General features: G+C 62.7%; 53 protein-coding genes. 27 read left to right on the forward strand and 26 right to left on the reverse strand.

Features of this window, described 5'->3' with window-relative positions; all coding sequences use genetic code 11:
• On the forward strand, positions 1-189 hold a 189-nt coding region (locus ACXAHG_RS18980; protein WP_475059856.1), incomplete at its 5' end, for a hypothetical protein.
• A gap of 160 nt (positions 190-349) precedes the next feature.
• Here the strand turns inward: ACXAHG_RS18980 and ACXAHG_RS18985 are convergent.
• The 7 genes from ACXAHG_RS18985 to ACXAHG_RS19015 form a co-directional block, all read right to left on the reverse strand.
• The gene (locus ACXAHG_RS18985; protein ID WP_475059858.1) at positions 350-1549 is read right to left on the reverse strand and encodes a CaiB/BaiF CoA transferase family protein; all 1200 of its coding nucleotides are present in this window, start codon (positions 1547-1549) and stop codon (positions 350-352) included.
• A complete protein-coding gene (locus ACXAHG_RS18990; protein WP_475059860.1) occupies positions 1536-3149 on the reverse strand; it encodes a thiamine pyrophosphate-binding protein in 1614 nt (537 codons plus the stop codon). The genes ACXAHG_RS18985 and ACXAHG_RS18990 overlap by 14 nt, the downstream gene beginning before the upstream one ends.
• Before the next feature lie 174 nt (positions 3150-3323).
• Complete coding sequence (locus tag ACXAHG_RS18995; protein WP_475059863.1) at positions 3324-3794, reverse strand: DUF302 domain-containing protein; 471 nt, start codon at positions 3792-3794, stop codon at positions 3324-3326.
• A 149-nt stretch (positions 3795-3943) separates the two neighbouring features.
• The gene (locus tag ACXAHG_RS19000) at positions 3944-5971 is read right to left on the reverse strand and encodes a PhoX family protein (protein WP_475059921.1); all 2028 of its coding nucleotides are present in this window, start codon (positions 5969-5971) and stop codon (positions 3944-3946) included.
• Positions 5972-6160: 189 nt separating this feature from the next.
• Positions 6161-7219 (reverse strand): YeeE/YedE family protein, encoded by a 1059-nt coding sequence (locus tag ACXAHG_RS19005; protein ID WP_475059866.1) that lies wholly within the window; start codon positions 7217-7219, stop codon positions 6161-6163.
• A gap of 10 nt (positions 7220-7229) precedes the next feature.
• The gene (locus ACXAHG_RS19010) at positions 7230-7568 is read right to left on the reverse strand and encodes an ArsR/SmtB family transcription factor (RefSeq protein WP_475031116.1); all 339 of its coding nucleotides are present in this window, start codon (positions 7566-7568) and stop codon (positions 7230-7232) included.
• A 76-nt stretch (positions 7569-7644) separates the two neighbouring features.
• On the reverse strand, positions 7645-8028 hold the full coding sequence (locus tag ACXAHG_RS19015; protein WP_475059924.1) for a hypothetical protein: 384 nt from the start codon (positions 8026-8028) through the stop codon (positions 7645-7647).
• Positions 8029-8137: 109 nt separating this feature from the next.
• Here ACXAHG_RS19015 and ACXAHG_RS19020 point away from each other — a divergent pair, with 109 nt between their 5' ends.
• The 9 genes from ACXAHG_RS19020 (at position 8138) to ACXAHG_RS19060 (ending at position 16156) form a co-directional block, all read left to right on the forward strand.
• Complete coding sequence (locus ACXAHG_RS19020; protein WP_475059868.1) at positions 8138-8875, forward strand: cytochrome c biogenesis CcdA family protein; 738 nt, start codon at positions 8138-8140, stop codon at positions 8873-8875.
• A 19-nt stretch (positions 8876-8894) separates the two neighbouring features.
• Entirely contained in the window at positions 8895-9488 is a 594-nt protein-coding gene (locus ACXAHG_RS19025) for a thioredoxin family protein (RefSeq protein WP_475059871.1), read from the forward strand.
• Positions 9489-9614: 126 nt separating this feature from the next.
• Complete coding sequence (gene soxX / locus ACXAHG_RS19030) at positions 9615-10091, forward strand: sulfur oxidation c-type cytochrome SoxX (RefSeq protein WP_475042705.1); 477 nt, start codon at positions 9615-9617, stop codon at positions 10089-10091.
• Positions 10092-10150: 59 nt separating this feature from the next.
• Positions 10151-10567, forward strand: coding sequence for a thiosulfate oxidation carrier protein SoxY (gene soxY / locus ACXAHG_RS19035; RefSeq protein WP_475059873.1), 417 nt, complete (start codon positions 10151-10153; stop codon positions 10565-10567).
• A 44-nt stretch (positions 10568-10611) separates the two neighbouring features.
• Complete coding sequence (gene soxZ / locus ACXAHG_RS19040) at positions 10612-10941, forward strand: thiosulfate oxidation carrier complex protein SoxZ (protein ID WP_039130330.1); 330 nt, start codon at positions 10612-10614, stop codon at positions 10939-10941.
• Positions 10942-11015: 74 nt separating this feature from the next.
• The gene (soxA, locus tag ACXAHG_RS19045; RefSeq protein WP_475042707.1) at positions 11016-11867 is read left to right on the forward strand and encodes a sulfur oxidation c-type cytochrome SoxA; all 852 of its coding nucleotides are present in this window, start codon (positions 11016-11018) and stop codon (positions 11865-11867) included.
• A 99-nt stretch (positions 11868-11966) separates the two neighbouring features.
• Positions 11967-13664, forward strand: coding sequence for a thiosulfohydrolase SoxB (gene soxB, locus ACXAHG_RS19050; RefSeq protein WP_475059876.1), 1698 nt, complete (start codon positions 11967-11969; stop codon positions 13662-13664).
• 91 nt (positions 13665-13755) lie between these two features.
• A complete protein-coding gene (soxC, locus tag ACXAHG_RS19055; RefSeq protein ID WP_475059879.1) occupies positions 13756-15027 on the forward strand; it encodes a sulfite dehydrogenase in 1272 nt (423 codons plus the stop codon).
• 130 nt (positions 15028-15157) lie between these two features.
• A complete protein-coding gene (locus ACXAHG_RS19060; RefSeq protein WP_475059881.1) occupies positions 15158-16156 on the forward strand; it encodes a c-type cytochrome in 999 nt (332 codons plus the stop codon).
• 48 nt (positions 16157-16204) lie between these two features.
• Here ACXAHG_RS19060 and ACXAHG_RS19065 read toward each other — a convergent pair whose 3' ends face one another.
• Both ACXAHG_RS19065 and ACXAHG_RS19070 read right to left on the reverse strand, forming a co-directional pair.
• Entirely contained in the window at positions 16205-17866 is a 1662-nt protein-coding gene (locus tag ACXAHG_RS19065; protein ID WP_475059884.1) for a peptidase U32 family protein, read from the reverse strand.
• A gap of 88 nt (positions 17867-17954) precedes the next feature.
• A complete protein-coding gene (locus ACXAHG_RS19070; protein ID WP_475059887.1) occupies positions 17955-18962 on the reverse strand; it encodes a GlxA family transcriptional regulator in 1008 nt (335 codons plus the stop codon).
• 252 nt (positions 18963-19214) lie between these two features.
• Between ACXAHG_RS19070 and ACXAHG_RS19075 the strand changes: the two genes are divergently transcribed.
• From ACXAHG_RS19075 to ACXAHG_RS19100, 6 genes are all read left to right on the forward strand, one after another.
• Positions 19215-19847, forward strand: a complete 633-nt coding sequence (locus ACXAHG_RS19075; RefSeq protein ID WP_475059889.1) for an ATP-dependent Clp protease proteolytic subunit — start codon at positions 19215-19217, stop codon at positions 19845-19847.
• A gap of 149 nt (positions 19848-19996) precedes the next feature.
• On the forward strand, positions 19997-21265 hold the full coding sequence (clpX, locus tag ACXAHG_RS19080) for an ATP-dependent Clp protease ATP-binding subunit ClpX (protein WP_475059892.1): 1269 nt from the start codon (positions 19997-19999) through the stop codon (positions 21263-21265).
• A gap of 138 nt (positions 21266-21403) precedes the next feature.
• Positions 21404-21769 (forward strand): RidA family protein, encoded by a 366-nt coding sequence (locus ACXAHG_RS19085; RefSeq protein WP_475042717.1) that lies wholly within the window; start codon positions 21404-21406, stop codon positions 21767-21769.
• Positions 21770-21903: 134 nt separating this feature from the next.
• Positions 21904-22290 carry an NADH:ubiquinone oxidoreductase subunit NDUFA12 gene (locus tag ACXAHG_RS19090; RefSeq protein WP_475042719.1) on the forward strand — a complete coding sequence of 129 codons (387 nt, stop codon included), beginning with the start codon at positions 21904-21906 and terminating at the stop codon, positions 22288-22290.
• Between the two features lie 24 nt (positions 22291-22314).
• The gene (gene mlaD, locus ACXAHG_RS19095; RefSeq protein ID WP_475042720.1) at positions 22315-22767 is read left to right on the forward strand and encodes an outer membrane lipid asymmetry maintenance protein MlaD; all 453 of its coding nucleotides are present in this window, start codon (positions 22315-22317) and stop codon (positions 22765-22767) included.
• Entirely contained in the window at positions 22767-23126 is a 360-nt protein-coding gene (locus ACXAHG_RS19100) for a DUF2155 domain-containing protein (RefSeq protein WP_475042721.1), read from the forward strand. Before mlaD ends, ACXAHG_RS19100 begins: the two co-directional genes overlap by 1 nt.
• On the opposite strand, the gene aat is transcribed toward ACXAHG_RS19100, so the two are convergent.
• From aat to ACXAHG_RS19120, 4 genes are all read right to left on the reverse strand, one after another.
• A complete protein-coding gene (gene aat / locus ACXAHG_RS19105; RefSeq protein ID WP_475042722.1) occupies positions 23090-23722 on the reverse strand; it encodes a leucyl/phenylalanyl-tRNA--protein transferase in 633 nt (210 codons plus the stop codon). The genes ACXAHG_RS19100 and aat overlap by 37 nt on opposite strands.
• 77 nt (positions 23723-23799) lie before the next feature.
• Positions 23800-25149 (reverse strand): acetyl-CoA carboxylase biotin carboxylase subunit, encoded by a 1350-nt coding sequence (gene accC / locus ACXAHG_RS19110; protein ID WP_475059894.1) that lies wholly within the window; start codon positions 25147-25149, stop codon positions 23800-23802.
• Between the two features lie 9 nt (positions 25150-25158).
• Positions 25159-25668: an acetyl-CoA carboxylase biotin carboxyl carrier protein gene (gene accB, locus ACXAHG_RS19115; RefSeq protein WP_475042725.1), complete on the reverse strand. Its 510-nt coding sequence runs from the start codon at positions 25666-25668 to the stop codon at positions 25159-25161.
• A 166-nt stretch (positions 25669-25834) separates the two neighbouring features.
• A complete protein-coding gene (locus tag ACXAHG_RS19120) occupies positions 25835-26371 on the reverse strand; it encodes a PAS domain-containing protein (protein ID WP_475042727.1) in 537 nt (178 codons plus the stop codon).
• A 95-nt stretch (positions 26372-26466) separates the two neighbouring features.
• Between ACXAHG_RS19120 and ACXAHG_RS19125 the strand changes: the two genes are divergently transcribed.
• Positions 26467-27963, forward strand: coding sequence for a class I adenylate-forming enzyme family protein (locus ACXAHG_RS19125; RefSeq protein ID WP_475059896.1), 1497 nt, complete (start codon positions 26467-26469; stop codon positions 27961-27963).
• A 7-nt stretch (positions 27964-27970) separates the two neighbouring features.
• Here the strand turns inward: ACXAHG_RS19125 and ACXAHG_RS19130 are convergent, their stop codons facing one another.
• The 8 genes from ACXAHG_RS19130 to ACXAHG_RS19165 all read right to left on the reverse strand — a co-directional run bounded on the left by ACXAHG_RS19130 (position 27971) and on the right by ACXAHG_RS19165 (position 34910).
• The gene (locus tag ACXAHG_RS19130) at positions 27971-28516 is read right to left on the reverse strand and encodes a helix-turn-helix transcriptional regulator (RefSeq protein WP_475042731.1); all 546 of its coding nucleotides are present in this window, start codon (positions 28514-28516) and stop codon (positions 27971-27973) included.
• Entirely contained in the window at positions 28513-29052 is a 540-nt protein-coding gene (locus tag ACXAHG_RS19135) for a cytochrome b/b6 domain-containing protein (RefSeq protein ID WP_475042733.1), read from the reverse strand. Before ACXAHG_RS19135 ends, ACXAHG_RS19130 begins: the two co-directional genes overlap by 4 nt.
• Before the next feature lie 63 nt (positions 29053-29115).
• Complete coding sequence (locus tag ACXAHG_RS19140) at positions 29116-29376, reverse strand: PepSY domain-containing protein (protein WP_475042734.1); 261 nt, start codon at positions 29374-29376, stop codon at positions 29116-29118.
• 270 nt (positions 29377-29646) lie between these two features.
• The gene (locus ACXAHG_RS19145) at positions 29647-30402 is read right to left on the reverse strand and encodes an ABC transporter ATP-binding protein (RefSeq protein ID WP_475042736.1); all 756 of its coding nucleotides are present in this window, start codon (positions 30400-30402) and stop codon (positions 29647-29649) included.
• A 12-nt stretch (positions 30403-30414) separates the two neighbouring features.
• Positions 30415-31170, reverse strand: coding sequence for an ABC transporter ATP-binding protein (locus ACXAHG_RS19150; RefSeq protein WP_475042738.1), 756 nt, complete (start codon positions 31168-31170; stop codon positions 30415-30417).
• 12 nt (positions 31171-31182) lie between these two features.
• Entirely contained in the window at positions 31183-32388 is a 1206-nt protein-coding gene (locus ACXAHG_RS19155) for a branched-chain amino acid ABC transporter permease (protein WP_475042740.1), read from the reverse strand.
• A gap of 4 nt (positions 32389-32392) precedes the next feature.
• A complete protein-coding gene (locus tag ACXAHG_RS19160; protein ID WP_475031142.1) occupies positions 32393-33424 on the reverse strand; it encodes a branched-chain amino acid ABC transporter permease in 1032 nt (343 codons plus the stop codon).
• A 139-nt stretch (positions 33425-33563) separates the two neighbouring features.
• Positions 33564-34910, reverse strand: a complete 1347-nt coding sequence (locus tag ACXAHG_RS19165; protein WP_475042744.1) for a substrate-binding protein — start codon at positions 34908-34910, stop codon at positions 33564-33566.
• Between the two features lie 231 nt (positions 34911-35141).
• Here ACXAHG_RS19165 and ACXAHG_RS19170 point away from each other — a divergent pair, with 231 nt between their 5' ends.
• The 5 genes from ACXAHG_RS19170 (at position 35142) to ACXAHG_RS19190 (ending at position 41320) form a co-directional block, all read left to right on the forward strand.
• A complete protein-coding gene (locus ACXAHG_RS19170) occupies positions 35142-36440 on the forward strand; it encodes a short-chain fatty acyl-CoA regulator family protein (RefSeq protein ID WP_475059899.1) in 1299 nt (432 codons plus the stop codon).
• Positions 36441-36531: 91 nt separating this feature from the next.
• The gene (locus tag ACXAHG_RS19175) at positions 36532-36912 is read left to right on the forward strand and encodes a response regulator transcription factor (RefSeq protein ID WP_475042747.1); all 381 of its coding nucleotides are present in this window, start codon (positions 36532-36534) and stop codon (positions 36910-36912) included.
• Positions 36909-37241 carry a hypothetical protein gene (locus ACXAHG_RS19180; RefSeq protein ID WP_475042749.1) on the forward strand — a complete coding sequence of 111 codons (333 nt, stop codon included), beginning with the start codon at positions 36909-36911 and terminating at the stop codon, positions 37239-37241. The genes ACXAHG_RS19175 and ACXAHG_RS19180 overlap by 4 nt, the downstream gene beginning before the upstream one ends.
• Positions 37241-39919 carry an ATP-binding protein gene (locus ACXAHG_RS19185; RefSeq protein WP_475059901.1) on the forward strand — a complete coding sequence of 893 codons (2679 nt, stop codon included), beginning with the start codon at positions 37241-37243 and terminating at the stop codon, positions 39917-39919. The genes ACXAHG_RS19180 and ACXAHG_RS19185 overlap by 1 nt, the downstream gene beginning before the upstream one ends.
• Positions 39920-40003: 84 nt before the next feature.
• A complete protein-coding gene (locus ACXAHG_RS19190) occupies positions 40004-41320 on the forward strand; it encodes a FliM/FliN family flagellar motor C-terminal domain-containing protein (RefSeq protein WP_475059903.1) in 1317 nt (438 codons plus the stop codon).
• Positions 41321-41510: 190 nt separating this feature from the next.
• Here the strand turns inward: ACXAHG_RS19190 and ACXAHG_RS19195 are convergent, their stop codons facing one another.
• From ACXAHG_RS19195 to ACXAHG_RS19210, 4 genes are read right to left on the reverse strand one after another with little or no spacing between them, the layout of a single operon-like run.
• A complete protein-coding gene (locus ACXAHG_RS19195; RefSeq protein WP_475059906.1) occupies positions 41511-41936 on the reverse strand; it encodes a protein tyrosine phosphatase family protein in 426 nt (141 codons plus the stop codon).
• An 11-nt stretch (positions 41937-41947) separates the two neighbouring features.
• A complete protein-coding gene (locus ACXAHG_RS19200) occupies positions 41948-42382 on the reverse strand; it encodes a DUF6691 family protein (RefSeq protein ID WP_475059908.1) in 435 nt (144 codons plus the stop codon).
• Positions 42382-42810, reverse strand: a complete 429-nt coding sequence (locus ACXAHG_RS19205) for a YeeE/YedE family protein (RefSeq protein ID WP_475059910.1) — start codon at positions 42808-42810, stop codon at positions 42382-42384. Before ACXAHG_RS19205 ends, ACXAHG_RS19200 begins: the two co-directional genes overlap by 1 nt.
• Before the next feature lie 22 nt (positions 42811-42832).
• Entirely contained in the window at positions 42833-43696 is an 864-nt protein-coding gene (locus ACXAHG_RS19210) for an MBL fold metallo-hydrolase (RefSeq protein WP_475059912.1), read from the reverse strand.
• Between the two features lie 291 nt (positions 43697-43987).
• On the opposite strand from ACXAHG_RS19210, the gene ACXAHG_RS19215 reads away from it, so the two are divergent.
• Positions 43988-44203, forward strand: a complete 216-nt coding sequence (locus ACXAHG_RS19215; RefSeq protein WP_475059914.1) for a hypothetical protein — start codon at positions 43988-43990, stop codon at positions 44201-44203.
• 40 nt (positions 44204-44243) lie between these two features.
• Here ACXAHG_RS19215 and ACXAHG_RS19220 read toward each other — a convergent pair whose 3' ends face one another.
• A complete protein-coding gene (locus tag ACXAHG_RS19220; protein WP_475042760.1) occupies positions 44244-44462 on the reverse strand; it encodes a hypothetical protein in 219 nt (72 codons plus the stop codon).
• Between the two features lie 192 nt (positions 44463-44654).
• Here ACXAHG_RS19220 and ACXAHG_RS19225 point away from each other — a divergent pair, with 192 nt between their 5' ends.
• From ACXAHG_RS19225 to preA, 4 genes are all read left to right on the forward strand, one after another.
• Positions 44655-44918, forward strand: a complete 264-nt coding sequence (locus tag ACXAHG_RS19225) for a DUF2312 domain-containing protein (RefSeq protein ID WP_008553759.1) — start codon at positions 44655-44657, stop codon at positions 44916-44918.
• A 155-nt stretch (positions 44919-45073) separates the two neighbouring features.
• Entirely contained in the window at positions 45074-45472 is a 399-nt protein-coding gene (locus ACXAHG_RS19230) for a RidA family protein (RefSeq protein WP_475042762.1), read from the forward strand.
• Positions 45473-45761: 289 nt separating this feature from the next.
• Positions 45762-47096, forward strand: coding sequence for an NAD(P)-dependent oxidoreductase (locus tag ACXAHG_RS19235; RefSeq protein WP_475059916.1), 1335 nt, complete (start codon positions 45762-45764; stop codon positions 47094-47096).
• A 55-nt stretch (positions 47097-47151) separates the two neighbouring features.
• Entirely contained in the window at positions 47152-48456 is a 1305-nt protein-coding gene (gene preA / locus ACXAHG_RS19240; protein WP_475059919.1) for an NAD-dependent dihydropyrimidine dehydrogenase subunit PreA, read from the forward strand.
• The last annotated feature ends 137 nt before the right edge of the window (positions 48457-48593 follow it).

Genomic DNA, 48593 nt, shown 5'->3' on the forward strand with positions numbered 1-48593 from the left:
CAGGACGCCCAGCTGCACGGCATTCCAATCCTGCAGGGCTGCTGCATCGGTCAGGCTGCTGTCTTGGCCGAAGATATCATGCGTCATGGGAGTCCAATCTTTGTTCTCGAATTGAAAAGCGGTTTCCGTGTCCTGCTGAAGATTAGATCATCAGATTGGTGCCGGCGAACCCCGCTCGCGCTTTGGTGATGGCCTGTGTGTGTTTGGCTGTAAATTTCGCCGGATGTGTAAGATTTCCGTCGAAATTCCTGCAACAGGAATGGTTAAGGGGCGGCGAAACCACCGCCGGTTTGGCGGTGATTTGCCGGAAACTGTAACACTTGGCGGAAAACTGCCGTGTTTTGGGGGCTTAGCCGGTCTCGAACGGGGCATCCGCGCCCAGAATCTCTTCCGTTCCTTCGCCGCAGCGGGGCGGGGCGTGCCGGTATGTTACAGGCGTGCGGGAGAAATTCAGCGGATTGCCCAGCAGTTTCACCGGGCCTGCCGCGGTTTCCATCGGAATGGACATCTCGCGGGCTGCGACCTGACCGGTGGCAAACAGAGTTTCCAGGTTCTGCACCGGCCCGGCGGGCACCTTGCGGGCCTCCATCGCCGCCAGCACCTCATCCGTCGTATAGCGCTGCACGGTGGGGATGAGGACTGCATTCAGCGCATCGCGGTTCTGCAGACGGGCCGGGTTGGTGGCAAAGCGGGGATCCTCAGCCAGGCCTTCCAGCTTCAAGAACTCCATGAAGCGCTGGAACTGGCTGTCGTTGCCCACTGCCAGGATCACATGGCCGTCGGAGGTCTCATAAACGCCATAGGGCATGATGCTGGGGTGCTCATTGCCGCGGCGTTTGGGGATGTTGCCGGTGTTCAGGTAAGCCACGCCTTCGTTGATCAGCCAGGCGATCTGCGCGTCGACCAGGGCGAGGTCGATCTGCTGGCCTTCGCCGGTTTTCTCGCGGTGATGCAGGGCGCTGAGGATTCCGATGCAGGCATACATGCCGCACATGACGTCAGCAATGCCGACGCCTGCCTTCATCGGCTGGCCGTCGGGTTCGCCGGTCAGCGACATGATGCCGCCAAAACCCTGCGCCATGATGTCATAGCCAGGTTTGTGGCTGTTGGGGCCTGTCTGGCCGTAGCCGGAGATCGAACAGTAGATCAGCCCGGGCAGATTGTCCTTGAGGCTGGCATAGTCCAGCCCGTATTTCGCCAGTCCGCCGGGTTTGAAGTTTTCGATCAGGATATCAGCCTCTGCCGCCAGGCGGCGGATGGCCTGCTGGCCCTCCTCGGTGGCAATGTCAATGGCCACGGAACGTTTGTTGCGGTTGGCGGACATGAAATAGGCCGAGAGGTCGGATTGCTGCCCCTCAGCATCCACTACGTAAGGAGGCCCCCACTGGCGGGTGTCATCACCGCCGGTTTTGGGGTTTTCTACCTTGATCACCGTGGCGCCGAGGTCGCCCAGAAGCTGGGTGCAGGTGGGACCGGCCAGGATGCGGGAGAGGTCCAGAACCTTGACGCCCTTCAGCGCGCCATGCGGGAGAAGATCAGATCCGGCCATCGTAGCCTCCGCGGTCGATCACTGCTGAAATGACGGTGAATTTTTCCGCTGCCATTGCATCCTGCAGGGCGGCGCGCAATTCGCTGCGGCTGGTGACGGTGACACCGTTGCCGCCGAACGCCCGGCCCATGGCGGCAAAGTCATGCTCGGCAAAGTCGACACCGCCATTGGCCAGCTGGCGCTGGCGCTGTTTCAGCTCGATCAGCGCCAGGCTGGCGTCGGCAAAGACCACGAATATGGGGGCTGCGCCCAGTTCGGCGGCGGTGGAGAGTTCACCGGCCACCATCAGGAACCCGGCATCACCTGAAAAGCTGACCACCGGACGCTCCGGCTGCGCCAGCTTGCGCCCGATTGCCATCGGCACCGCACAGCCCATGGTGCACAGCGCCGAAGACTGGATCAGCCCGCGCGGCTCAGAACAGTCCCACATCTGGCTGAGCAGGATCCGGTGGGCGCCGCTGTCTGCAGTGGCGAGCGTCTCCGGCGGCAGGGTGGCGCGGCATTCGGCGATGACGCCTGCCGGGCCCCAATCGTCGTCCTTCGAAAAGGCCTCTGCCAGTGCGGATTTGACGGCTGCCGGGCGGTTGTTTGTCCTGGTCAGTTGCGTGGGTGTGCCTTCTGACAGCGCCTCCAGAGTGGGGGCGATGGCGGTCAGGAAATTGAGGCCTGCCTGATGCATATAGTGCGTGTTGGCCTCTGGTGCGATGTCGATGACGTTCTGGGTTTTCACATCCCAGACGTTGCGCCAGCCGGGGCGCATCTCGATCGGGTCATAGCCGATGGACAGCACCAGATCAGCCTCCTGCACCAGCGGAAGCAGGTGCTTGTCGGCCAGCGGCGACAGGCCCGCACCGCCCAGGCACAGCGGGTGGTCTTCGGGGATGATCCCTTTGGCCTTGTAGCTGGTGACGAAAGGGATCTGGTGCTTTTCAACAAAGCCGCGAATGGCGGTGCCTGCGTTTTCCTGCAGCGCATCCAGGCCGATCACTGCAACCGGACGCGTGGCGGCCGCCAGCCAGGAACGCGCCTGCGTCAATGCCTCGCCGCTTGGCGCGCCAGGACTTGCAGGCGCGCGGCGGATGCCGCGGTCCCTGGCCGGCGCATCTGCGGTGGAGATCGGCACGTCAATATGCACCGGCCCGTTGCGCGGTTCGGTTGCAATGGCGACGGCTTTGTCAGCAATCAGATCGGCGGCCCCGGCATCCAGGCGGAAAGTGGCCTTGGTGATCGGGGTGAACACTGCGCGGTGGTCGAGGACCTGGTGGGTATAGCTCTGCTCCTCGGCGGCGTCGACGCAGCCAGTCAGCACCAGCATCGGTACCCGGTCCTGGTGGGCATTGGCGACCACGTTGATGCCATTCAGCGCGCCGGGGCCGAGGGTTGCGACCAGAATAACCGGCGCGCCGTCAGCATGGTGCACGCCTTCGCCGATGAACCCTGCGCAGTTTTCATGCTTGGCCAGGTGGAACGTGATGCCCGCCTTGGTCAGGGCATCCACCAAGGTCAGAACCTCGCCGCCGGGCATTCCGAAGGCATGCCGGCAGCCTGCCTCGTATAGCCGCCGGGCCAGTACATCTGCCGCGCGAAGGGTCTCTGTCATCTTGTCCGTCCAATCCGTTGATTTGCCGCCAGATTGCCGAGGCTGCGCGCGCGTGCAAGCCCGCTCACGCCAGTGTGAGAAATGCTGCGGCGGAATTTGGCGCATTTCATTCGCCAAGCCTGTGGCGGGGGTATGGCTGACCAGAAAAGAAGCCAAGGGTTTGGGCGGGGCCTGCTATTCTTGCGCCCGCCGGGCGATCTGCGCGAAGCGGCGGTCGAGCAGGCCTGCAAGGTCAGCCAGTTCAGGACCGCCTTCATCTGCGTAGGGCGCAAAGACATGGGAGGGCAGCTTGTAGGACAGCGTGGCGCTGCCGTCTTGTTCCTCAGTCACATACATGCGCACCGGGGCCTCGATCATCGCCGCGGTCGAGAGCGCCAGGATCTTTACCGCGAAGTCGTTGTTAAAGAGACCGATTACACGGTTGCCGGGGATGGTGATGCCGCGGGCGGCGGCAGCGCCGGTGGGGCCTGCCTGAGTGACGACGCCCAGGCCTTCGGCCTTGGCGGCGGCTTTGACATCGGCGATCAGCTGCTCAAACGGTTTTTCCGTTTCATGCACAGCCCAGCCGTCCCGCGCTGTTATGCTGCCCGCTGAGGCGGCTGAGGCTGCAAGGACTAAGGCGGCTGTCAGGCGTTTGAATGGCATGGGCGTCTCCGTCGGACATGGTTCAACATCTACGGCAAAGCGGCAGGACGGCGGCTCACAATTGCGTGCGGCAGGCGGCAGGCTGCCCGGCAGGGCTGAAACCTGTGCGCGGTCCTGACGGGGCGCGCTCTGTATGGCTGCAGCGGATTTCAGGAGCGGACTGCGATTTTGCCACCGCCCTGTTTCGTCACCGCCACCACCGCAGGACGCGGCGGCATCGCAGGATCGAAGTCCGGCCAGCGGGTGGCGGGGTCCTCGAAGGTGGAGGCGCGTTCGAACCCCTTCAGGCTTGTGGTGCCGTCGGTGCCGGGGTGCTGGATCGCCAGAAACAGGGTTTCATTATCCGGGGTGAAATACGGACCGCAAAGCTCTGCGCCCACAGGGCAACGGAAGAAAAGCTTGGAGTGGCCGCGCAGGGCGCCTTCGGTTTCCATGCCGTAGAGTCCGTCGGCTTTGCCAGTCTTGTCCCACTTGCGGCCCTGATCGGTGGCGACCCACAGACGGCCCGCGGCGTCGATAGTGCAATTATCGGGAGAGCTGAACCAGCCGTTTTCCGAGGTTTCCGGGTTCCATCGGGCCCCCACGGCGGCGACTTCGGGGTCGCCGCATTGCACCAGGATGGACCAGCGGCCTTGGCGGGCAGCATGGTCGCCGCTGTCTTCCTTGAGTTCGATGATATGGCCGAAGTCCGACCTGGCCCGGGGGTTGGCGGCGTCGGTCTGGCCCGCACGCCGTTTGGAGTTGTTGGTGAGCATCACATAGGCGGTGCCGTCGCCGCGCGGCGAGAGGTCTTCGGGGCGGTCCATTGGGGTTGCCCCAAGCGCATCGGCGGCCAGGCGGGCGTCAATCAGCACATCCGCCTGGCTGGCAAAGCCGTTTTCCGCCGTGAGCGGACCCTGGCCATGCACCAGCGGCAGCCAGTCGTGGCTGCCGTCGCTGTTGAAGCGGGCTGCAAAAAGCGTGCCGTCGCGCAGCAGGCCTGCGTTGGCGGCCGGGTCCTCTGTCACCACGCCGGCTGACACATATTTGTAGACGTATTCGAACCGGGCATCGTCGCCCATATAGACAACCAGATGCCCCGTCTTAGACACCGTAGTCTCCGCACCCTCATGCGCGAAGCGGCCGAGGGCAGTGCGCTTGACCGGGACCGAGAGCGGGTCCATGGGATCGACCTCAACCACCCAGCCGAAGCGGTTGACCTCATTGGGGTCTTTGTCGATGTTGAAACGCTGGTGGTATTTGCCCCAGGCGTACCACATTGAAGGAATATTATAGCGGGCCATCTGTGCGGCTTCAGCCTGGCCGGAAAGATCCGGTTCGCCTTCGGCGTCCAGCCGGTCTGTCCAGAAGTATCCGTGGAAGTTCTCCTCTGCCATCAGCCAGGTGCCCCATGGGGTCATGCCGCCGGCGCAATTGTTCAGGGTGCCGATGACCTCACGTCCGCCGGGGTCGGCGCTGGTCTGCATCCGCGGGTGGCCTGCAGCGGGGCCATCAACAGCCATCACCGTGTCCAGCGGAGAGATGCGGCGGTTCAGCTTGCCGTTCCGCACAACTGCCCATTTGCCGTCCGGGTTCCGGGTGATCTCGACCACGGAGCCGCCGTGGGCGGCCATTTCGATCTCGGCCAGCTCCCGGGTCATTCCGGCGAATTCGGCCTTGTCCTGGCGGCCGAGGCCGGGGAACATGACCTCTTCATTGGTGTATTCGTGGTTCACGCATAACAGGCCGCGGGTGCCTTCGGCGTTCAGGGGCAGGAAACCCACATAGTCGTTGTTATAACCGAACTGCTGCAGCTGGGCCGCGGCGCTCTGGTTCCTTACGTCGAACGCCGGCGCCCCGGGGAGGACCGGGTCGCCCCAGCGCAGGAGGATGTCTGCGTCATAGCCGCCGGCGACATGATGGGTTTCGTCAACGCCCCAATCCAGCTCGTCAAAAACATAGCGGCTTTGGGCGGCCGCGGCGCCGGCCGGGCGCGGTGCGGCCAGAGTTGCGGCCAGGGGAGAGGCGCCGAACAGGGCTGCCGCAGCAGAGGTGCCCAGCAGCCCGGTCAGAACGCCCCGGCGGTTGTAGCGGGCGGCGATGATCCCGCCGATGGCTCTGTCCGCGTTGGGATTGACCGGGATGTCGTCTGCGGCCTCAAAGGCTTCGGCCTTGTTGCCGGTTCGCAGGTCTCTAATGATCTGTTTGCGGTTCGAGGTCAAAGCGGTCTCCGGTGCGGGGATTGGCCTGGCTAAGTCGGGGGCAGCGTTGCCCGCAAAGTTAAGAGCGGCGAGTAACTAATTCGCAACCCTTAGTGAAAAGTGCGCGGGATGCCAGAATTTTCCTGCCGCCGGGCCACCCGGCTTGCGTCCGCTGAAGTCTGCTGGTTACTCCGCCGGGCGGAAGCCCTCAATCAACTGGCGCAGGCCGATGGCGGCGCCGGCGAAGATTGCCAGCATGGTAACGGGGGCAGAGACTGCAAGCAGAGAAAAGGCACTGAGGCCCTGGCCGACGGTGCAGCCCATGGCAATCACCGCGCCTGCGCCCATGATCGCGGCGCCGATGATCTGGCGGCGCAGTTCGCGCGGGTCCTCGCAGGCCTCCCAGCGGAAATGCCCCTTGATCAGCGAGCCGGTGAAGGCGCCGGTCCAGACCCCGGCGATGGAGCCGACGGCAAAGGACAGCGGGCGCAAGGAGCCGGTCATGGTCCAGAGGATGGTCTCGCCCAAAGGGGCGGAGAAGGAGTGGGAGACCACCGGCAGCGCCTCGAACCCTTCGGCGTTGACGTAAGTGGTGCCGGCCCAGCCGGAGGTGACGGCAAGCCCTACGATGGCCGACCAGAACAGGGCCTGTCTGTCCCTGCGGATTTCCGCATTGGCCAGCGCGGCGATCAGGATCAGAACGCCGGCAGTGACGCCGATGGCGGCCAGCGGCAGGCCGCTCCAGGCAGCGGCGTAATGGGCCAGTCCCGGCGGGATGTCGGTGGTGACGTCCTGCTGTTCGAAGAAATAGTTCCGCAAGGGGGCGAGGGGGCCTGCCAGCACCACATAAGTGGAGACGCCCATCACCAGCACAATCACAAAGCTGCGCAGGTCGCCGCCGCCAAGCCGCGCAATGGCGCCGTAGCCGCAGTTGCCGCTGAGCGCCATGCCGTAGCCGAACATCAGCCCGCCCAGGATGGAAGCGGCGGGCATCCAGCGGATCGAGAGGTAAAAAGATTGGCCCGCATCCACCAGCCCCAGGCCGGTCAGCGCGAAGCTGGCGGTGACGGCCACGCCGATGGCCACGCCCCACATCCGCATCCGCAGGGAGGAGCCGCCGTAGAGCAGGTCTTCGATAGCGCCCAATGTGCAAAACCGTCCCAGCCGCGCGGCCAGTCCCAGCAGAACACCGCCCAGCAGCCCGAAACAGGCGGCTATCTGGTGTTCTGTCAGGAGGTCAAACATTCAAAAAGGTTCAGCTGCCGTCGTTGCAGAACAGGTCATAGACCGTTTCCAGCATCCGGCGGGGTTTGTCGTCTGCCAGGCGGTAGTAGATCGCCTTGCCCTCGCGGCGGGGAATGACCAGCCCTTCGAGCCGCAGGCGGGAAAGCTGCTGTGAGACGGCGGCCTGGCGGGCGGACAAAAGCTCCTCCAGCTCAGTAACTGATTTCTCGCCCGAAACCAGGTGGCAGAGGATCATCAAACGGCCCTCGTGGCTGATCGCCTTGAGGAAATTGGAGGCCTTGGTCGCGTTCTCGACCATCTTGTCCATTTCTGCCGGATCCATGTCCGCGGAAAACTGCGGTAGTGCCATCTGCCGTCTCCTGGGCGGCGCATGGGCGCCGCTCTCTATCTTTTCTTGCCCAGACCGGTTTGTTCTGCCGAGGCGGTCAGCTGCCGCCTTGAGTGTGCGTATTATCAACAAACCCTGTATGGGCGGTTAGCAAATCTGCCAGCAAAGGCCAAAAGAAATCTTCGCCGGGGTAGCCTTCGAGCCGGGCCTGTTCCTTGCCGTCCTCGACCACCAGGAAGGTGGGGGTGAACATGACCCGGCGCACGACCAGCAGATCATCGGGCAAGGCGCGCAAGTCGACCCGGCGCAGCGGGGCGTGTTTGCCTTCGGCTGTCTTGGGGTAGATCGGGGCGATCTCCTCATTCCAGCGGGCGCACCATTCGCATCCTGCCTGTTCGACCATCACCAGTTCCGCCGCCCAGGCGGGCAGAGCAGTCAGGGTCAGGGCTGCGGCGGCAGCCAGTTGCCGGATTGCGTGCATATGTGTCATTCCACCTGTTGACGGCTTTACCTGATACAACGTAATTCGAATATGTGAATGACACAAGCCGGGCCCGGATAACGTTCGCGTGGGTCGGCCGGGGGGAGACATGCTGGAAATTACCCTGTTTGGCGCCTTGTTCGCAGGTTTGCTGAGCTTTTTCACCCCCTGTATTCTGCCGATGGTGCCGTTTTATCTGTCATACATGGGCGGGCTGTCGATGGCAGAGCTGCGTGGGGACGGGGCGATTGCCGCTGGCGCGCAGCGGCGGCTGCTGGTGTCGGCCTGCTGTTTTGCCGCCGGGGTGACCACGGTGTTCATGCTGATGGGCATGGGGGCGACAGCGCTGGGGCAGCTGTTCGGCCAGTACCTGGAGGTGCTGTCTTATGGTGCGGCGGCGCTTTTGCTGCTGTTCGGGCTGCATTTCCTGGGTGTTGTGAAAATCCCGCTGCTGTACCGCGAGGCGCGCATGGAGAGCCGCGCGGAGCCTTCGTCAGTGCTGGGGGCCTATCTGATGGGGCTGGCTTTTGGCTTTGGCTGGACACCGTGCGTGGGGCCTGCGCTGGCGTCGATCCTGATGATCGCCTCGGGCATGGGGGACATCTGGCGGGGCGGAGTGCTGTTGCTGGTCTACGGGCTGGGGATGACGGCGCCTTTTGTGGTGGCGGCGCTGTTTGCGCAGCCGTTCCTGGGCTGGGTGGCGCGGCACCGCGCGGCCTTTGCCTGGGTGGAAAAGGGCATGGGCGCGATGCTGGTGCTGTTTGCGGTGCTGATCGCCACTGGCGGGGTGCGGCTGATTGCCGAGGCGATGATCCGCTGGATGCCGGGGTTCAGCTCAATTGGATAAGTGAAGTGTGGAGGTCAACATGCTGAGAAATATTGCGAAACTGTTAATGATGGCGGTGCTGGCCGTGCCCTTGTCCGGGCCCCTCTCAGCGGCGGAGCTGGGGGATGACGGGCTGCACAAGACCGCGTGGATGCGGGAGACTTTCAAGGACCTGCGCGAGGATCTGGAAGAGGCCAATGGCGAGGGTAAACGGCTGGCGCTGATCTTTGAACAGCGCGGCTGTATCTATTGCACCAAGATGCATGAGGAGACCTTTCCCCGGCCGGAAATCAGCCGGTACATTGAGGAGAATTTCTTTGTCGTGCAGCTGAACCTCTATGGCGATGTGGAGGTCACTGACTTTGACGGCGCGGCGCTGCCGGAAAAAGAGATGGCGCGCAAATGGGGCGTGCTGTTCACGCCGACGATTCTGTTCCTGCCGGAGGAGGTGAGCGAAAACGTCACAGCTCCCGAAGCGGCGGTGGCGATGATGCCGGGCGCCTTTGGCGCGGGAACCACGCTGGACATGTTTACATGGGTCAATGAAAAGCGCTATGCGCTTGATAACGGAGAGGATTTCCAGCGCTATCATGCGCGGATGATTCAGGAGCGCAATAATGGATCCGCAGACTAGGGTCTGGCGCACAAAATGCAAAAATTCACAATAATGAATTTGTTGTTGCGTATTGGTCCGGCTGTGGCCTACGGTATGCAGCAGCTAAGCAACCGCACTCAGATGCGGCAGCCATTGGGAGGATACATGAAGCTTACATCTCTGACACTGGCGCTGAGCCTGGCGGGTGCCGCGGCTTGGGCTGGCGAGGTTGCTCCGAAAGCGGTGCAGTATGGCGAATACGGCGAGATTGCCGCCTCGCTGACCGGGGTTGCGGGCGATGCCGCCAGCGGCGCGGTGATTGCAGGCACCAAGTCCAAGGGCAACTGCGTGGCCTGCCATCAGGTGACAGCACTTGCCGATGTGCCGTTCCATGGCGAGATCGGCCCGTCGCTGGACGGTGCAGGCGACCGCTGGAGCGAGGAAGAACTGCGCGGCCTGGTGGCCAATGCCAAGATGACGTTCGAGGGCACCATGATGCCGGCCTTCTACAAGGTCGATGGCTTCACCCGCCCGGGCGACGCCTATACCGGCAAAGCCGGGGCCGAGCCGCTGCCGCCGATCCTGACGGCGCAGGAGATCGAAGATGTGGTCGCGTTCCTGGCGACGCTGAAAGAAGAGTGAGGCACCGGGCGGGGGCATCCCGCGCGCCGCTGCCGAAGTGAATTTATAGGAGAGATATGATGGAGTTCTCACGCCGTGAGACCCTGGCCCTTGGCCTGGGTGCTGCCGTGGTTACCGTGCTGCCGTTCCAGGTGAACGCGGCCGCAGACGACCGGATCGCTGCCTTTACCGGCGGGGCCGATATGGCCGAGGGCGGTGTTACCCTGAACGCGCCTGAGATTGCCGAAAACGGCAACACCGTGCCGATCTCGGTCGAGGCGCCTGGCGCCGCCGCAATCCTGGTGCTGGCCACCGGCAACCCGGAACCGGGTGTCGCGACCTTCAACTTTGGCCCCGGTGCGGCGCAGCAGTCGGCCTCGACCCGGATCCGCCTGGCGGGAACCCAGGACGTGGTTGCGGTTGCCAAGCTGGCCGATGGCTCATTCGCCAAGGCAAGCGCCACCGTCAAGGTTACCATCGGCGGCTGCGGCGGCTGAGCCCGTCCGCCCGTCAAACGGAATTCTTAAGGAGAATTAAAGACATGGCATCCGGTGTTAAACCCCGCGTCAAGGTCCCGAAAACAGCCGCTGCCGGCGATACGGTCACCATCAAGACCCTGATCAGCCACAAGATGGAAAGCGGCCAGCGCAAGGATAAAGAGGGCAATCTGATCCCGCGCTCGATCATCAACCGCTTCACCTGCGCCTTCAATGGCGAGACGGTGCTGGACGTCGCGATGGAGCCCGCGATCTCCACCAACCCTTATTTCGAGTTCGACGCTGTCGTGCCGGAAGCCGGTGAATTTGTCTTCACCTGGTATGACGACGACGGCTCGGTCTACGACACCAAGAAGAAAATCGCCATCGGCTGATCCGTTCCGGATCTCAGGCACGCGTCCTGTCCGGTGTGATCCGGGCAGGGCAGGCACCCAAGGGAGGACAGGGAATGAACAAAAAGGCAATCACAGCAATTGCCGCTGTGCTGGCGCTGCCTATGGCGGCAGGTGCAGGCCCCGATGACGACAAGCTGGTGGTCAACGAGGAAATCGAGATGGTCACCAAAGCCGCCGCGCCTGCGCATATCGCGGATGCGGTTGATGAGATTATGTCGGGCTGGCACTTCCGCAAGGATGAAACCCAGGCCCTGCAGATGGACGACTTTGAAAATCCGGCAATGATCTTTGTCGATCAGGCTCTGGATGCTTGGAACACTGTCGAAGGCTCCGAGGGCAAATCCTGCGCTTCCTGCCACGATGATGTCGAGGAAAGCATGAAAGGCGTGCGTGCTGTCTATCCCAAGTGGAGCGACGCCGCCGGCGAGGTCCGCACCCTGAACATGCAGATCAACGACTGCCGCGAAAACCAGATGGGCGCCGAGAAGTGGAAATACTCCGGCGGCAAGATGGCCGCGATGGAGGCTTTGATTTCGGTCCAGTCCCGCGGGATGCCGGTGAACGTGGCTATCGACGGCCCGGCCCAGTCCACCTGGGAGAAGGGTAAGGAAATGTACTACACCCGCACCGGCCAGCTGGAGCTGTCCTGCGCGAACTGCCATGAGGACAATTATGGCAACATGATCCGCGCCGACCACCTGAGCCAGGGCCATATCAACGGCTTCCCGGTGTACCGCTTGAAGAACACCAAGCTGAACACTGCCCATGCGCGCTTTAAGGGCTGCGTGCGCGATACCCGGGCTGAGACCTACAAGCCGGGTTCGGCGGACTTCGTCGCACTGGAGCTCTATGTCGCGTCGCGCGGCAACGGGCTGTCGGTCGAAGCGCCTTCCGTCCGCAACTGATCTTTGCGCCCCGCGCCTGTTGCCAGGTGCGGGGCGTCTCTCTTTTGAAACATTCATTTGTGCGAATATGTCGCGCAAGCACACAGGATACCGGTACACATGATCTCGCGCCGCGATTTTCTGCAGGTTTCCATGGCCGCCTCGGCCATGGTGGGGGCGTCAGGCTTTGGCAATTGGGCGCGGCTGGCTGCGCAGCAGTCATTGACCCAGGACCAGCTCTTGGAGTTTGACACCTTTGGCAATATCAGCCTGATCCATGTGACGGATATTCATGGGCAATTGAAGCCGATCTATTTCCGCGAGCCGTCGATCAATTTGGGCGTCGGCGGCAACAAAGGCCACGTGCCGCACATTACCGGTGCTGACTTCCGCAAGGCCTATGGCATCAATGATGGCAGCCCCTCGGCCTATGCGCTGACCTATGATGATTTCGCGTCGCTGGCGAAGGGGTATGGACGTGTCGGCGGGCTGGACCGGATGGCGACGATCATCAACGCGATCCGCGCCGACCGCCCCGATGCGCTGCTGTTTGACGGCGGTGACACCTGGCATGGCTCCTATACCTGCCATCACACGGCGGGTCAGGACATGGTCAATGTGATGAACGCGCTGAAGCCGGATGCGATGACCTTTCACTGGGAATTCACGCTGGGGTCTGAGCGGGTGAATGAGATTGTCGAGGACCTGCCCTTTGCGGCGCTTGGACAGAACATCTTTGACGCGGAATGGGACGAGCCGGCCGAGCTGTTCAAACCCTACAAGTTCTTTGAACGCGGCGGTGCCAAGGTGGCGGTGATCGGCCAGGCGTTCCCGTACATGCCGATTGCCAACCCGGGCTGGATGTTCCCGGAGTATTCGTTCGGCATCCGTGACGAAAACATGCAGGCCATGGTGGATGAGGTCCGCGCCGCGGGCGCTGATCTGGTTGTGGTCCTCAGCCACAACGGCTTTGACGTCGACAAGAAGATGGCGGGCAAGGTGCAGGGCATCGACGTGATCCTGTCGGGCCATACCCATGACGCGCTGCCCGAGCCGGTGCTGGTGGGCAAGACCCATATCATCGCGTCGGGTTCCAACGGCAAGTTCGTCTCCCGCGTGGATCTGGATGTGCGCGACGGCCAGCTGATGGGGCTGCGGCACAAGCTGATTCCGGTGTTCTCGGATGTGATCGCGCCGGACCCGGCGGTGACGCAGCTGATTGAGGCGGAACGTGCGCCTTACAAGGCGCAGCTGGAAGAGGTGATCGGCCAGACCGATACGCTTCTGTACCGCCGTGGCAACTTCAACGGCACCTGGGACGACCTGATCTGTGATGCGCTGCTGAGTGAGCGGGAGGCGGATATCGCCATGTCGCCCGGCGTGCGCTGGGGGCCGTCGCTGGTGCCGGGCGACGACATCACGCGTGAGGACATCTGGAACGTGACCTCGATGTCTTATGGGCAGGCCTACCGGTCGGAGATGACCGGCGAGTTCATCAAGGTGATCCTGGAGGATGTGGCCGACAACATCTTCAACCCCGATCCCTATTACCAGCAGGGCGGCGACATGGTGCGGATCGGCGGCATGGGCTACCGGATCGACATCACCAAGCCGCAGGGTGAGCGGATCACGGATATGACGCTGCTGAAAACCGGCGAGGCGATTGATCCGGCGAAATCCTACGTGGTGGCCGGCTGGGCCAGCGTGAACGAGGGCACCGAGGGGCCGATGATCTGGGATGTGGTCGAGGATCATATCCGCAAGCTGGGCACCGTGACCCTGAATCCGAACACCTCCGTGCAGGTGGCGGGCGCTTAAACGGCGCCCGCCCCGGCAGGGGATAAGCTAAAAAATTTTACGCAGTTGAATTCACGAACGTGAATTTATCTATGTGAGGAGGCAATGAGATATGAGTGACGACGCCAAGAGCCTGGCACCCTCGCGCCGCCAGTTCCTGACCGGGGCGGCAGCTGCCGGGGCAGGGGCGGTGGCGGCAGGGGCTGCCAGGGCCGCAACGCCGGATCCGCTGATTACCGAAGTGCAGGAGTGGGCCAGCGGTCTGGGCGAGGGGGTGGATGCCACGCCTTACGGCCTGCCAATCCAGTATGAGAACGACGTGGTGCGCCGCAATGTGGAGTGGCTGACGGCGGATACCATCAGTTCGATCAACTTCACGCCGATCCATGCGCTGGACGGGACGATCACCCCGCAGGGCTGTGCGTTTGAACGGCATCATTCCGGCGCCATCGAGCTGCGCAAGGAAGACTACCGGCTGATGATTAACGGGCTGGTCGAGACGCCGCTGGTGTTCACCTACGAGGACCTGGAGCGCTTCCCGCGCGAGAACCGGGTCTATTTCTGCGAGTGCGCGGCGAATTCCGGTATGGAATGGGCGGGCGCGCAGCTGAACGGCGCGCAGTTCACCCATGGTATGATCCACAACATGGAGTACTCCGGGGTCTCGCTGCGGACGCTGCTGCAGGAGGCCGGTGTCAGCCCTGAAGGCAAATGGGTTTATGTGGAGGGCGCGGATGCGTCGTCAAACGGGCGCTCGATCCCGCTGGAGAAGGCGATGGACGACGTGCTGGTTGCCTTCAAGGCCAATGGCGAGGCCTTGCGCAAGGAGCATGGCTATCCGGTGCGGCTGGTGGTGCCGGGCTGGGAAGGCAATATGTGGGTGAAATGGCTGCGCCGGGTTGAGGTCATGGACCAGCCGGTCGAAAGCCGCGAGGAGACCTCGAAATACACCGATACGCTGGCCAATGGCGTCAGCCGCAAATGGACCTGGGAGATGGATGCGAAATCCGTCGTCACCAGCCCCAGCCCGCAGGCGCCGATCAAGCACGGGCCCGGGCCGCTGGTGATCACCGGCCTGGCGTGGTCGGGGCGCGGCGCGGTCACGGGTGTGGATGTGTCGCTGGACGGCGGCAAGAGCTGGCAGGAGGCGCGGCTGGCGGCGCCGGGCACGGACAAGGCGCTGACGCGGTTCTATCTGGACATCAACTGGGACGGCTCGGAGATGCTGCTGCAAGCCCGGGCCAAGGATTCCACCGGTTACGTGCAGCCCACCAAGGCGCAGCTGCGCGAGGTGCGGGGGCTGAATTCGATCTATCACAACAACGCCATCCAGACCTGGTGGGTCAAGGCAAATGGGGAGGCGGAAAATGTCGAGGTTTCTTGAAGTGTTGACGATACCCACTGAGGGCAGCGCCCGAGCCTGGGTGGGGGCGAAAGCGCCCTCCCGTGGGGAGGGGCGGGCGCTGCCCGGCCTATCGGCCAGGCGGAACATTGTTGCAGCGGCTGTTTTATCTATGGCGGTTGTCTCGCCCGTTGCCGCGGAAAAATTCGGCCTTGGCCGCCCCGCTTTGCCGGAGGAAATCGCCGCCTGGGATCTGGATGTGGCACCCGACGGCACCGGCCTGCCTGCAGGTTCGGGCGATGTGTTCACCGGCGAGGAGGTCTTTGCCGAAAAATGCGCCGTCTGCCATGGCGACTTTGCCGAGGGCGTCGGCAACTGGCCGAAGCTGGCTGGCGGGCAGGACACTCTGGACCATGATGATCCGCTGAAAACCGTGGGCAGCTACTGGCCGTATCTGTCAACCACCTGGGACTATGTGAACCGCTCGATGCCCTTTGGCGATGCGCAGTCACTGACCCCGGATGAGGTCTATGCCATCGTGGCGTATATCCTCTATTCCAACGATCTGGTGGACGATGAGTTCGTGCTGTCGGACGAGACTTTTGCGGAAGTCGAACTGCCCAATGCAGAAGGCTTCATCCTGGATGACCGGCTGAAGGCAGAAAAGCACTTTTGGAATCCGGCGCCCTGCATGGAGAACTGCAAGGAAAGCGTGGAGATCACCATGCGGGCCATGGTGCTGGACGTGACACCGGAGGAAGAAAGCGCCGCGGCGCCTGCTGAAGCTGCGCCGTTTGAGGAAGCGGCAGCAGAGGCGGAGGCGCCTGTTGAAATGGCGGCTGTACTGGATCCGGCGCTGGTGGCGAAGGGCGAGAAGACCTTCAAGAAGTGCAAGGCCTGCCATCAGGTGGGCGAGGGCGCCAAATCCAGGACCGGGCCGATCCTGAATGGCATTGTCGGCGCGCCTGCTGGCCATGCCGAGGGGTTCCGCTATTCCAAGGCGATGGCCGCCGCGGCGGAAGGCGGGCTGGTTTGGGATGAGGCCGAACTTGCGGCCTTTCTGGCGAAGCCGAAGAAATACATGAAGGGGACCAAGATGTCCTTTGCCGGGCTGAAGAAGGACAGCGATATTGAGGCTGTGATTGCCTATCTGCAGTCCTATTCGCAATAGACCCTTCGGCGGCGGGATTTGAAGGGGCGCCCGGTGGCGCCCCTTTTTTTACACGCTTTCGCCAGCGGCCCGTTTCAGTTCGGTAGCTTCGGAGCGGCTCAGCATTTCGCCCTGCTTGCGTTTTTGCAGCGCGGTGCGGGCCAGTTCGTATTGCGGATCCTGCCAGAAGATCAGGCAGCCGTTGCAGCCCTTGCCGCAGCAGCCCTCGGTGCCGACGCGGTTGGTCTTGAAGCGCTTTTCATTGCTGTCCTGCGCGATGCTGTCCGCCAGGGCGTCGCGGCGGCGGGCGTAGGCATTGGGGTTGCTTTTGCCTGAGACTTCAAGAGCTTGTGTCAGCTTGTCAAAGCGGATGCGGTTCCATTGTTCCTCGGTCAACGCGCGTTCCTTGCGCAGGACGGTAAATGCCGGGAAGCGGGCCTTGAGCGCCTCGATGTCCTCATGATCGAACAGCGAAAAGGGCAGGCGGATCACGGTCTGGGTGCTGCCGTGCACCACCTCTGTACGGCTGCCGTCTTTGGCGGCCTCGAAGTCATAGACCCGCAGCAGCACGGTTTCGCGGGCAATGGGGGAGACGAATTCCAGAACCTCGCCGGCAGTCAGCTTGGCCTTGACCAGAACGTGGAAGGCGTCGTCAGTCACTTCTGTCACAACGCCTGCGTATTCCCATTGGGCCAGGCTGGCGGTGTGCTCGTAATCATGCGCCAGGTTGTTCAGGCGCCCATCGTGGAAGGCCAGCGTGTAGCCGCGGCTGCCCGCTGCCTCCAACTCGCGCATATAGGGCTTGGGGTCCCAGCCCTCGGGGTCGGCGTAGTAGTCGTCGATGGCCATCCGGTAGGCGCGGGCCACGATGGCGGCGTAGTATTCCGATTTGCCGCGGCCTTCGACCTTGAGGCTGTCGACGCCGATCTTCAGGTAGTCGTCCAGCTTCGGCATGATGCAGAGGTCGCGGGAATTGAGGATGTAGGAGCCGCGGCCGTCTTCCTCGATCGGCATCAGCTCACCGGGGCGGCAGCCTTCCTCCAGCAGGAACTCGAACATATCCGCGTTGGTCTCATTGATGTCCAGCTCCTGCACGGTGCCGTCCTTCAGCCGCATCCGCACACCGTAGTTCCAGCGGCAGGAATTGGCGCAATTGCCCTGGTTGGCGCCGCGCTCGGCCATGAAGTTGGAGAGCAGGCAGCGCCCGGAGTAGGTCATGCACATGGCACCGTGCACGAAGGCTTCGAGCTTGATATCAGGGCATTTTTCACGGATTTCGGCCAACTCGGGATAGGAGACCTCGCGCGCCAGAACCACCAGATCGGCGCCCTGGTCCTGCCAGAACTTGACCGACAGCCAGGAGCAGATATTGGCCTGGGTAGAGACATGCAGCGGAATCTCGGGCGCGCGGTCTTTCACGTATTGAAACACGCCGGGATCCGCGATGATCAGCCCGTCGGGGCGCACCTTGCGGACGGTTTCGATGTATTCATCGAGCTTGGGGATGTCCTTGTTGTGCGAAAACAGGTTCAGGGTGAGGTACGCGCGGCGGCCATGGCTGTGACAGAATTCCACGCCCTGGATCACTTCCTCCAGCGTGAACTCGGATTTAGTGCGCAGGGACATGTCGGGGGTGCCGAGGTAGACAGCATCGGCGCCATAGAGAATGGCCATTTTCAGTTTGCGCAGATTGCCCGCGGGCATTAGCAGTTCGGATCGCTTGGTGGTCATCAGTCGGGCCTGGCGTAAAGGAGGATTTGAGGTGCTCCTTTACGCGGCCTGGGCCTGGTGCGATTTGCGCTGGATCAAACCGGGGCCGTCAGCTCCAGCCCTTGCGGAAGAAATGCGGCGAGGCGCCGAACTTGCGTTTGAACTGGCGCGAAAAATGGGTGGCGGAATTGAAGCCTGAGGCGAGTGCGATTTCGGTGACACTCATCGAGGTTTCGTTCATCAGCGCAAAGGCATGGCTGAGGCGCATGTCGAAATAGACATGCATCGGGCTTTGGTTCAGGTAGCGCGAGAACAGCCGTTCCAGCTGGCGGCGGGAGATGTCGAGCCGGTCGCACAGCTCGCCGATCGACAGCGGCTCCTCGATTGATTCCTGCATCAGCTGCAGCGCGTTCAGCAGGCGCTGGTTGCGGCTGCCGATGGCAACCGCGTAGTTCGACTTCTGCGGCGCCGCCTGGCCGCCGGAGCGCACATGCAGACACATATCGGCAACGATGATCGCCAGCTGCTTGCCGTGGCGCTCCTCGATCAGGTGCAGCATCATGTCGGTCGCGGCATTGCCGCCGCCGCAGGTCATCAGCGGGCCGGAGATTTCGAAGATATTGGGCGAGGGTGCCAGGCTCGGGTAGCTTTCCAGGAAACCGGGCTGGTTTTCCCAGTGCAGGGTGAACTTGTGGTTCTTGATCAATCCCGCCTGCGCGAGCGCAAAGGCGCCGGTGCAGATGCCGCCGATGGAACGGCCAAAGCGGCTTTCGCGGCGCAGCCAGTTCAGGGTGACCTCGCTGGCGGCACTGTGCGGCTCGACGCCTGCGCAAACAAATCCCAGCGAATCCGAAGGCAGCGGCTGCAGCGGCGTGTCGGGCGTCACCACCATGCCGTTGGAGCAGCGCACCGGCTGGCCGTCCTCTGTCATGATGTACCAGCGGTAGAGCCGGGTTCCGGTCACCTGGTTGGCAATGCGCAGAGGTTCGATTGCAGCAGCCACCGGCAGCATGGTCGCCTTGGGCAGCAGCAGGAAATAGAAATCCTGCGGCTCGCCCTCGAACGGGACGGCGAGATTGGCGGCGGCGCCTTTCTGAACGAAGCTGTCATCGGACATGGCGGGACCCCAGCGCAGCACCCGGGGCAAAGCACCAGGCGGAATTCGGACTTAATTTTGCTTCCTAAGGGCCTGCCGCAGAAAGCAGCCCGAGAATAGCGACAGCGTTCCAGCAGATTGCGACACCAGATACAGGTTTGCGTCATCGTGAAAATGCCTGCCGCCTCTTGCAGGTCAAAAGGGGCGATACTAAGACTCAGGTAACACTCCGTCGGGTATGGTGCCGGACATAAACAACGCAGGCAGGTCGAAATGATTGATCCCAGAGAAACATACATGAACACCCTGGTCCCGATGGTGGTTGAACAGACCAGCCGGGGCGAGCGGGCCTATGACATCTTTTCCCGTCTGCTGAAGGAGCGGATCATTTTCCTGAACGGGCCGGTGCACGACGGGATGAGCTCGCTGATCGTTGCGCAGCTCTTGCATCTTGAGGCGGAAAACCCGTCCAAGGAAATCTCGATGTACATCAACAGCCCCGGCGGCGTTGTGACGAGCGGTTTGTCGATCTATGACACCATGCAGTACATCAAGCCGAAGGTTTCGACCCTGGTGATCGGCCAGGCGGCATCCATGGGCTCGCTGCTGCTGACCGCCGGCGAACCGGGCATGCGCTTCTCGCTGCCGAATTCCCGCGTGATGGTGCACCAGCCCTCGGGCGGCTTCCAGGGCCAGGCGACCGACATCATGATTCACGCCGAGGAAACCCTGAAGCTGAAGAAGCGTTTGAACGAGATCTACGTCAAGCACACCGGCCAGGAATATGACACCATCGTGGATGCGCTGGAGCGTGACAATTTCATGTCGCCTGAAGAGGCCAAGGAATTCGGCTTGATCGACGAGATCGTCGAGAACCGCACCAAGGGCGATGACGAGCAGGCCTGACGCCTGCGGTTGTGAACAGCTGTGTGCCCCGGGTTCAAATTGGGGCGCACTTTCACATTGTGGCGGCCTAAGCACTGGCTTAAGCTGACAGAAAGTTGGATTGCCCCGCAGTGCGGGCGCAGCGGACCGGGCGGACTGAAAGGTAGACCATGGCGACGAATTCAGGCGGCGACAGCAAAAACACCCTTTATTGCAGCTTTTGCGGCAAGAGCCAGCATGAGGTGCGCAAGCTGATCGCAGGCCCCACCGTATTCATTTGCGATGAATGCGTTGAACTGTGCATGGATATCATCCGTGAGGAGACCAAGGCTTCCGGGCTGAAGGCTACCGACGGCGTGCCGACGCCCAAGGACATCTGCCAGGTGCTGGATGATTACGTGATCGGCCAGGCCACGGCCAAGCGGGTGCTGTCGGTTGCCGTGCACAATCACTACAAGCGTCTGAACCACGCGCAGAAGGCGGGCTCGGACATCGAACTGGCGAAATCGAACATCCTGCTGATCGGCCCGACCGGCTGCGGCAAGACGCTGCTGGCGCAGACGCTGGCGCGGATCCTGGATGTGCCCTTTACCATGGCAGATGCGACCACGCTGACCGAAGCGGGCTACGTAGGCGAGGATGTCGAGAACATCATTCTGAAACTGCTGCAGGCCTCGGAATACAACGTCGAGCGGGCGCAGCGCGGCATCGTCTATATCGACGAGGTCGACAAGATCACCCGCAAGTCGGAGAACCCCTCGATCACCCGCGACGTGTCGGGCGAGGGCGTGCAGCAGGCGCTGCTGAAACTGATGGAAGGCACGGTGGCGAGCGTTCCGCCGCAGGGCGGCCGCAAGCATCCGCAGCAGGAATTCCTGCAGGTGGACACCACCAACATCCTGTTCATCTGCGGCGGCGCCTTTGCCGGTCTCGACAAGATCATTGCACAGCGCGGCAAGGGCTCGGCAATGGGCTTTGGCGCCGATGTGCGCGACAATGATGAGCGCGGCGTCGGCGAGATCTTCCAGGACCTGGAGCCGGAAGACCTGCTGAAGTTCGGCCTGATCCCGGAATTTGTCGGCCGTCTGCCGGTGCTGGCAACGCTGGAGGATCTGGACGAGGATGCGCTGGTGATTATCCTGACCCAGCCCAAGAACGCCCTGGTCAAGCAATACCAGCGCCTGTTCGAGCTGGAAGACACCGAGCTGGACTTTACCGACGAGGCGCTGAAGGCGATTGCCCGCAAGGCGATCGAACGCAAAACCGGCGCGCGCGGCCTGCGCTCGATCATGGAGGACATCCTGCTGGATACCATGTTTGACCTGCCCGGCATGGAGAGCGTGACCAAGGTGGTTGTCAATGAGGAGGCGGTGACCTCGGAGGCGCAGCCGCTGATGATCCATGCGGATGCCGAGAAAGAGCCGGCGTCAGCGGGCTGAGCGGAGAGGACTTAGATCAGACGGCGCGGTGTTTTCCGCGCCGTTTGTTTTTGGGGGACGGTTGGATGGGGGCTCTGCCCCCGCAGCGGCAGGCCGCTGCGCCCCCGGGATATTTTTGGCAAGAGGAAGGAGAGGGCAGTGATCAAGCGGATTTCCTCCGGGGGAGAATTCGAGGCCAAGATTGGCTATTGCCGGGCTGTTGTGGCCGGCGGGTTTGTGCATGTGGCGGGCACCGTGGGGCAGGGCGACGATGTTGTGGCCCAGTGCAAATCGGCGCTGGAAACCATTGGCGCGGCGCTGGAGAAGGCGGGCGCGGGATTTTCCGATGCGGTGCGGGTGAACTACTATCTGCCGGATGCAGCTGAGTTCGAACCCTGCTGGCCGGTCCTGGCAGAAGCATTTGGCGCCAACCCTCCGGCGGCGACCATGGTGGAATGCAATCTGATTGATCCCAAGTTCCGCATCGAGATCGAACTGACCGCGCTGGCGCCTGCTGAAAGCTGAACGGGCCAGCGGCGCAGCGGCCGCTGAGGTAAATCTGCCAAATCCCGCCAGGTCCCGGGCTGCCCAAGGCGCAAGCCACTGGACCTTGGCGGGAAATTGGGCCATATCGAAGACGCAAAAATCCGGAGGCACCCATGGGAATCCTGAACACACTTCTGCGCGCCGTGACCTGGTGGAACGGCTCCACCCTGAACACCCGGATCTTCACCGCCCGCAAGGGCATAAAGGTGGGTGAGGATGATCAGGGCAACGTGTTCTACCGAAATGCGGACGACAGCAAGCGCTGGGTGATGTTCAACGGCGAAGTGGAAGCATCCCGTGTCAGCCCCGACTGGCACGGCTGGCTGCACCGGACCTTTGACGAGGTGCCGAGCGAAAAGCCGCTGAAGCACAAGGCCTGGGAAAAGCCGCATCAGGAAAACCTGACCGGCACCATGATGGCTTATGCCCCGGCGGGCTCCATCCGTGCAGGCGGTGCCCCGAAAGAGCGCCGCGATTATGAGGCCTGGGTGCCCGAGTAAAACATCTGCCAGAAGGCTGATTTCATGTCCCATAACCCTACCGAAGTTTTTGCCGGCGGTGTCGTTCTGGCCGCGGCAGTTGCCTTTGCCGTCTATGCAGGGCAGGCAGCGGGCCTGTCGCAGGGCGGATCCACCTATGATCTGAACGCCTCTTTCCGGTCGCTGGAAGGTGTCAGCGTTGGCACCGACGTGCGGCTGGCCGGCGTCAAGATCGGCACGGTCACGGGGGTTGGCCTGAACCCTGAGACATTCCGCGCGGATACTGTGTTTTCCGTGAAGGAAGGTATCGAGATCCCGGATGACAGCGCTGTGGTTATTTCCTCCGAGGGCTTGCTGGGCGGCAATTTCGTGGAGATCATGCCTGGCGGATCGCCATTTGCTTTTGAGACCGGCGACGAGATTGAAGATACCCAGGGCGCGGTCAGCCTGATTTCGCTGCTGGTCAAATTCGTCGCGGGCGGCGGAGAAGAATCTTGATGCGTCTGACTGCTGCGCTGACGGCCTGTGTTCTGGCGCTGCCAGCCTGGGGGCAGGAGCAGGCGGCGCAGGGAAATGCTGCGGTGCTGCGGGCGCTGGACAAGGTCAACGGCCACACGATGGACGCCGAAGTAGCAATTGGCGCCAGTGCTGAGCTGTTCGGGCTGCTGGTGACGGTTTCAGATTGCCGCTACCCGGCAGAGAATCCGACGGGCGATGCTTTTGCTTATCTGACCGTACGCAATCCGGATGATGGCGCGACGCATTTTCAGGGTTGGATGATTGCTTCCAGCCCGGCGCTGAACGCGCTGGACCACAACCGTTATGATGTCTGGGTCATGCGCTGCAGCAGCAGCTGAGGCGCGGGCACCGCAGGCTGCATGAAATCCGCATCTTTCGACAGGGCTTCGCGCAGCAGCGCGCGGTAGCGGGCCCGGGTGACTTCGATCCCGCCCAGTGAGGCCAGATGCGGGGTCAGGAACTGCGTGTCGCACAAGGTGAAGCCCGCCTGCACAAGCCGGTCGGTCAGATAGGTCAGGGCAACCTTGGAGGCGTCGCGGCTGCGGGAGAACATGCTCTCGCCAAAAAACGCACCGCCCAGCGAGACACCATAGGTGCCGCCGGCCAGCATTCCCTGATGCCAGACTTCCAGCGAATGGGCGTTGCCCATCATGTGCAGGTCCAGATAACGGTCCCGGATTTCGCTGTTGATCCAGGTCTCTGCCCGGTCGGCGCAGCCGTCAACCACGCCGGCAAAGTCCCGGTTCACGGTGATCTCGAACCCGCCGTTGCGGATGCGCTTGGCGAGGGACCGGGAGATGCGGAAACCGTCCAGCGGCAGAATACCGCGCCGTTTAGGGTCGACCCAGAACACTTCCGGGTCGTCGCGGTGTTCGGCCATCGGGAAAACACCGGCGGAATAGGCGTGCAGCAAGAGATCCGCAGTCAAGCTCATGGTGCCGGTCAGTATAAACGGGAAATGGGGGCAAATGTAAAACGGGGCGCTGCCAATGGCGCGCGCCCCGTGAGGTGTTAACCCGGCGTGTTTTCTTCCAGCCAGCGTTCCAGCCAGTGGATGCCGTAGTCACCGGTGTGGATGTCCTGTTCCTGCAAGAGCGCGTGGAACAGCGGCACGGTGGTGTCGATGCCGTCGATGATCAGCTCGCCCAGGGCGCGGTTCAAACGCGCCAGCGCCTCGGTCCGGTCGCGGCCGTGCACGATCAGCTTGCCGATCAGCGAGTCGTAATAGGGCGGGATCGAATAGCCGTCATAAAGCGCCGAATCCATCCGCACGCCCAGCCCGCCGGGAGCGTGGAATGCGGTGATTTTGCCCGGGCAGGGGGCAAAGTTCGGCAGTTTCTCGGCGTTGATCCGCACCTCGATGGCGTGGCCGTTGATCTCCAGGTCGTCCTGGGTGAAGGACATCGGCAGGCCTTCGGCCACACGGATCTGTTCCCGCACCAGGTCGACGCCAAAGATGGCCTCTGTCACCGGATGCTCCACCTGCAGGCGGGTGTTCATCTCGATGAAGTAGAACTCGCCGTCCTCATAGAGGAACTCGACAGTGCCTGCGCCGGAATAACCCATCTTGCCCACGGCGTCGGCGCAGATCTTGCCGATCCTGGCGCGCTCTTCCGGGGTGATGCAGGGGCCGGGGGCCTCTTCAAAAACCTTCTGGTGGCGGCGCTGCAGCGAGCAGTCGCGTTCAGCCAGGTGAATGCCGGTGCCCTTGCCGTCGCCAAAGACCTGAACTTCGATGTGACGCGGTTTCTGGAGATATTTCTCCATGTAAACCTCATCATTGCCAAAAGCGGCCTTGGCTTCGGAGCGCGCGGTGGAGAAGGCGACCTCAAGGTCTTTCTCGTTCACGGCCACCTTCATGCCACGGCCGCCGCCGCCGGCGGTGGCCTTGATGATCACCGGGTAGCCCATGTCGGCTGCGGCCTTCTTGGCCGACGCCAGGTCCGGCACGCCCCCATCGGAGCCCGGAACCACCGGGATGCCGAGGTTCTTGGCGGTTTCCTTGGCGGTGATCTTGTCACCCATGATGCGGATGTGTTCAGCCGAGGGGCCAATGAAGGTCAGCCCGTGGTCTTCGATGATCTGAACGAAATTGGCGTTTTCCGACAGGAAGCCATAGCCCGGGTGGATCGCCTGGGCGCCGGTGATCTCGCAGGCGGAGATGATGGCCGGGATCGACAGATAGCTTTGGGCGCCCGACGGCGGGCCGATGCAGACCGATTCATCGGCCATGCGCACGTGCATCGCGTCAGCGTCGGCGGTGGAATGCACCGCCACCGACTTGATGCCCATTTCGCGACAGGCACGGATCACGCGCAGTGCGATCTCGCCGCGGTTGGCAATCAGGATCTTGTCAAACATGGCAGATCCTTACTCGATGATGGCCAGGGGGGTTCCGAATTCAACGGCTGCGCCGTCTTCGACCAGGATGCGCTTCACGGTGCCGGATTTCGGCGCCGGGATGTGGTTCATGGTCTTCATGGCTTCGACGATCAGCAGGGTGTCGCCTTCGCTGACCTGCTGGCCAACGGAAATGAAGGCGGCTGCGCCGGGTTCCGGTGCCAGATAGACGGTGCCGACCATCGGCGAGGTCACGGCGCCGGGGTGGCTGGCAGGATCGTCGGTGGCAGCTGCAGCCGGGGCCGGTGCGGCAGCAGGCGCGGCAGCGGCTGCAACCGGGGCAGGGGCGGCAGCGGCGGCAGGCACGGCAACCTGAACCGGTGCAGCAGCCATGGCGGTCTGACGCGAGACACGCACATTCAGGCTGTCCTCCTCGCCGTATTCCCGCTTGACCTGCAGTTCGGTCAGATCGTTGTCGCGCAGCAGTTCCGCCAGCGCCTTGATGAATGCCACATCCGCTTCGTGAGATTTGTTTGTCATATTGTCCTCAGCCGGTTCCGACATGCCCGCCCAGGCCCGAAAAGCCCGGCAGGCAGGAAATTAGCGCGCTTATAGGGCAAGGATTACCGCAAGGAAAGCGCTGTCGATGCTTGGCGTAACATGGAGGCAGATTGACGGATTTGCAATTGCCCGCCGCAAAATTGCCTCAGAGCGGCATGCCGGTCAGCTTGGCCACCAGTTCCGGCAGCTTGCGGGCTCCGAATTTCTGCAGCAGATGCGCCCGGTGGCTTTCCACGGTGCGGTAAGACAGGTCCAGCTGCTTGCCGATTTCCTTGGCTGACAGCCCCTTGCAGGTGAGGATCGCCACCTCGCGCTCGCGCGGGGTGAGGGAGACCACGGGGCGGTCGTCTGAGATATCGGCAAAGGACCAGATCCCGGTCTGAAACGGTGCCTCAGGTGTCACCGAGCGGCCGCGTACCCGGCACCAGAACAATCCGCCGGCCCGGCGCCGCATGATGCGTTCGTCGCTGTAGCTGCCGCTTTGCGCCTCGGGCTGCTGCAGCAGGGCTCCGATGCGGTTGAAATCCTCCTGGCTGGGATACAGCTCGGCAATCAGCATGCCGGTGTAATCGGCTGGCGCGCCGCCAAAGGTCGCCGCGAATTGCAGGTTGCACCGGGTGATGACGCGGCGTTCCAGCACGGCAAGGCCCACAGGGGCATGGTCAAAGGCGAGATCGCTCATATGGTAGGTCTACCCGGGTATTTCTTCGGAATTGAAGTGGCTTGTCCTTGCGTGCCACGTTGCGCGCTGCGGGGCAAGCCGGAGAGGATGGGCATATGAACTTGGCAGTTTGGCTGCAGCGGATGGCAGCGGCGGATGGCGCTCGGCCTGCGTTGTATCACGGGCAGGAGCTGGTTGCGGATTATGCGGGCTTCCACGCCCGGGCGGTGTCGGTTGCGGGCTGGCTGCAAGAGCAGGGCATCCAGTCCGGGGACCGGGTTGGCATTTTCATGAAGAATAGCCCGGATTATCTGATTGCCCTTTACGGCATCTGGTACGCAGGCGCGGCGGCCGTGCCGGTCAACGCCAAGCTGCACGGCAAGGAGGCGGAGTTCATCCTGCAAAACTCGGGCACGCGGCTGGTGTTCACCTCGCCTGGTCTGACAGAGGCAGTCGCAGCTGGTGAGGCTCAGGTCCGCTGCGTCGACATTACGGGTGCGGATTACGAACAGGCGTTGCAGGCGGAGCCGGTGGCGGAACCGGTGTCGCGCGCGCCCGGCGATCTGGCCTGGCTGTTCTACACCTCGGGCACCACCGGGCGGCCCAAGGGGGTTATGATCACCCACCGGATGCTGGTGAACATGGCGCTGGCCTATTTTGCGGACGTGGATCAGGTGAGCGCGAAGGATCATGCGCTTTACGCAGCACCGATGAGCCACGGCGCCGGGATTTATGCGATCCAGCATGTGCTGGCAGGGGCCGCGCATGTCTGCCCGGTGTCCGGCGGGTTCGACGAGGCAGAGATCTTTGATCTGGCCGCGCATTTCGGACGGGTGCATATGTTTGCGGCGCCAACCATGGTGACCCGGATGACGGCAGAGGCCAAACGGCTGGGCTGCGGCGGCGAGGGGTTGCGAACCGTGGTCTATGCGGGCGGGCCGATGTATGTGGCCGACATCATGGAGGCGGTGGAGCATTTCGGCCCGGTCTTTGTGCAGGTCTACGGGCAAGGGGAATGCCCGATGGCGATCACCGCGCTGCCGCGCCATGATGTGCAGGACCGCAGGCATCCGCGGTGGAAGGAACGGCTGGCCAGCGTCGGCAGGGCGCAAAGCATGGTCGAGGTGCGCATCGGTTCGCCGGAGGGGGAGTTGCTGCCGGCGGGCAGCCATGGCGAGATCATGGTGCGCGGCGATGCGGTGATGCCGGGCTATTGGCAGAACCCGGAGGCCACGGCCAAGACGCTGGTGAAGGGTTGGCTGATGACAGGGGACATGGGCGTGATGGATGAAGACGGCTACCTGACGCTGCAGGACCGGTCCAAAGACATGATCATCACCGGCGGCTCCAACGTCTACCCGCGCGAGGTAGAGGAGGTGCTGCTGATGCACCCAGGCGTGCGCGAGGTCTCGGTAGTGGGGCGGCGGCATGCGGACTGGGGCGAGGAAGTGGTGGCCTTTGTTGTCGGAGATGCGCCGGAGACAGAGCTGGACGAACTGTGCAACAGCAGGATTGCCCGGTTCAAACGCCCCAAGGCCTATCTGCGCATCGAGGCGCTGCCCAAGAACAACTACGGCAAGGTGCTGAAGACGGAACTGCGCAAAATGCTGTGAGGGCCGTTCAGGCAGTGCGGGCAGAGCCGCCGCCGGCTGCCGCCGGGCGCTGGCCCATCATAGTGTCGATCAAGAGGCTCATCAGTTCGGCCCGGTTGCTGGTGCCGGATTTGCGGTAGATCGCGTTGAGCTGCGCCTTGACCGTGCCCTCGGCACTGCCGCGCATGGCAGCGATTTCGGCGGTGCTGAGGCCTTTGACCAGAAAGGTCGCGACATCCAGCTCCGCCGGCGTCAGGCTCCAGTTGGCAAATTCCGCGTCGATCACTTCCTGAACTGCGGCCTGGGCCGAATTCAGGCTGTCCTCCAGATGCGCCTTGCGCCGCAACAGCCACATCAGGATGCGGGTCTCGATCACGATGGCGGCCAGCAGGGCCACCGCCGCCACGCCCTCGATATAGGCATGCGCGCCTTCGCCCTGCTCCGCCTCGCCTGCCTCCATGCCGGAAAGGTCGGCGAACATGTCCCCCAGAAACACCGCCGCGCAGAGAGCCTGCACGGCGATGACGGCAATCAGGATCCAGGGTTTGGCCGGGTCTTGCCGGTTCGGTGTCATTGCGCAGGCTCCGTGTCGGTTGCAGGCAGTTCTTTGTAGCCAGTGACCATGGCGCGCGCCAGATTGACTTTGGTGCGGCGGCTTTCGAACAGCACCGCCGCCACATGCAGCAGAACCGAGATTTCCGCCCAGGAAACCAGCGCCTCATGCAGGTCTTCCGGCCAGCCAGCGGCTGGGATCACGCTGGCCGCCAGCCAGCCTGTCAGCGCAACAGCCAGCAGCGTCAGCAGCAGATTGTAGATCATCAGAGCCCCCAGCGGAGAATGCCCTGTGTGGCGGCTGGTCCGGCTGGTGGCGATTTCTGTCAGCTGGCCTGCCGCGGCGCGGGCATCCGGCGGGAAGCTGGCAAACCGCGCGTAGCGGCTGCCGATCAGCCCCCAGATCACGCGCAGGCCTACAAGCGCTGCGATGAAATAGCCGATGTATTGGTGTAGGGTCCCGTCCGGGTCGGTCAGCAACGCATTGGCGGCAAACCCGGCCGCCAGCAGCCAGTGAAACGACCGCACCATCGGGTCCCAGACATATGTTTTCTGCATGTCAGCCTCCTGTTGCCCGGGGCGCAGGGATGCCGGCCCCGGGATGTACCTGGTCTGTGGCGGTCAGTCGTCGTCGTTGTCTTCTTCGATCTTCACGACCTCGAACTGCTGGTTCAGAAGGAACTCGTATTCTTTGCCGTCTTTGGTGGCTTCGGCCTCGAACATGCCGTCTTCGGCTTCGATCTCCGTGACCTGAAAGCCCTGGCCGGTCAGCAGATCGCTGATCTTGGTTTCGGTGTCCGGGCTGATGGATGTTTCCGAGGCGAGCGCCGCAGCGGCGGGCAGGGTGAGGGCAAGGGCCAGAATTTTTACAGAAGCGTGCATGGTCATGTCCTTTTTCGCTGTGTGATTGGCCTGCGCCGGTCAGCGCGGGCTGTCTCAGCGATTTTGGGGGGAGGGCGGACATTCAGAATAGGCGGCAGGGCAGAAGGGGCCGGAAATCTGCGGTGTATAACTTGCGTTTATGGCGGGGAAACAAGGGGTTCCGGGAGGCATCCCGGGCCGGCGGCAAAAAAAGAGGCCAGCTCTGAAAAGAGCCGGCCCCAGTCTGCCAGTGCCGGCACGCGGGTGGCCGGCACGACGGAGATGAATTCTTCAGATCGCCAGGTATTCTGCGCGCAGCTCTTCGTTTTCCAGCACCTCGGCAGCGGTGCCGTCAAAGACGATGCCGCCGGTATCCAGGATCACCGCGCGGTCGGCCAGCTCCAGCGCACGCACCGCGTTCTGCTCGACGATGATGGTGGTCATGCCCTGTTCCTTGATGTGGATGAGGGTCTTTTCGATCTCGTCCACGATCACCGGGGCAAGGCCCTCATAGGGTTCATCCAGCAAAAGCACCTTGATGTCGCGGGCCAGGGCGCGGGCAATCGCCAGCATCTGCTGCTCGCCGCCCGACAGTGTCACGCCTTCCTGTTTGCGGCGTTCGCCCAGACGCGGGAACAGGTCGTAGAGGCGCTCCAGCGACCAGCCGATCGGCGGGGCGATCTGCGCCAGCTGCAGGTTTTCTTCGACCGTCAGGCCGGGGATGATGCGGCGATCCTCCGGCACCAGGCCCAGGCCCGCGGCGGCGGCCTCGTAGGAGGTCATCTTGTGCAGCGGCTTGTGGTCCAGCCAGATCTCGCCGCGGGTCACCATAGGTGAACCGGTGCGGGCAATGGAGCGCAAGGTCGAAGTCTTGCCCGCACCGTTGCGGCCCAGGAGCGCCAGGATCTCGCCCTCGTGGACGTTGAAGTTGATGCCTTGCACGATGTAGCTCTCGCCGTAGTAGGCATGCACATCCCAGACCGACAGGAAGGCTGGCGCGGTGGAGGCCACATTGGCGTTCCTGGAGAAATCGGGTTTGACGTTCATCTTGGTTCCTCCTTACGCCGACTCGCCCAGGTACGCTTCGCGCACCTTTGGGTTGCCGCGGATGTTTTGCGGATCGTCCTCGACCAGCGGCGTGCCCTGAGCCAGCACGGTGATCCGGTTGGCGAGGCTGAACACCACATGCATGTCGTGCTCGATGATCGCGATAGTGATGTCCCGCTCGTCGCTGATCTGTTTCAAGAGGTCGATGGTGTTGTTGGTGTCGGCACGCGCCATGCCGGCGGTGGGCTCGTCCAGCAGCAGCAGACGCGGCTCCTGGCTCAGGCACATGCCGATCTCCAGCCGCCGCTTGTCGCCGCGGGACATGGCGGCGGCATGCATGTGCCGTTTGTCCGCCATGTTCATCTCTTCCAGCATGTGCTCGGCCTTCTCCAGAATGTCCTTCTGTTGCAGCACTGCGGACAGGGCGTTCAGTTCAAACGCGCCGTCCCGTTTGGCAAAGCAGGGGATCATCATGTTCTCCAGCACCGTCAGATCGCCGAAGATCTCAGGCGTCTGGAACACGCGGGAGATACCCATCTGGTTGATCTCATAAGGGGCGCGGCCCAGCACTGACTGGCCGTCGAACATCACCGATCCGGTGTCGGGGATCAGCTTGCCCACCAGGCAGTTCAAGAGGGTCGACTTGCCTGCACCATTCGGTCCGATGATCGCGTGGACCGAGTTTTCCTTAACGCTGAGGTTCACCTCGGACAGCGCTTGCAGGCCGCCGAACCGTTTCCCCACGTCTTTGACTTCAAGGATACTCATCTGTCTGTCTCCTTATTCCGCAGGGTTGGTTTCATGGGAGGCTGAACCGTTGTCCTTGGTCTTGCGGTTCTTGAGCCAGCCCCGGATCCGCTGACCGCCTTCGACCAGGCCGCCGGGCAGGAAGATCACAACCAGCATGAACAGGATGCCCAGGGTCAGGTGCCAGCCCTTGCCGATGAAGGGGTGGATGATGAAGACCACCGCGTCCTCCAGCCCATCCGGCAGGAAGCTGAACCAGCTGTGCAGGACGTTGTCGTTGATCTTGGAGAAGATGTTCTCGAAGTACTTGATGAAGCCTGCGCCCAGTACCGGGCCGATCAGCGTGCCGGCACCGCCAAGGATGGTCATCAGCACCACCTCGCCGGAGGCCGTCCACTGCATCCGCTCGGCGCCCGCCAGCGGGTCCATCGAGGCCATCAGCCCGCCTGCCAGGCCTGCATACATGCCGGAGATTACAAAGGCTGCCAGGGTGTAGGGCCGGGTGTTGAGGCCGGTGTAGTTCATCCGCTGCTGGTTCGACTTCACCGCCCGCAGCATCATGCCGAAGGGCGAACGGAAGATGCGGATCGCCAGGTAGAAGGAGGCAAGCAGCACCAGCGCGCAGAAATAGTAACCGACGTTGAAGGTGAAGACCCAGCTGCCGATTACCAGTTCGGCGCTGTCGCGCATTTCCAGTCCGAACAGGCCGGGCACCGGAATGTTGCCCTCGGCGGTCTGGCTTGCGCCCAGGATGCGCGGATCATCCAGCGCCAGCTGCAGGCCGGTCTCGCCGCCGGTGATGGGGGTCAGCACCGAATAGGCCAGGGCAAACATCATCTGCGCAAAGGCCAGCGTCAGGATCGAAAAGTAGATGCCCGAGCGGCGCAGCGAGACAAAGCCGATCAGCAGCGAGAACAGGCCGGAGACGATCACCGCCAGCAGGATCGCCGGGATCACGTTCATGCTCAGCAGTTTGAACATCCAGACAGCCGCATAAGAGCCGACACCGAGGAAGGCCGCGTGGCCAAAGGACAGGTAGCCGGTGAGGCCGAAGAGGATGTTAAAGCCGATGGCGAAGATCCCGAAGATCACAAACCGCTGCATCAGGTCCGGATAGCCTGCGTTGAACTGCGCCATCGCGCTGCCCGCGGGGAAGGGGTTCAGGATGAAGGGGGCGAACAGGGTCAGCACCGCCACGATGATCAGGAGGCTCAGGTCTTTTTTGTTCAGGTTGAACATGGTCTTAGTCCTCCATCACGCCTTTGCGGCCCATCAGGCCCCGCGGGCGGGTCAGCAGAATGATGATGGCGACCAGATAGATGATGATCTGGTTGATGCCCGGAATGATGTCGATGACCTCGCGCATCGAGGCAAAGCTCTCCAGCACGCCCAGCAGGAAGCCTGCTAGCACCGCGCCGGGCAAGGAGCCCATGCCGCCGACGACGACCACCACGAAGCTTAGAACCAGAAAGTCCATGCCCATGTGGTAGTTGGGGGAGTTGATCGGCGTGTACATGACGCCGGCCAGGCCTGCGACCGCGGCGGCGATGCCGAACATGATGGTGAACCGCTTGTCGATGTTGATACCCAGAAGGCCGACGGTCTCACGGTCGGCCATGCCAGCGCGGACCACCATGCCGAAGGTGGTGAATTGCAGGAAGGCAAAGACCCCGCCGATAATCACTGCGGCAAAGCCGAAGTAGATGATCCGCCAGTAGGGATAGATGATCAGGTTCGGGTCAAAGCCCAGCATGGCGCCGAAATCCAGCGAGCCCTTGAAGGCCGCAGGGGCCGGGGTCGGGATCGGGTTGGCGCCGTAGAAATACTTGATGACTTCCTGCAGAACGATGGCGAGGCCGAAGGTCACCAGGATCTGGTCCGCATGGGGGCGCTTGTAGAAATGCTTGATCAGCCCGCGCTCCATCACCACGCCAACCAGGATCATGATCGGAATGGCAAAGAGGACGGACAGCGGCACCGCCCAGTCGATGATCGCATCGCCCGTGGCTATGCCGAACAGGTCATGCACATAAGGGACCTCAACCTTCAGCGGATTGCCGAGGAAGTCCTTTTGCGTTTCGTCGATGATCGTGTGGCTCAGCGTCAGGATGCGGCTCAGGGTCACCGCGCAGAAGGCGCCGATCATGAACAATGCGCCATGGGCAAAGTTCACAACGCCCAGCGTGCCGAAAATGAGTGTCAGGCCCAGCGCGATCAGCGCATAAGCTGAGCCCTTGTCGAGCCCGTTCAGGATTTGGAGGATTATGGCGTCCATTGTCCCACCCTCTGAAAGTGTGAGTGCATAAAGCGGTCAGGCCCGTCACAGGGCGGCTTTTGCGGGAGCAGCAGGGGGCGGGGGCCTTCGCCTGGAAAGCCCGCCGCCCGTCTGTTCAGGTGCAGATCAAGCGGCCGCTTCAGGCGCCGTTGTTGCAAGTGCCCAGGGCGCCGCCGGAAAACTGCGGGTGATCCGGGGCATAGGTCACCTGGTCAACCGGGGTGACTTCGACGATTTCGAGCAGGTCGAATTCAGACGTCGGGTTTTCCTTGCCCTTCACGACCAGCACGTCCTTGAAGCACTGATGGTCGGCACCGCGGTACAGCGTCTTGCCGTTGCCCAGGCCGTCGAATTCATAATCCTCAAGCGCTTCGGCGACGGCACAGGGCGCAAAGGAGCCCGCGCGTTCAACCGCATCCGCATAGAGCAGGGTTTGAACATAGGTGGTGTGCGCGGCCTGGCTCGGCGGGAAGCCGTATTTGGTGCCGAAGGACTTCACAAAGGCCTTGGAGCCTTCGTCCTGCAGCGTCCAGTGCCAGTTGGTGGAGCCGAAGATGCCCTTGACGTTGGCGCCGGCACCCTTGGCCATCAGGCGGGAGTAGAGCGGCACGACGATCTGGAAGTCCTTACCGTTCACCTGCTTGTCGCGCAGGCCGAACTGAACCGCGTTGGTCAGCGAGTTCACCATGTTGCCGCCGTAGTGGTTCAGAACCAGCGTGTCGGCGCCGGACTGCAGGACCGGTGCGATATAGGATGAGAAATCGGTCTGCGTCAGCGGGGTCTTCACTGCGGCAACGGTTTCCCAGCCCATGGCCTCTGTCGAGGATTTCACCGCCTCTTCGGTGGTGTAGCCCCAGTTGTAGTCCGCGGTCAGGTGATAGGCCTTGCGGTCCTTGCCATAGGCGCCTGCCAGCACCGGCGCCAGCGCCGCACCGGACATGTAGGAGTTGAAGAAATGGCGGAAGCCGTTGGCCCGCTTGTCCTTGCCAGTGGTGTCGTTGGAGTGGGTGAGACCGGCCATGAAGATCACGCCGGCCTCCTGGCAGAGCGCCTGCACCGCCACGGCCACACCGGAGGACGAGCCGCCGGTGATCATGATGGCGCCGTCTTTTTCGATCATCGACTTGGCAGAGGCGCGGGCGGCATCGGATTTGGTCTGGGTGTCGCCGGTGACATATTGCACCTTCTTGCCCAGAATGCCGTTGCCCTGCAGCGCCTTGGAGCTGAAGGTGTTCATCATGCCGCCGTCGCCGCCGCCGTTCAGGTGCTCGACCGCCAGCTCATAGGCGCGCAGTTCGTCGGCGCCTTCGTCCGCGTAAGGGCCGGTCTGGGGCACGTTGAAGCCGAGGGTAACGGTGCCGCCGGTCGGTTCATTGGTAAATGCGTGCGCGCTTTGCGCGGTAAAGATGGTCGGCAGTGCAATTCCTGCGCCTGCCACGGCACCGGTCCGCAAGAGACCTCGGCGCGAAACGTCGAACTTAGACATGTATTCCTCCCTAATATGTTTGGTCCCTTGCAGCTCCTCACTTCTGCGCGGTACCAGCACAATTCGTGCAAAATCAGTATGGGAGCGTCATGTAAACTCAGGCAATAAAACCCTTTTAATGCTTGAAAATCCTGTAAAGAACTGAACAGTATTCTGTGGTGTTCTGTAAACAAACTTATATTGCGTTGCAGAAAGCCCTTGAAATGACAGAGTTTTGGGAGACCCGCTGAAATGGCACGCGACACCCTGACCGGAAGCCGGATCCGTGAGCGCCGGCTGATCCTTGGGCTGCGCCAGGCAGAACTGGCGCGGGAGGCTGGGATTTCGGCGTCTTACCTTAACCTGATCGAACACAACCGGCGCAGAATCGGCGGCAAATTGCTGGTTGGCATCGCCGGGGTGCTGGGCGTGGAGCCCTCAATGCTGAGCGAGGGCGCAGAGGCAGCGCTGATCTCGACCCTGCGGGAGGCGGCGGCGGACAGCGGCGTGCCCGTGGCGGAGCTGGACAGGGTGGATGAATTCGCAGGCCGTTTCCCGGGCTGGGCCGAGGTGCTGGCCGCCGGGCACCGCCGCGTCGCGACGCTGGAGCGCACGGTTGAAACCCTGTCGGACCGGCTGACCCATGATCCCAACCTGGCCGCCTCGGTGCATGAGGTGTTGTCGACCGCAGCAGCGATCCGGTCTACCGCATCGATCCTGGCAGAAACCGGGGAACTGGAGCCGGAATGGCGCGACCGCTTTCACAAGAACCTCAATCAGGATTCGCTGCGCCTGTCGGAAAGCAGCCGTGCCCTGGTGAATTTCCTCGACGAGGGCGATACCGGCGCCGACCGCCGCGGCATGCCGCAGGAAGAAGTCGAGTCTTTCTTTCAGGCGCATGGGTTTCACTTCCCGGTGCTGGAGGATGGCACTACCGGGCCGGAGCACCTGTTGCAGGATGCGCCCGACCTGACCAGCGGGGCCGCGCGCAGCCTGGCCCGGGCGGCTTTGGAGCAATACCTTGCGGACGCGCAGGCAATGCCGCTGCCGCAGATAAGCCGGGAGATTCAAACCCGCGGCATCGCGCCGGTTGCCCTGGCGCGCCGTTTTGGCTGCGGCCTGGCGGCAGTGCTGCGCCGATTGGCCGCGCTGCCTGAAGAGGTGCTGGGTCAAGAGGCGGGGCTGGCAGTTTGCGATGCCTCTGGCACGCTGCTGTTCCGAAAGCCGGTAACTGGTTTTGCGATGCCGCGCTTTGGCGCATCCTGTCCGTTGTGGCCGCTTTACACAGCATTGGTGAACCCGCATGTGCCGGTCCGGCGCAACGTGCTGCAGCAAGGGCGCAACGCGGCGGCCTTTGACTGCATGGCCGTTGCCTGGCCGCAGGAAATGCCGGATTTCAATGCCGATCCGCTTTACCGGGCGGTGATGCTGATCCTGCCGGGGACCAAAGATGCGGAGGATCCCCAACTGGTGGGCGCCAGCTGCCGGGTGTGCCCCCGGCAGGGCTGTGCAGCCCGGCGGGAGCCGTCGATCCTGAAGGAAGAGTTTTGACAGTGATGCGGGCAGGGGGCTAACCTGCGCAAAAATGAATGCGTGCCCGGGCCGGTTCGGCGGAGGGCAGCGCGGGGAGGAATTTCTGCTGATGGGCAGGCATGTTGTTCTGATTGAAGATGAACCGAATATCACCGAAGCCATCCGGTTCCTGCTGACACGGGACGGCTGGAGCGTGGACGCGCATACGGATGGCGCCACGGCGGTGGATCTGATCCGGGACGCGAATCCCGATCTGGTGATTCTAGATCTGATGCTGCCGGGCAAAAGCGGGCTTGAGATCGTCCGCGAGCTGCGCGGAGCAGCTGGAATGACCAAGCTTCCAGTGCTCATGCTCACGGCCCGCGGCCAGATGCGCGACCGCGAAATGGCGGAAAAAGCCGGGGTTACCCGCTTTATGACCAAACCTTTCTCCAATGCCGAGGTGCTGACAGCGGTGCGCGATCTGCACGCCCAGGCCGGCCAGGGATGACCCGGGACAGCAGCACCGAAGAGCAAACCGGCACCCGCGCGGAACGCCAGACCTACCGCCGCCGCCGCCTGATGGACATCGCGCGCTTGCTGCCGGTGCTGGGCGCGCTGCTGCTGGCGCTGCCGCTGCTGTGGCCCGAGGCCTCGACCCATCCGGCCGCCCGGGACGGCGTCAGCATGTCTTCGGCGATCATATATATTTTCGCCGTCTGGGTAGGTTTGATCGGCGCTTGCTTCATCTTCAGCCTGGCAGTGCAGCGGTGGGCGGACCACTGGACCGGCGGCGGGCCGGACGGGGCAGACGCGCCAGGTGCGGCGGAGGACAGCTGATGGCCTCGCTAAATGTGCTTGCCTTTGTGTGCCTTGCCTATGTGGCCTTTCTGTTCTTCATCGCCTTTTGGGCTGACCGCATGGCAAGCCGCGGCCGCAGCGCTGCCTGGATGCGCTCGCCGCTGATCTATACGCTGTCGCTGTCAATCTATTGCACCGCCTGGACTTTTTACGGCGCCGTCGGCTATGCCGCGCGGTCCGGGCTGGAGTTCGTGACCATCTACCTCGGTCCGTCGCTGGTTATGATCGGCTGGTGGTGGGGGCTGCGCAAGCTGGTGCGGATCGGGCGCAGCCAGCGGATCACCTCCATCGCCGACCTCTTGTCGTCGCGCTATGGCAAATCGAACCTGCTGGCGACCGGTGTGACCATCCTCGCGGTGATTGGTGTTACGCCGTATATTTCCCTGCAGCTGCAGTCGATTACGCTGTCCTTTGCAATCTTCGCCGAAGCCGATCCTCTGCGCGGCTTCAACGAGACCTCCACCGTGTTCTGGGTTGCCGCCGGTCTGGCGGTCTTTGCCATTCTGTTCGGCACCCGCAACCTGAATGCCAATGAACGCCACCACGGCGTGGTCACAGCCGTGGCGCTGGAGGCGATTGTCAAACTGGCTGCCTTGCTGGCGGTGGGCGTGTTTGTGGTCTGGGGCGTGGCCGGCGGTGTCGGCGAAACGCTGCAGCGCATTGATGCCTCGCAGATCGGCCAGTGGAATGTGGACGGCAGCCGCTGGGCTGCGATCACCTTTCTGGCTGCGGCGGCCTTTGTTTGCCTGCCGCGGATGTTCCAGGTGATGGTGGTCGAAAACGAGGACGAACGCCACCTGCGCATCGCCTCCTGGGCGTTTCCGCTGTACCTGCTGCTGATCTCGATGTTTGTGGTGCCGATTGCTGCGGTGGGGCTGGAGCTGCTGCCGGCAGGGTCCAACCCGGACATGTTCGTGCTGACGGTGCCGTTGCAGCAAGGCCAGCAGGGGCTGGCGGTGCTGTCGTTCCTGGGCGGGTTCTCCTCGGCGACGTCAATGGTGATCGTGGCGGCCATGGCGCTGTCGACGATGGTGTCGAACCATATCGTGATGCCGGTCTGGCTGCGGCTGCAGAGCCGCCAGGCCTCGGTCTCCGGCGACGTGCGCGACGTTGTGCTGCTGTCGCGCCGGGTATCGATCGCGGTGATCATGGCGCTGGGGTATTTCTACTATCACCTCTCAGGCGGGGCGGCGGCGCTGGCTGCAATCGGCTTGATTTCCTTTGCCGGGGTGGCGCAGATCCTGCCTGCGCTGGTGGGCGGGCTGTTCTGGCGCGGCGCCACCCGCAGCGGTGCCCTGGCCGGGCTGACCGTCGGTTTTACGATCTGGCTGTACACCATGCTGCTGCCTGCCCTGGGTGGCGGGCTGCTGCCGGAACATATCCTGCGCCACGGCCTGTTCGGCCTCAGCTGGCTGCGCCCTGAGGCGCTGTTCGGGGTAGAGGGGCTGGACCCGACAGTCCATGCGGTGATGTGGTCGATGAGCCTCAATGCACTGGCGTTCTGCCTGGTGTCGCTGATGAGCTTCCCCAGCCCGCTGGAACGGCTGCAGGGCGCACAGTTTGTCAATGTTTTCGACCATTCCGCAGGACCGCGTGGCTGGACCGGCTCGGTGGCGCAATGCGAGGATCTGATGATCATGTCGCAGCGGATCCTGGGCGCCCATGAGGCACAGGCGTTTTTCCAGCGCGAGCGGCTGCGCCAGGGTGGCCGCGGCCCGTTGCCGGAACCTACGCCTGCATTCCTGGAGCGGCTGGAGCGGGAGCTGAGCGCCTCGATCGGTGCGGCCGCGGCCCATGCGATGATCGGCCAGATTGCTGGCGGCTCCTCTGTTTCTGTTGCCGACCTGCTGGCGGTTGCGGATGAAACCGCGCAGATGCTTGAATATTCCAACCGGCTGGAAGCGCAGTCGGAAAAACTCTCGGAAACCGCGCGTAAGCTGCGGGAAACCAATGAGAAACTAACCCAGATTTCCGAACAAAAGGACGCCTTCCTGAGCCAGGTCAGCCATGAGCTGCGCACCCCGATGACGTCGATCCGGGCGTTTTCGGAAATTCTTCGGGATGATGGTCAGCTCAGCCCGCAGGACCAGCGCCACTATGCGGGAATCATTCATGACGAGACCTTGCGGCTGACCCGGCTGCTGAACGACTTGCTGGATCTTAGCGTGCTGGAGAACGGGCAGGTCAGCCTCAATATGACAGCGGGCACGCTGCCTGATGTGCTGGATCACGCGGTTGCTGCGGCGCTGGCAGGCTCGGACCGGCCGCTCAGGGTTATACGAAACCCGGAGACTGAGGGGTTCCGTCTGTCCTCCGATCTGGACCGGCTGGCGCAGGTATTTATCAATCTGATCGCAAATGCCCAAAAATACTGCGATGCGGAAACGCCGGAATTGACGATTGCCGCCGCTGCCGCAGGAGGGCGCTTGCACATTGATTTCATCGACAACGGCAGCGGCGTGCCGGCGGATTTTCAGCAGATGATTTTCGAGAAATTTTCGCGCGTTAGCCCGGAGCGCGCCGGCGGAGCCGGGTTGGGGCTGGCGATCTGCCGCGAGGTCATGCAGCGGCTGGGCGGCGATGTGCTGTATCTGCCAGGGCACAGTGGCGGCGCTTTCCGGGTTTCCTTACCTGCAGCAGGCGAAAAGGCCGCGTGATCTGCTCTGAGGTACAGGAGTTGTTAACCTCCCTTCGGGTAGAACCGGGGAAACGGGACGCGCAAGGGGCAGGTTAAACAGCCTATGTCTGAGACAGAAGCAGCAGAGGCAGGCAGCGGCAAGCAGGGTGTGCTTGCTCGCAAGCTGGCAGCGACAAAGGAAGGTGTCGGGGCACTGACGACCTCTCCGACGCTGAAGGCTTTGCGCCGCTCCGTTGCGCGCGCCGCCGCGGATCTTTGCAATCTGCCGATGGCCGTTCTGGCCGCACGCCAGTCGAACCGTATTCCGGAAGACCTGTCAGATCAGCTGTCGGACAAGGATCTGCTGGTTGTTCTGGATAGCCCCAATGGCCGGATGGGGGCTGCCAGCATGGACGCCGCAATGGTTACGGCGCTGATCCAGCAGCAGACCATTGGCGCAGTGATCGGCAAGACCCCGGATGAACGCCACTATACGCCCACCGATGCCGCAATGACGGCAGAGTTTCTGGAACGCATCTTTGCCAAGGTTATGGCGATGCTGGACGGTCACGCTGACCAGACCATTTTCAACGGCTACCGGTTCGGTGCCCAAGTGGAAAATGTGCGCAGCCTCGTACTGGGAATGGAGGCCGAAGATTACCGGGTGATCGAGCTGAACCTGGATCTGGCTTGCGGCGCCATGCAGGGGGTGATGAAGTTGATTCTGCCCGAACCCACTGCAGAGGAGCTGCAGGGCGGCCAGGCGGGCGGCACCCAGGGGCCATCGCTTGGGGCCAACATGGGGTCTATCCGCGCGGAACTGTCAGCGGTGCTGTGCAAGATGCGGGTGCCGCTGAATGAATTTGCCGGCCTGAAAGTGGGGGATACCCTGCCTTTGGATCAGGCGTTCCTTTATGAAACCGACCTCTTGACCATAGGGGGCCAGTCTGTGGCCCAGGGCCGTCTCGGTCAGATGAACGGCGCGCGTGCTGTGCGCCTGAACCAGCCCAGGACCAGGCTGGTCGGCGATGCCGGAGCTGATGAGATGGCATTCTCTGACGGGGCAGGCACAGGCAGCACCGCCGGTGCGGCGTCAGCGCTTGATATGGGAATCACCGCCCAGGGCCTGCAGGAGCCAATGGATGATATGGGCCTGCCGGCACTGGAACCTGAGCCCGGTATGGACGGCGGCTTTGGCATGGGCGGCGGCGACGGGCTGCCGGCTCTTGGCGATGGCGGTCTTGATGGTGCAATGGGAAGCGGCATGGATGCCGGGGACCTGCCTGGCCTCGGCGATGGCGCGCTGAGCATGGAGGGGCTGGACGGCGGGCTTCCGGACTTGCCTGACCTGCCTGATTTGCCCGCTGCCGATCTGGGGGACTTTGGCGAAGGCGATGCGGCTGCAGAAATTTCCCAGCTGGCCGGTCTGAGCGGCGACTAGGCGGAGAGCGGGTGAATGACCCCTATTCGGGTCAGGCGCCTGGGCGTGCTACGCTGAGTTACTTCAAACCGCAGAAGGCCGCGCAGGTGCGACCTCCGCGACGGGCGATGCGCAGGGCCGGCAGCATCGCCGCAACGGTGCTAAATTCCGTGCGCTGGCCCCAGTTTTCTGAGATCACAAGCTGACAGAGTCAGCGCCTTGCCAGCGAGTCCAGGGCCGGACGCAGACCGTCCAGCTGGTATCCCGCGGCCTGGGTCTTTTGCAGGATGTCATCCGGCGGCATATCACAGGCTTGGCTGAGCGCCCAGACAACCGAACAACGGGTGCCAGAGGCGCAATAGGCCAGAACCGGACCTTCGCAGCCTTCATACAGCTCGCGCTGCAATGCCACGTTTTCCGGTGTCATCGTCTGATGGGTCAGCGGAAGCACTTCGAATCGCAGTCCTGCGGCTTCGGCAGCGGCGCGGATCGCCTCAGCCTGATGGCTGGGCGGGACCTCTTCGTCGGGGCGGTTGCAGATCACCGTCTTGTAACCGGCTTCGGCAATGGCAGGCAGGTCCTCAGCCGAGATCTGCGGCGAGACCGAGTAGCGGGGGGTGATAATGCGTGCGTCCATGGGGCGAGTCTTTACGCGTTTGCGGGGCGCCGGTCCAGATGCCTGATGAGTTTGGGGGCGGCTATCATGCCGCAGGCCATGGCTGCCAGAAACAGCGCCCCCTGCCAGCCGTTATAGCTGAGAGAGGCCAGCGCCGGGCCTGGGCACAGCCCGGCCAGCCCCCAGCCCGCCCCGAACATCAGCGATCCCAGAACCAGACGGCGGTCCAGCTCTGTCCGCGGCGGGGCAGGGAAGCTGCCGCCGGCAGCGGGGCGGCGGCCCCGGGACAGGCGCCAGGCCAATGCCATAGGTATCAGCGCGCCGCCCATCACAAAGGCCAGGGCAGGATCCCATTGCCCGAAGATATCCAGCCAGCCCTGGACTTTGGCGGTGTCTGTCATGCCGGCCAGCATCAGCCCGGCCCCGAACAGGCTGCCAGCAGCAAGCGCAAGAAAAAGCCGAAGCATCAGATAACTCCCAGAAGCTGACGCAGAACTGCAAGTGTCAGAATGCCCGCCAGCATGAACACAGCAGTTGCCGTGATCCCGCGCAAGGACAGCCGGGAGATGCCGCATACCCCGTGGCCGGAGGTGCAGCCGTTTGCGATCCGTGTTCCCAGCCCGACCAGCAGGCCTGCAATCACCAGGACAGCAGCGCTGCCTGTAACATGAGTTGCAGGTGTGGCGCCGCTTGCAAGGCCGATCAGCAGCGGCATCCCGGTCACACCCGCGATGAAGGCGGCCCGCTCCGCTGCTATGCCGCGCCCGCTGCCATCCAGAAGGCCGCCCAGAATGCCGCTGGCGCCCATGATCCGGCCATTGCCCAGCAGATACACCGCTCCGCCTAGGCCGATCAAAAGACCGCCGCACAGGCCCCAAATCCAATCCGCTTCCATTTGCCTGCTCCGTCTGGTCCGCTCAGATCTTGTTGACTGGAATCTTCAGGAACACATCGCCCTGTTCATCCGGCTCCGGCATCTGGCCTGCGCGCATGTTGACCTGCAGCGAGGGCAGTATCAGCCGCGGCATGCCCAGGGTTGCATCGCGGGCGTCGCGCATCTCGACGAACGCCTCGGCGCTGCGCCCGGCACCGACATGCACGTTCAGGGCCTTCTGCTCGCCCACCGTGGTCTCCCAGGCGTACTCGTCGCGCCCTGGCGCCTTGTAGTCGTGGCCGACGAAAATGCGGGTCTCATCAGGCAGCGCCAGTATTCTTTGGATAGATTCATAAAGGTCGGCTGAAGAGCCGCCCGGAAAGTCGCAGCGCGCCGTGCCGAAATCAGGCATGAACAATGTATCGCCAACAAAAGCGGCGTCGCCGATTACATAGGTGAGGCAGGCCGGCGTGTGCCCGGGGGTATGCAATACCTCGCCGCGCATCTGGCCGATCATGAAACTGTCGCCCTCGCGGAACAAACGGTCGAACTGGCTGCCATCGCGCTGAAACTCGGTGCCTTCGTTGAAGATCTTTCCGAACGTGTCCTGTATCACCGTGATCCGGCTGCCAATCCCGATTTTTCCGCCCAGCTGTTCCTGCAGATAGGGTGCGGCAGAGAGGTGGTCGGCATGCACATGGCTTTCCAGGATCCATTCCACCCGCAGGCCTTGTTCCCTGACCCAGGCGATTATCGCGTCCGCGGAGGCTGTGCAGGTGCGCCCGGCTGCCTGGTCGTAATCCAGAACAGAATCGATGATTGCACAGGCAGAGCCCTCTGGTTCCCGAAACACATAGGAGACAGTGTTGGTTGCTTCGTCGAAAAAGGCCTGGACGGCAGGGGTCATCGGTCGCTCTCCCTTTGGTTCGGGAAGTCATATATTAGTTTTTGAATGCGTTTCAAGCAGGCACGGGCCGTTAGATGAGCCGCGTGTGGAAATCATCGCAGCCGTCTGATTTGTGTCAAGGCAGAGCGCTGGCGCCGCGCCGTAGTCTCGGCTTGCATCAAAGGCGCCCGGGGAATCGTCAGAAGGCCGGCAAAGATGCGCAAATTTTCGCCGCGCCGCTCAGATTTTGCGGGCTTTCGTATCACTGTTGCGAAATGCTGGCATACTCACAGGACGTAGGGAGGACTGCTCATGACTCAGGAAGATCTGCTGCACACCGTCGAAACCCTGGAAACAAGGATCCGGCAAGAGACCGGACCGGACCGGCTGGCGATGCGGCCGGAATTCATCCGGCTGCTGGACTACATGCGCAAGACCGGTGGAGAGGTGCCTGGACGGCTCCGCCGTTTGGAAGCAGCGCTTTGCGAGGAAGCGGTCGAGGAGATGTTTGACAATATGCCGGTCTGACTGGCCTGTCAGGGCTGGGCTGCCCCGTTAAGGCCGGAAGTCAGCCCAGGAAAATGCCAACCATCACCAGCATCAGTCCCAGAACGGACAGCAGCAGGGCGCCCAGGTTGTAGGGCAGCACTGACTGCACCACAGTGCGGAGATCTTCGTCGCTGAGGTTCTGGCGCCGCGCGCGGGCTACCTTGATAATGCACCAGATCAGTCCAAGCAGGCCGGCAACGGACACGGCTGCTCCGGTCCAGACGATGAGTTCAAACATGAATGCGCTCCTGCGGAAATGGTGCTGCGCGGCGAGTAGCCGATCCGCGGCGCGCGCGCAAGCAGCCGGTGGAAGGGTCCGGTTTCCGCCTGACTGTCCGCCCGCAGCTCTTTCGCTGCTTGCAGTGCCGCAGGCGGGGCGCTATCCCCTTGCTCCGACAGCAACTGACAGCCTTTGCCGACGGAGCCGCAGATGGACATCACCGAAGACGAAAAGAGCGAAAACTACCGAGTGACCGCTGGCGAATTGCGCCAGTTCATCGAGCGCTTCGAGCGTTTGGATGAGGAAAAGAAGACCATCGCCGAGCAGCAGAAAGAGGTGATGGCCGAGGCCAAGGGCCGCGGCTATGACACCAAGGTGATGCGAAAGATCATCGCCCTGCGCAAGCGCGACGAAAACGACATCGCCGAGGAAGAGGCGGTGCTGGAAATGTACAAGGAAGCGCTTGGCATGTAAGCCGCGCTGCCGTTCCGAAAATCAAAGCCGCGCAGGTGCTGGGCCTGCGCGGATTTTGTTTTTGCAGCGCTTGCGTTGAGAAACTTTAAGCTTGAAATAAATGCTGCGGCAGAGCTATTGTCGCCTCAGGCAGTGATCAGCAAAGGAGTTCCGCCATGCCGGCCATCAGCGTGCATCCCGAAGGGTGGAAGCCCGCAAAAGGCTATGCCAATGGCATGGTGGCAGAAGGCCGGCAGCTGTTTGTCGGCGGCCAGATCGGCTGGACTGCAGATCAAGTGTTCGAGGCGCAGGACTTCATCGGGCAAATGAGCCAGGCGCTGCGCAATATACTTGACGTCGTCGAAACGGCGGGCGGCACAGTCCAGGATATCACCAGGCTTACTTGGTATGTGACGGACAAGGCAGAGTACCTGGCCCACCAGGCGGAGGTCGGGAAAGCGTACCGCGCGGTGATGGGCTACCACTTCCCGGCCATGACCATGGTGGTGGTTTCCGCCTTGGTCGAGGATGAGGCCAAGGTGGAAATCGAAGCCACTGCAGTGCTGCCATCCTGAGGCTGTGCAGGGACCAGGGCCAGTGCTTTCACGCCGTTGAAAGGCTGGCACAGGATCAGGCCATTGACGCCATTTCGGGGTGAGAGCCTCGGTTTCAGAATGTATTTGATCGGCTGCAGGCGCAATTCGGCCGAATGCTGTTCTGGCATAATCCAGCTTTTTCAATCCGTTGCAGGCCGTTCTTCCGGGGGTGGCATTTTTTTTGCCCGAAGAAAAATTTTACCAGTTGATAAAAAATCAGACTGTGGCACTCTGATATCAGAACAATAGAAAATCAGGGAGACACCCAATGGCGACCAGCCATCAGGCATCCGGCATTCAGGCAGCGCGTTTGGACGCTGACGGGATCGCTGAGAATTTCTCGGACCTGCATCCAGCCTATGACGCGCATGAGGCAGCCGTGGCGGCGGACCGCTGCTACTTCTGCTATGACGCGCCTTGCATGACCGCATGTCCAACCTCCATCGACATCCCTCAGTTCATCCGGGAGATCCAGGCAGGCCACGCCGAAAGCGCGGCCCGCACCATTCTGGAGCAAAACATCCTGGGCGGCATGTGCGCCCGGGTCTGCCCGACCGAAACCCTGTGCGAAGAGGCCTGCGTGCGTGAAACCGCCGAGGGTAAGCCGGTCGAGATCGGCCGTCTGCAGCGCTATGCCACCGACACGCTGATGGAGAAGGGCGAGCACCCTTTCACCCGCGCCGCAGCGACCGGCAAGAAAGTGGCCGTCGTGGGGGCCGGTCCGGCTGGCCTGGCGGCGGCGCACCGGCTGGCAATGCTGGGCCACGATGTGGTGGTCTATGACGCCAAACCCAAGGCGGGCGGCCTCAACGAATTCGGCATCGCGGCTTACAAATCTACCAACGACTTTGCCGCGCGCGAGGTCGAGTGGCTGCTGCAGATCGGCGGCATTGCAATGGGTTACGGAAAGAAGCTGGGCGCGGAGCTTTCCCTGGACGCTCTGAAGGCGGATTATGATGCTGTGTTCCTCTCCATCGGTCTGGCGGGGGTTAACGCCCTGCGTGCGCCGGGCGAGGACAAGGACGGTGTGCGCGACGCGGTGGAGTTCATTGCCGAGCTGCGCCAGGCTGAGGATCTGACCGCGCTGCCGGTGGGCCGCAATGTGGTAGTGATCGGTGGCGGCATGACGGCGGTCGATGCCGCGGTGCAATCGAAACTTCTGGGTGCTGAAAACGTCACCATCGCCTACCGCCGCGGGCGCGAGGACATGGGCGCCAGCCGCTTTGAACAGGATCTGGCGGCCTCCAAGGGCGTCAAACTGATGTTCAATGTCATGCCCAAGGCGGTGCTTGGCAATGGTGCAGCGGCGGAGATCGAACTGGAGTATACTCAGGTCGCAGAAGGCAAGGTGTCCGGTACCGGCGAGACCGTGCGATTGGCCGCGGATCAGGTGTTCAAGGCCATCGGCCAGACGCTGGAGGGCCAGCCCGATGCGCTGGAACTTGAGGGCCGAAAGATCAAGGTCTCCGAGACCGGACGCACCTCGATGGCAGGGGTCTGGGCGGGTGGCGACTGCGCCTCGGGCGGCGAGGACCTCACCGTGACCGCCGTGGCCGAAGGCCGCGATGCCGCAATGGACATTCACTCCAGCCTGATGGGCTGAGCCAGCTCGGGCGCAGTCAAACTGCCCCGAAGCGAGCCTTAAGAGGAGAGATCAAATGGCTGATCTGACAACAGAATTTCTGGGGATCAAATCCCCCAACCCATTCTGGCTGGCCTCCGCGCCGCCAACCGACAAGGAATACAACGTCCGCCGCGCCTTTGAGGCCGGCTGGGGCGGCGTGGTCTGGAAGACCCTCGGCGCCGAAGGCCCGCCGGTGGTCAATGTGAACGGCCCGCGGTACGGCGCAATCTGGGGGGCTGACCGCCGCCTCTTGGGTCTCAACAACATTGAGCTGATCACCGACCGGCCACTGCAGACCAACCTGGAGGAAATCACCAGGGTTAAGAAGGACTACCCGGACCGGGCGGTAATCGTCTCGATCATGGTGCCCTGCGAAGAGCAGGCCTGGAAAGACATCCTGCCGCAGGTGGAGGCCACCGGCGCCGACGGGATTGAGCTGAACTTCGGCTGTCCGCATGGCATGGCCGAACGCGGCATGGGCTCTGCCGTGGGGCAGGTTCCGGAGTACATCCAAATGGTCACCGAGTGGTGCAAGAAGTACTACTCCAAGCCGGTGATCGTGAAGCTGACTCCGAACATCACCGACATCCGCCATCCTGCGCGGGCGGCTAATGCGGGTAATGCCGATGCGGTCAGCCTGATCAACACCATCAACTCGATCACTTCGGTGGACCTCGACAGCATGGCGCCTGAGCCGACCATCGGCGGCAAGGGCACCCACGGCGGCTATTGCGGCCCGGCGGTGAAACCGATTGCGCTGAACATGGTTGCTGAGATTGCCCGCGATGCGCAGACCCGCGGTCTGCCGATTTCTGCCATTGGCGGTGTTACCACCTGGCGCGACGCTGCAGAGTTCATGGCAATGGGGGCTGGCAACGTGCAGGTCTGCACCGCGGCAATGACCTATGGTTTCAACGTGGTGAAGGAGATGATCTCCGGTCTGTCCAATTGGATGGATGAGAAGGGCTATACCTCCACCCAGGACTTCATCGGCATGGCGGTGCCGAATGTGACCGACTGGCAGTATCTGGACCTGAACTATGTCACCAAGGCCAAGATCAGCCAGGACGATTGCATCAAATGCGGCCGCTGTTTTGCCGCCTGCGAGGACACCTCGCACCAGGCAATTGCGATGAGCGAAGACCGCGTGTTCACGGTGAAGGACGACGAGTGCGTCGCCTGCAACCTCTGTGTGAATGTCTGCCCGGTCGAAGGCTGCATCACCATGGAGGAGGTGCCGGCGGGCCAGATCGACGAACGCACCGGCGAGGTGGTCTCGGACGATTATGCCAACTGGACCACCCATCCGAACAACCCGGCAGCCACAGCGGCGGAGTGACCTCTGCCGGGGCCGGCACCGGGTGTCCTCCCGCCCGTCGCCGGCCTCCTTTGCAGCAGACCGTCTCCCGTTGGGCCCGGGGGGGGGGGGTGTTTTGGGGGAGGGGAAGGGAAAAAAGGAGGGGGGGGGGGGAAGAA

It is taken from the genome of Leisingera sp. ABD4_442, assembly GCF_056160905.1.

Coding starts and splice junctions, on each gene's coding strand:
- ACXAHG_RS18995 (WP_475059863.1), bottom strand. CDS start 3,794: ATGCCATTCAAACGCCTGACAGCCGCCTTAGTCCTTGCAGCCTCAGCC.
- ACXAHG_RS19155 (WP_475042740.1), bottom strand. CDS start 32,388: ATGTTCAACCTGAACAAAAAAGACCTGAGCCTCCTGATCATCGTGGCG.
- mlaD (WP_475042720.1), top strand. CDS start 22,315: ATGTCCCATAACCCTACCGAAGTTTTTGCCGGCGGTGTCGTTCTGGCC.
- ACXAHG_RS19015 (WP_475059924.1), bottom strand. CDS start 8,028: ATGCACGCAATCCGGCAACTGGCTGCCGCCGCAGCCCTGACCCTGACT.
- ACXAHG_RS19200 (WP_475059908.1), bottom strand. CDS start 42,382: ATGCTTCGGCTTTTTCTTGCGCTTGCTGCTGGCAGCCTGTTCGGGGCC.
- ACXAHG_RS19025 (WP_475059871.1), top strand. CDS start 8,895: ATGCTGAGAAATATTGCGAAACTGTTAATGATGGCGGTGCTGGCCGTG.
- ACXAHG_RS19020 (WP_475059868.1), top strand. CDS start 8,138: ATGCTGGAAATTACCCTGTTTGGCGCCTTGTTCGCAGGTTTGCTGAGC.
- ACXAHG_RS18990 (WP_475059860.1), bottom strand. CDS start 3,149: ATGACAGAGACCCTTCGCGCGGCAGATGTACTGGCCCGGCGGCTATAC.
- ACXAHG_RS19120 (WP_475042727.1), bottom strand. CDS start 26,371: ATGAGCGATCTCGCCTTTGACCATGCCCCTGTGGGCCTTGCCGTGCTG.
- soxA (WP_475042707.1), top strand. CDS start 11,016: ATGAACAAAAAGGCAATCACAGCAATTGCCGCTGTGCTGGCGCTGCCT.
- ACXAHG_RS18985 (WP_475059858.1), bottom strand. CDS start 1,549: ATGGCCGGATCTGATCTTCTCCCGCATGGCGCGCTGAAGGGCGTCAAG.
- ACXAHG_RS19070 (WP_475059887.1), bottom strand. CDS start 18,962: ATGTCCGATGACAGCTTCGTTCAGAAAGGCGCCGCCGCCAATCTCGCC.
- ACXAHG_RS19100 (WP_475042721.1), top strand. CDS start 22,767: ATGCGTCTGACTGCTGCGCTGACGGCCTGTGTTCTGGCGCTGCCAGCC.
- accB (WP_475042725.1), bottom strand. CDS start 25,668: ATGACAAACAAATCTCACGAAGCGGATGTGGCATTCATCAAGGCGCTG.
- ACXAHG_RS19090 (WP_475042719.1), top strand. CDS start 21,904: ATGGGAATCCTGAACACACTTCTGCGCGCCGTGACCTGGTGGAACGGC.
- clpX (WP_475059892.1), top strand. CDS start 19,997: ATGGCGACGAATTCAGGCGGCGACAGCAAAAACACCCTTTATTGCAGC.
- soxC (WP_475059879.1), top strand. CDS start 13,756: ATGAGTGACGACGCCAAGAGCCTGGCACCCTCGCGCCGCCAGTTCCTG.
- ACXAHG_RS19195 (WP_475059906.1), bottom strand. CDS start 41,936: ATGGACGCACGCATTATCACCCCCCGCTACTCGGTCTCGCCGCAGATC.
- soxX (WP_475042705.1), top strand. CDS start 9,615: ATGAAGCTTACATCTCTGACACTGGCGCTGAGCCTGGCGGGTGCCGCG.
- ACXAHG_RS19185 (WP_475059901.1), top strand. CDS start 37,241: ATGGCCTCGCTAAATGTGCTTGCCTTTGTGTGCCTTGCCTATGTGGCC.
- ACXAHG_RS19125 (WP_475059896.1), top strand. CDS start 26,467: ATGAACTTGGCAGTTTGGCTGCAGCGGATGGCAGCGGCGGATGGCGCT.
- accC (WP_475059894.1), bottom strand. CDS start 25,149: ATGTTTGACAAGATCCTGATTGCCAACCGCGGCGAGATCGCACTGCGC.
- ACXAHG_RS19135 (WP_475042733.1), bottom strand. CDS start 29,052: ATGCAGAAAACATATGTCTGGGACCCGATGGTGCGGTCGTTTCACTGG.
- preA (WP_475059919.1), top strand. CDS start 47,152: ATGGCTGATCTGACAACAGAATTTCTGGGGATCAAATCCCCCAACCCA.
- ACXAHG_RS19205 (WP_475059910.1), bottom strand. CDS start 42,810: ATGGAAGCGGATTGGATTTGGGGCCTGTGCGGCGGTCTTTTGATCGGC.
- ACXAHG_RS19170 (WP_475059899.1), top strand. CDS start 35,142: ATGGCACGCGACACCCTGACCGGAAGCCGGATCCGTGAGCGCCGGCTG.
- ACXAHG_RS19010 (WP_475031116.1), bottom strand. CDS start 7,568: ATGGCACTACCGCAGTTTTCCGCGGACATGGATCCGGCAGAAATGGAC.
- ACXAHG_RS19220 (WP_475042760.1), bottom strand. CDS start 44,462: ATGTTTGAACTCATCGTCTGGACCGGAGCAGCCGTGTCCGTTGCCGGC.
- soxY (WP_475059873.1), top strand. CDS start 10,151: ATGGAGTTCTCACGCCGTGAGACCCTGGCCCTTGGCCTGGGTGCTGCC.
- ACXAHG_RS19160 (WP_475031142.1), bottom strand. CDS start 33,424: ATGGACGCCATAATCCTCCAAATCCTGAACGGGCTCGACAAGGGCTCA.
- ACXAHG_RS19165 (WP_475042744.1), bottom strand. CDS start 34,910: ATGTCTAAGTTCGACGTTTCGCGCCGAGGTCTCTTGCGGACCGGTGCC.
- ACXAHG_RS19060 (WP_475059881.1), top strand. CDS start 15,158: ATGGCGGTTGTCTCGCCCGTTGCCGCGGAAAAATTCGGCCTTGGCCGC.
- ACXAHG_RS19230 (WP_475042762.1), top strand. CDS start 45,074: ATGCCGGCCATCAGCGTGCATCCCGAAGGGTGGAAGCCCGCAAAAGGC.
- ACXAHG_RS19005 (WP_475059866.1), bottom strand. CDS start 7,219: ATGTTTGACCTCCTGACAGAACACCAGATAGCCGCCTGTTTCGGGCTG.
- ACXAHG_RS19075 (WP_475059889.1), top strand. CDS start 19,215: ATGATTGATCCCAGAGAAACATACATGAACACCCTGGTCCCGATGGTG.
- ACXAHG_RS19235 (WP_475059916.1), top strand. CDS start 45,762: ATGGCGACCAGCCATCAGGCATCCGGCATTCAGGCAGCGCGTTTGGAC.
- ACXAHG_RS19215 (WP_475059914.1), top strand. CDS start 43,988: ATGACTCAGGAAGATCTGCTGCACACCGTCGAAACCCTGGAAACAAGG.
- ACXAHG_RS19140 (WP_475042734.1), bottom strand. CDS start 29,376: ATGCACGCTTCTGTAAAAATTCTGGCCCTTGCCCTCACCCTGCCCGCC.
- ACXAHG_RS19175 (WP_475042747.1), top strand. CDS start 36,532: ATGGGCAGGCATGTTGTTCTGATTGAAGATGAACCGAATATCACCGAA.
- ACXAHG_RS19180 (WP_475042749.1), top strand. CDS start 36,909: ATGACCCGGGACAGCAGCACCGAAGAGCAAACCGGCACCCGCGCGGAA.
- ACXAHG_RS19065 (WP_475059884.1), bottom strand. CDS start 17,866: ATGACCACCAAGCGATCCGAACTGCTAATGCCCGCGGGCAATCTGCGC.
- ACXAHG_RS19150 (WP_475042738.1), bottom strand. CDS start 31,170: ATGAGTATCCTTGAAGTCAAAGACGTGGGGAAACGGTTCGGCGGCCTG.
- ACXAHG_RS19145 (WP_475042736.1), bottom strand. CDS start 30,402: ATGAACGTCAAACCCGATTTCTCCAGGAACGCCAATGTGGCCTCCACC.
- aat (WP_475042722.1), bottom strand. CDS start 23,722: ATGAGCTTGACTGCGGATCTCTTGCTGCACGCCTATTCCGCCGGTGTT.
- soxZ (WP_039130330.1), top strand. CDS start 10,612: ATGGCATCCGGTGTTAAACCCCGCGTCAAGGTCCCGAAAACAGCCGCT.
- ACXAHG_RS19210 (WP_475059912.1), bottom strand. CDS start 43,696: ATGACCCCTGCCGTCCAGGCCTTTTTCGACGAAGCAACCAACACTGTC.
- soxB (WP_475059876.1), top strand. CDS start 11,967: ATGATCTCGCGCCGCGATTTTCTGCAGGTTTCCATGGCCGCCTCGGCC.
- ACXAHG_RS19130 (WP_475042731.1), bottom strand. CDS start 28,516: ATGACACCGAACCGGCAAGACCCGGCCAAACCCTGGATCCTGATTGCC.
- ACXAHG_RS19225 (WP_008553759.1), top strand. CDS start 44,655: ATGGACATCACCGAAGACGAAAAGAGCGAAAACTACCGAGTGACCGCT.
- ACXAHG_RS19190 (WP_475059903.1), top strand. CDS start 40,004: ATGTCTGAGACAGAAGCAGCAGAGGCAGGCAGCGGCAAGCAGGGTGTG.